General features: G+C 67.2%; 50 protein-coding genes, 1 tRNA gene, 1 other RNA gene and 1 pseudogene (1 of these 53 running past the window's edge). 22 read left to right on the forward strand and 31 right to left on the reverse strand.

Features of this window, described 5'->3' with window-relative positions; genetic code table 11:
* Positions 1–1,564, reverse strand: partial view of a glycogen debranching protein GlgX gene (gene glgX, locus GOOTI_RS06170; RefSeq protein ID WP_007237708.1) — the 5' portion only. The gene continues 557 nt to the left of window position 1, outside the view; only the first 1,564 of its 2,121 coding nucleotides appear in the window; its start codon is at positions 1,562–1,564; its stop codon lies beyond the left edge, outside the window.
* A gap of 155 nt (positions 1,565–1,719) precedes the next feature.
* Between glgX and GOOTI_RS06175 the strand changes: the two genes are divergently transcribed.
* The gene (locus GOOTI_RS06175; RefSeq protein ID WP_007237709.1) at positions 1,720–2,595 is read left to right on the forward strand and encodes an aldo/keto reductase; all 876 of its coding nucleotides are present in this window, start codon (positions 1,720–1,722) and stop codon (positions 2,593–2,595) included.
* 64 nt (positions 2,596–2,659) lie between these two features.
* On the opposite strand, the gene GOOTI_RS06180 is transcribed toward GOOTI_RS06175, so the two are convergent.
* From GOOTI_RS06180 to GOOTI_RS06205, 6 genes are all read right to left on the reverse strand, one after another.
* Positions 2,660–3,571 (reverse strand): GmrSD restriction endonuclease domain-containing protein, encoded by a 912-nt coding sequence (locus tag GOOTI_RS06180; protein ID WP_007237710.1) that lies wholly within the window; start codon positions 3,569–3,571, stop codon positions 2,660–2,662.
* A 76-nt stretch (positions 3,572–3,647) separates the two neighbouring features.
* Positions 3,648–3,719, reverse strand: a tRNA-Val gene (locus tag GOOTI_RS06185).
* A gap of 147 nt (positions 3,720–3,866) precedes the next feature.
* The gene (locus GOOTI_RS06190) at positions 3,867–4,580 is read right to left on the reverse strand and encodes a CPBP family intramembrane glutamic endopeptidase (RefSeq protein ID WP_007237711.1); all 714 of its coding nucleotides are present in this window, start codon (positions 4,578–4,580) and stop codon (positions 3,867–3,869) included.
* Positions 4,580–5,680: an SDR family NAD(P)-dependent oxidoreductase gene (locus GOOTI_RS06195; RefSeq protein ID WP_007237712.1), complete on the reverse strand. Its 1,101-nt coding sequence runs from the start codon at positions 5,678–5,680 to the stop codon at positions 4,580–4,582. The genes GOOTI_RS06190 and GOOTI_RS06195 overlap by 1 nt, the downstream gene beginning before the upstream one ends.
* A 106-nt stretch (positions 5,681–5,786) precedes the next feature.
* Positions 5,787–6,755, reverse strand: coding sequence for a helix-turn-helix transcriptional regulator (locus tag GOOTI_RS06200; protein WP_039993580.1), 969 nt, complete (start codon positions 6,753–6,755; stop codon positions 5,787–5,789).
* Between the two features lie 58 nt (positions 6,756–6,813).
* Positions 6,814–7,770: a CE1 family esterase gene (locus tag GOOTI_RS06205; RefSeq protein WP_007237714.1), complete on the reverse strand. Its 957-nt coding sequence runs from the start codon at positions 7,768–7,770 to the stop codon at positions 6,814–6,816.
* Between the two features lie 145 nt (positions 7,771–7,915).
* Here GOOTI_RS06205 and GOOTI_RS06210 point away from each other — a divergent pair, with 145 nt between their 5' ends.
* On the forward strand, positions 7,916–9,325 hold the full coding sequence (locus GOOTI_RS06210) for a family 1 glycosylhydrolase (protein ID WP_007237715.1): 1,410 nt from the start codon (positions 7,916–7,918) through the stop codon (positions 9,323–9,325).
* A 97-nt stretch (positions 9,326–9,422) separates the two neighbouring features.
* Entirely contained in the window at positions 9,423–10,250 is an 828-nt protein-coding gene (locus GOOTI_RS06215) for a maleylpyruvate isomerase family mycothiol-dependent enzyme (protein WP_007237716.1), read from the forward strand.
* A 128-nt stretch (positions 10,251–10,378) separates the two neighbouring features.
* Here GOOTI_RS06215 and GOOTI_RS06220 read toward each other — a convergent pair whose 3' ends face one another.
* Entirely contained in the window at positions 10,379–11,191 is an 813-nt protein-coding gene (locus tag GOOTI_RS06220; protein WP_007237717.1) for a spermidine synthase, read from the reverse strand.
* A 22-nt stretch (positions 11,192–11,213) separates the two neighbouring features.
* On the opposite strand from GOOTI_RS06220, the gene GOOTI_RS06225 reads away from it, so the two are divergent.
* On the forward strand, positions 11,214–12,242 hold the full coding sequence (locus GOOTI_RS06225; RefSeq protein ID WP_007237718.1) for a cobalamin biosynthesis protein: 1,029 nt from the start codon (positions 11,214–11,216) through the stop codon (positions 12,240–12,242).
* On the opposite strand, the gene GOOTI_RS06230 is transcribed toward GOOTI_RS06225, so the two are convergent.
* The 3 genes from GOOTI_RS06230 to GOOTI_RS06240 all read right to left on the reverse strand — a co-directional run bounded on the left by GOOTI_RS06230 (position 12,220) and on the right by GOOTI_RS06240 (position 14,500).
* Positions 12,220–13,242 carry an SURF1 family cytochrome oxidase biogenesis protein gene (locus GOOTI_RS06230; RefSeq protein ID WP_007237719.1) on the reverse strand — a complete coding sequence of 341 codons (1,023 nt, stop codon included), beginning with the start codon at positions 13,240–13,242 and terminating at the stop codon, positions 12,220–12,222. The genes GOOTI_RS06225 and GOOTI_RS06230 overlap by 23 nt on opposite strands.
* 96 nt (positions 13,243–13,338) lie before the next feature.
* Positions 13,339–13,821 (reverse strand): low molecular weight protein-tyrosine-phosphatase, encoded by a 483-nt coding sequence (locus GOOTI_RS06235; protein WP_039993585.1) that lies wholly within the window; start codon positions 13,819–13,821, stop codon positions 13,339–13,341.
* Positions 13,814–14,500: an HAD hydrolase-like protein gene (locus GOOTI_RS06240; protein ID WP_007237721.1), complete on the reverse strand. Its 687-nt coding sequence runs from the start codon at positions 14,498–14,500 to the stop codon at positions 13,814–13,816. The genes GOOTI_RS06235 and GOOTI_RS06240 overlap by 8 nt, the downstream gene beginning before the upstream one ends.
* Positions 14,501–14,619: 119 nt before the next feature.
* On the opposite strand from GOOTI_RS06240, the gene cobC reads away from it, so the two are divergent.
* The 4 genes from cobC (at position 14,620) to GOOTI_RS06260 (ending at position 18,346) form a co-directional block, all read left to right on the forward strand.
* Positions 14,620–15,714: an Rv2231c family histidinol phosphate aminotransferase CobC gene (gene cobC, locus GOOTI_RS06245; protein ID WP_007237722.1), complete on the forward strand. Its 1,095-nt coding sequence runs from the start codon at positions 14,620–14,622 to the stop codon at positions 15,712–15,714.
* Positions 15,701–16,852: a Nif3-like dinuclear metal center hexameric protein gene (locus GOOTI_RS06250; protein ID WP_007237723.1), complete on the forward strand. Its 1,152-nt coding sequence runs from the start codon at positions 15,701–15,703 to the stop codon at positions 16,850–16,852. The genes cobC and GOOTI_RS06250 overlap by 14 nt, the downstream gene beginning before the upstream one ends.
* Before the next feature lie 70 nt (positions 16,853–16,922).
* Positions 16,923–17,660: a zinc ribbon domain-containing protein gene (locus GOOTI_RS06255; protein WP_007237724.1), complete on the forward strand. Its 738-nt coding sequence runs from the start codon at positions 16,923–16,925 to the stop codon at positions 17,658–17,660.
* Positions 17,657–18,346, forward strand: a complete 690-nt coding sequence (locus GOOTI_RS06260) for a histidine phosphatase family protein (protein WP_007237725.1) — start codon at positions 17,657–17,659, stop codon at positions 18,344–18,346. Before GOOTI_RS06255 ends, GOOTI_RS06260 begins: the two co-directional genes overlap by 4 nt.
* Positions 18,347–18,359: 13 nt before the next feature.
* Here GOOTI_RS06260 and rnpB read toward each other — a convergent pair.
* An RNA gene (gene rnpB, locus GOOTI_RS24700) (RNase P RNA component class A) lies at positions 18,360–18,760 on the reverse strand.
* Positions 18,761–19,016: 256 nt separating this feature from the next.
* On the opposite strand from rnpB, the gene GOOTI_RS06265 reads away from it, so the two are divergent.
* Positions 19,017–20,492, forward strand: a complete 1,476-nt coding sequence (locus GOOTI_RS06265) for an RNB domain-containing ribonuclease (protein WP_007237726.1) — start codon at positions 19,017–19,019, stop codon at positions 20,490–20,492.
* Positions 20,493–20,572: 80 nt separating this feature from the next.
* Here the strand turns inward: GOOTI_RS06265 and GOOTI_RS06270 are convergent, their stop codons facing one another.
* The 6 genes and pseudogenes from GOOTI_RS06270 to panB all read right to left on the reverse strand — a co-directional run bounded on the left by GOOTI_RS06270 (position 20,573) and on the right by panB (position 27,611).
* A complete protein-coding gene (locus GOOTI_RS06270; protein ID WP_039993631.1) occupies positions 20,573–22,069 on the reverse strand; it encodes a CYTH and CHAD domain-containing protein in 1,497 nt (498 codons plus the stop codon).
* A 48-nt stretch (positions 22,070–22,117) separates the two neighbouring features.
* A pseudogene (gene pip / locus GOOTI_RS06275) lies at positions 22,118–23,084 on the reverse strand (prolyl aminopeptidase).
* 4 nt (positions 23,085–23,088) lie between these two features.
* Entirely contained in the window at positions 23,089–24,138 is a 1,050-nt protein-coding gene (locus tag GOOTI_RS06280) for a helix-turn-helix domain-containing protein (protein WP_007237729.1), read from the reverse strand.
* 99 nt (positions 24,139–24,237) lie between these two features.
* Entirely contained in the window at positions 24,238–25,434 is a 1,197-nt protein-coding gene (gene acmB / locus GOOTI_RS06285; protein ID WP_007237730.1) for a methyl acetate hydrolase AcmB, read from the reverse strand.
* Positions 25,435–25,524: 90 nt separating this feature from the next.
* Entirely contained in the window at positions 25,525–26,508 is a 984-nt protein-coding gene (locus GOOTI_RS06290; RefSeq protein ID WP_007237731.1) for an alpha/beta hydrolase, read from the reverse strand.
* A 227-nt stretch (positions 26,509–26,735) separates the two neighbouring features.
* Positions 26,736–27,611, reverse strand: a complete 876-nt coding sequence (gene panB / locus GOOTI_RS06295; RefSeq protein ID WP_007237732.1) for a 3-methyl-2-oxobutanoate hydroxymethyltransferase — start codon at positions 27,609–27,611, stop codon at positions 26,736–26,738.
* A gap of 174 nt (positions 27,612–27,785) precedes the next feature.
* On the opposite strand from panB, the gene GOOTI_RS06300 reads away from it, so the two are divergent.
* The 5 genes from GOOTI_RS06300 to GOOTI_RS06320 all read left to right on the forward strand — a co-directional run bounded on the left by GOOTI_RS06300 (position 27,786) and on the right by GOOTI_RS06320 (position 35,523).
* On the forward strand, positions 27,786–29,372 hold the full coding sequence (locus GOOTI_RS06300) for an alpha/beta hydrolase (protein ID WP_138985189.1): 1,587 nt from the start codon (positions 27,786–27,788) through the stop codon (positions 29,370–29,372).
* An 85-nt stretch (positions 29,373–29,457) separates the two neighbouring features.
* The gene (gene glnA / locus GOOTI_RS06305; RefSeq protein WP_039993636.1) at positions 29,458–30,798 is read left to right on the forward strand and encodes a type I glutamate--ammonia ligase; all 1,341 of its coding nucleotides are present in this window, start codon (positions 29,458–29,460) and stop codon (positions 30,796–30,798) included.
* 112 nt (positions 30,799–30,910) lie between these two features.
* A complete protein-coding gene (locus GOOTI_RS06310; protein WP_217997284.1) occupies positions 30,911–33,919 on the forward strand; it encodes a bifunctional [glutamine synthetase] adenylyltransferase/[glutamine synthetase]-adenylyl-L-tyrosine phosphorylase in 3,009 nt (1,002 codons plus the stop codon).
* 33 nt (positions 33,920–33,952) lie between these two features.
* Positions 33,953–34,900: an endonuclease/exonuclease/phosphatase family protein gene (locus GOOTI_RS06315; protein ID WP_007237736.1), complete on the forward strand. Its 948-nt coding sequence runs from the start codon at positions 33,953–33,955 to the stop codon at positions 34,898–34,900.
* Complete coding sequence (locus GOOTI_RS06320; protein WP_007237737.1) at positions 34,897–35,523, forward strand: biliverdin-producing heme oxygenase; 627 nt, start codon at positions 34,897–34,899, stop codon at positions 35,521–35,523. The genes GOOTI_RS06315 and GOOTI_RS06320 overlap by 4 nt, the downstream gene beginning before the upstream one ends.
* Here GOOTI_RS06320 and GOOTI_RS06325 read toward each other — a convergent pair.
* Complete coding sequence (locus GOOTI_RS06325; protein WP_007237738.1) at positions 35,516–36,049, reverse strand: ester cyclase; 534 nt, start codon at positions 36,047–36,049, stop codon at positions 35,516–35,518. The genes GOOTI_RS06320 and GOOTI_RS06325 overlap by 8 nt on opposite strands.
* Before the next feature lie 58 nt (positions 36,050–36,107).
* Here GOOTI_RS06325 and GOOTI_RS06330 point away from each other — a divergent pair, with 58 nt between their 5' ends.
* Complete coding sequence (locus tag GOOTI_RS06330) at positions 36,108–36,749, forward strand: TetR/AcrR family transcriptional regulator (protein WP_007237739.1); 642 nt, start codon at positions 36,108–36,110, stop codon at positions 36,747–36,749.
* Positions 36,750–36,759: 10 nt separating this feature from the next.
* Here the strand turns inward: GOOTI_RS06330 and GOOTI_RS06335 are convergent, their stop codons facing one another.
* A complete protein-coding gene (locus GOOTI_RS06335) occupies positions 36,760–37,554 on the reverse strand; it encodes a TetR/AcrR family transcriptional regulator (protein WP_007237740.1) in 795 nt (264 codons plus the stop codon).
* 99 nt (positions 37,555–37,653) lie between these two features.
* Here GOOTI_RS06335 and GOOTI_RS06340 point away from each other — a divergent pair, with 99 nt between their 5' ends.
* On the forward strand, positions 37,654–39,171 hold the full coding sequence (locus tag GOOTI_RS06340) for an MFS transporter (RefSeq protein WP_051997879.1): 1,518 nt from the start codon (positions 37,654–37,656) through the stop codon (positions 39,169–39,171).
* 46 nt (positions 39,172–39,217) lie between these two features.
* On the opposite strand, the gene GOOTI_RS25660 is transcribed toward GOOTI_RS06340, so the two are convergent.
* Positions 39,218–39,403, reverse strand: coding sequence for a hypothetical protein (locus tag GOOTI_RS25660; RefSeq protein ID WP_138985190.1), 186 nt, complete (start codon positions 39,401–39,403; stop codon positions 39,218–39,220).
* Positions 39,404–39,556: 153 nt separating this feature from the next.
* The gene (gene glnA, locus GOOTI_RS06350; RefSeq protein WP_007237743.1) at positions 39,557–40,990 is read right to left on the reverse strand and encodes a type I glutamate--ammonia ligase; all 1,434 of its coding nucleotides are present in this window, start codon (positions 40,988–40,990) and stop codon (positions 39,557–39,559) included.
* 375 nt (positions 40,991–41,365) lie between these two features.
* Between glnA (GOOTI_RS06350) and GOOTI_RS06355 the strand changes: the two genes are divergently transcribed.
* On the forward strand, positions 41,366–41,863 hold the full coding sequence (locus tag GOOTI_RS06355; RefSeq protein WP_007237744.1) for an RDD family protein: 498 nt from the start codon (positions 41,366–41,368) through the stop codon (positions 41,861–41,863).
* A gap of 74 nt (positions 41,864–41,937) precedes the next feature.
* Here GOOTI_RS06355 and GOOTI_RS06360 read toward each other — a convergent pair whose 3' ends face one another.
* From GOOTI_RS06360 to GOOTI_RS06385, 6 genes are all read right to left on the reverse strand, one after another.
* Complete coding sequence (locus tag GOOTI_RS06360; protein WP_007237745.1) at positions 41,938–42,681, reverse strand: DUF4191 domain-containing protein; 744 nt, start codon at positions 42,679–42,681, stop codon at positions 41,938–41,940.
* Positions 42,682–42,789: 108 nt separating this feature from the next.
* Positions 42,790–43,827, reverse strand: coding sequence for a lipoyl synthase (gene lipA / locus GOOTI_RS06365; protein ID WP_007237746.1), 1,038 nt, complete (start codon positions 43,825–43,827; stop codon positions 42,790–42,792).
* Positions 43,824–44,543 (reverse strand): lipoyl(octanoyl) transferase LipB, encoded by a 720-nt coding sequence (lipB, locus tag GOOTI_RS06370; RefSeq protein WP_039993640.1) that lies wholly within the window; start codon positions 44,541–44,543, stop codon positions 43,824–43,826. The genes lipA and lipB overlap by 4 nt, the downstream gene beginning before the upstream one ends.
* An 8-nt stretch (positions 44,544–44,551) precedes the next feature.
* Positions 44,552–45,436 (reverse strand): TIGR01777 family oxidoreductase, encoded by an 885-nt coding sequence (locus GOOTI_RS06375; RefSeq protein WP_007237748.1) that lies wholly within the window; start codon positions 45,434–45,436, stop codon positions 44,552–44,554.
* A gap of 7 nt (positions 45,437–45,443) precedes the next feature.
* Entirely contained in the window at positions 45,444–47,213 is a 1,770-nt protein-coding gene (gene sucB / locus GOOTI_RS06380; RefSeq protein WP_007237749.1) for a 2-oxoglutarate dehydrogenase, E2 component, dihydrolipoamide succinyltransferase, read from the reverse strand.
* Positions 47,214–47,427: 214 nt separating this feature from the next.
* Positions 47,428–48,966 carry a leucyl aminopeptidase gene (locus GOOTI_RS06385; protein ID WP_007237750.1) on the reverse strand — a complete coding sequence of 513 codons (1,539 nt, stop codon included), beginning with the start codon at positions 48,964–48,966 and terminating at the stop codon, positions 47,428–47,430.
* A gap of 173 nt (positions 48,967–49,139) precedes the next feature.
* Here GOOTI_RS06385 and GOOTI_RS06390 point away from each other — a divergent pair, with 173 nt between their 5' ends.
* The 3 genes from GOOTI_RS06390 (at position 49,140) to GOOTI_RS06400 (ending at position 52,113) form a co-directional block, all read left to right on the forward strand.
* Complete coding sequence (locus GOOTI_RS06390; RefSeq protein WP_007237751.1) at positions 49,140–49,718, forward strand: CHAP domain-containing protein; 579 nt, start codon at positions 49,140–49,142, stop codon at positions 49,716–49,718.
* An 87-nt stretch (positions 49,719–49,805) separates the two neighbouring features.
* The gene (gene gcvT, locus GOOTI_RS06395; protein ID WP_007237752.1) at positions 49,806–50,915 is read left to right on the forward strand and encodes a glycine cleavage system aminomethyltransferase GcvT; all 1,110 of its coding nucleotides are present in this window, start codon (positions 49,806–49,808) and stop codon (positions 50,913–50,915) included.
* 91 nt (positions 50,916–51,006) lie between these two features.
* Positions 51,007–52,113, forward strand: a complete 1,107-nt coding sequence (locus GOOTI_RS06400) for a branched-chain amino acid aminotransferase (protein ID WP_007237753.1) — start codon at positions 51,007–51,009, stop codon at positions 52,111–52,113.
* A 19-nt stretch (positions 52,114–52,132) separates the two neighbouring features.
* Here the strand turns inward: GOOTI_RS06400 and GOOTI_RS06405 are convergent, their stop codons facing one another.
* From GOOTI_RS06405 to GOOTI_RS06415, 3 genes are read right to left on the reverse strand one after another with little or no spacing between them, the layout of a single operon-like run.
* Positions 52,133–52,918, reverse strand: a complete 786-nt coding sequence (locus tag GOOTI_RS06405; protein WP_039993641.1) for an adenosylcobinamide-GDP ribazoletransferase — start codon at positions 52,916–52,918, stop codon at positions 52,133–52,135.
* A gap of 19 nt (positions 52,919–52,937) precedes the next feature.
* Positions 52,938–54,845, reverse strand: a complete 1,908-nt coding sequence (gene cobT, locus GOOTI_RS06410; RefSeq protein ID WP_007237755.1) for a nicotinate-nucleotide--dimethylbenzimidazole phosphoribosyltransferase — start codon at positions 54,843–54,845, stop codon at positions 52,938–52,940.
* A 7-nt stretch (positions 54,846–54,852) separates the two neighbouring features.
* The gene (locus tag GOOTI_RS06415) at positions 54,853–55,530 is read right to left on the reverse strand and encodes a DUF3043 domain-containing protein (RefSeq protein WP_039993588.1); all 678 of its coding nucleotides are present in this window, start codon (positions 55,528–55,530) and stop codon (positions 54,853–54,855) included.
* 132 nt (positions 55,531–55,662) lie between these two features.
* On the opposite strand from GOOTI_RS06415, the gene GOOTI_RS06420 reads away from it, so the two are divergent.
* Both GOOTI_RS06420 and GOOTI_RS06425 read left to right on the forward strand, forming a co-directional pair.
* Positions 55,663–56,733, forward strand: a complete 1,071-nt coding sequence (locus GOOTI_RS06420) for a glycerate kinase family protein (RefSeq protein WP_007237757.1) — start codon at positions 55,663–55,665, stop codon at positions 56,731–56,733.
* A 196-nt stretch (positions 56,734–56,929) separates the two neighbouring features.
* Complete coding sequence (locus GOOTI_RS06425; RefSeq protein WP_007237758.1) at positions 56,930–57,289, forward strand: HesB/IscA family protein; 360 nt, start codon at positions 56,930–56,932, stop codon at positions 57,287–57,289.
* The last annotated feature ends 132 nt before the right edge of the window (positions 57,290–57,421 follow it).

A 57,421-nucleotide genomic window follows, 5' to 3' on the forward strand; every position in this document is an offset into this window, starting at 1 on the left:
GACGGCGCAACGCGACGATCGCGGGGTCGCTGGCCGGTCCCTCGGCACCGCAGTTCCACGATCGATTGTCGTCAGTGCCGTCGGAGTTGTGGAAACCGTTGGCCTCGTTGTGTGTACGGTCGTAGGAGACGAGGTCGCGCAGCGTGAAGCCGTCGTGCGATGTCACATAGTTGACCGACGCCGCGCGGCGTCGGTCAACTATGTGTGGGTCATGGGTGCGGCCACCGAACACGTCGGCCGAGCCGGTCAGGCGACGGGCCAGAGGGGCGAGCATGCCCTCGTGGCTGCGCCAGTAGTCACGAACGCAGTCGCGGTAGCGGTCGTTCCACTCGCCCCACTCCGGACCGAACGCTCCGAGTTGGTGACTGTCGTTGCGGCCCACATCCCACGGCTCCGCGATCAACCGCACCCGGGACAGGATCTCATCCTGGCCGAGCACCCGCAGGAACGTCGCCGCCGGGTCGAAGGTGCCGCCATCGTGCTCGACCCCGCGCCGGGCAAGCGTCGGCGCGAGGTCGAACCGGAAGCCGTCGACTCCCAGCGACACCCAGTAGCGCAGCGAGTCAGTGACCATACGCAACGTGGTCGGATGGGTCACCGCAACGGAGTTGCGGCATCCGGTGGTGTCGACGTACGAACCGTCCTCGGGGTCGAGGACGTAGTACGCGCGATTGTCAAGTCCGCGGTGGCACAGGGTCGGGCCCGAGCCGTCGCCCTCGGCGGTGTGGTTGTAGACGACGTCGAGGATCACCTCGATCCCGCCCTCGTGCAGGGCGTCGACCATGTCGCGGAACTCGGCGACCGTCTCGGCACCGCGCCCTGCGCGTTCGGCGGCCGAGTAGTCGTTGTGCGGTGCGAAGAAGCCGATGGTGTTGTAACCCCAGTAGTTCGTCAGATGGTGCGAGACGAGTTCGGGTTCGGCAACGCTGCGATGTACGGGCAGGAGTTCGACCGCATTCACGCCGAGCGAGCAGAGGTAGTCGATCGCCGCGGGATGTGCGAGCCCGGCGAACGTACCTCGCAGATCGTCGGGTATGTCCGGGTGCGTCATGGTGAATCCGCGTACGTGCAGCTCGTAGATCACCAGTTCGGACGCTGGCCGTCGCGGACCCGCAGTCACTGCGGGCCGGCGACGCGGGCCGGGTGGGAGTGGATCGACGACGACGCTGCGCGGGACGAACGGGGCCGAGTCGAGCGTGCTGGGCATCTCGGGGGCGTCGACGTCGTGGTCGAGGACTGCGTCGCAGTACTCCACCCCGCCGACGATGCGCCGGGCATAGGGATCGAGGAGGAGCTTGGTCGGGGTGTAGCGCAGCCCACGGTCGGGTGCAAAGGGACCGTCGACCCGGAACCCATAGCGGGTCCCTGCGCGCACACCCTCGACGAACCCGTGCCATACATCGACCTCGCGCCCGGGAAGCGCGAGGCGTGTCTCCGCACCGGCGTCGTCGAAGAGGCAGAGCCACACCGCGTCTCCGCCTGAGCTCACCGCGAAGTTGGTGCCCCGGTCGGTGACGGTTGCTCCGAGTGTCGACGGGTCCCCGGGTCGGATGGTCCCGGTCATCGGGATCCCTTCTCGTCGAATGAGCGCGGTGGGGGGCGCGTGCGCGGAAGTCGCTGACGGTGACGATACGTCAGACCGGCCTTGGTCGTGGTGCTCGCAGGTTGCGCCGCGACGAAGGCCCGCTGTGCCGGAGTGGTCTCTGGTACACCGGACACATGAGCGCTCCTCTGATCGAACTCAATTCAGGTGTCGAGATCCCGCAGCTCGGGTTGGGCGTATGGCAGGCGACGTCGGACGAGGCGGAGCAGGCGGTCCGTTTCGCGATCGACGAGGCCCACTATCGGCATATCGACACGGCGGCGGCCTACGGGAACGAGGCGGGTGTCGGAGAAGGTATCGCGTCGTCGTCGGTGCTGCGGGCGGACGTCTTCCTCACGACCAAACTGTGGAACGCCGACCACGGCTACGAGCGCGCGCTCGCGGCCGTCGACACCAGCCTGCGGACACTGGGCACCGACTACGTGGACCTGTATCTGATCCACTGGCCGCTGCAGGACCGAGATCAGCTGATGCGAACCTGGGACGCGATGGAGAAGATCCTCGCCGACGGCAAAGCGCATTCGATCGGGGTGTGCAACTTCGAACCGCACCACCTGCAGGCGCTCATCGATCGAGGTGGGGTGCTCCCCGCTGTCGACCAGGTGGAACTGCACCCGCACCTGCAGCAGCGTGAACTCCGGGAGTTCGCGGGGGAGCACGGAATTGCGATCGAGTCCTGGAGTCCGCTCGGTGGAACGTCCGGATCGGGGTGGGGGCCGAATTCCAAACCCAACACGGTCTTGTCGGATCCGACCATCGGCGACATCGCCGCCAAGTACGGGCGCTCACCCGCCCAGATCGTCATCGCGTGGCACATCAGGTCAGGCCTGATCGTGATCCCCAAGTCGGTGCATGACGACCGGATCAAGCAGAACATCAGCGTGTTCGATTTCGAACTCGACGACGAGGACATGGAGCGGATCGCATCGCTCGACAGTGGTGAGCGGGTCGGTATGCATCCCGACGACATGAACCTCGACGCGCCGAGTTGATTCGAGCGGTCGTCGAGCGTCTATCGCTGACGGAGCGGCCTGTGCGCTCAGCTGGTGTGCGAACTCACTCGCACGCGATGCCGTCGCCGTCACGGTCGAGGCGCGTCGAGTACCCGGGCTGCCCGCGCCGAAGCGGGGCGGCGCCCGCGGCGCGTGCCTGTGAGCAGTTCGCATATGCCACGCTCGACGGCCCCGGTTGCGACTGCTGGGGAGCCGGGGCGATTGGCCGCGGCGCTGGGGTGGCGGGAGCGGCATCGGGTGCATCACAGTTCGACAGGATGCGGATCATCGCCTGTTTCTCGGCCGCAGTCACCCAGAGGTGATAGACGGCCTTGACCTGGATCTGCCGCTCGACGTAGGTGCATCGGTACGCCTTGTTCGGTGGCAGCCACGTCGCTGCGTCGCCTGCCCCCTTGGCCTGATTGGTCGGCCCGTCGGTGGCCTGCAGATTGCGCGGATCGTTCGCCAGATTCCGACGCTGCTCAGCCGAGAGTCGTTGCGCGCCCTTCTGCCACGCGTCGGACAGCGCCACGACATGGTCGATCTGCACCTTCGACGACGTGCTGGTGCCCCGCGTGAACGGAATCGACGTGCCCGTGTACGGATCGTCGAGCGTGCCGGACATCACGACGCAGCCGTGGGTGTTCGGTTTGAGTACGACGTCGGTCAGGTCTCGTCGGAGGATGTCGTTGCGGGTATCGCAGCCGTTGTGCCCATCGGCGACCGTGACGTCGTCGGACCATGCCTGTCCGAACTGCGAACGCGAGTACCCCGTCTTCGGTGCGCGTCCTTTCACCTGAAGAGTGTCGAGCGTCGTCCGTGCACTCGAGGCCGCGACCTGTGACGGGGCGGCTGGTGCCGGCGCAGCCCAGGCGGTCCCGGCCTCGGCGGCGGGCAGTACGGTCCCTGCCACGGCAACGGTCACCGCGACGGGCCATGCGAAGTCGATACGACGGGAACCGCGTCTGTTCAGCATGAGCGAAACGTATCAGGCCCCACCGACAGTCTTCGTGGTGCGCAGGAATTCCTATGCGGGGGAAGGAAGAGGTGAGTGCGCGCAAAGGGATTCGAACCCCTGACCGCTGGTGTGTAAGACCAGAGCTCTACCGCTGAGCTATACGCGCTCGACGCGTCACCATCGAGGCCGCGCGTCAACACACGAATCTAGCCGGTCGGTCGGTCGGAACCCAAACCGCGGCGGTGCCGATGGTCTGCGACCCACATGTTCTCGCTGCCCGGCGACGTCAGTCCCGTTCGGTTGCGTCGCATACTCAGTTGAAGATCGGCGGCAGTGCGAACAGCACGATCGTCGACCACACGACATGGGTGCAGACCGGCGCGACGATGCCGCCCGTGCAGCGGCGCAGCACCGCGCACAGGCTGCCGAGCAGTATGGCCGCGAACCCGAGCATCACGTTTCCGCTGGCCAGTGTCGCGATGACGTAGACGACCGTCGACACGAGGATGGGATGGTAGGGCCGTACGGCCGAGTACACGGCGCCACGGAAGAACAGTTCCTCGGCTGCACCGTTGATGAGGGTGATCGCCGTGACGACGCCGATGCTGCCGTAGTCGGCGAACGCGAGGACCTGGCTGACGAGATCGCTGAGCGGGGGGATCAGGCGGGTGAGGAAAGCGCCGACGACGAAGACCGCACCCAGCGCGGCTCCGGCGATCACCCCGAGCCAGACCGCGTTCGACACCGATCCCGCAGAGCCGTCGAGGGAGAACCGACCGGCGGGGAGCGGGCCGGTGACCACGGCGCCGACGATCCAGGTCGCGGCGAGGCCGAGTGTGAGCGGGTAGAACGCGGTATCGCCCGGAGTGACCGACAGCGACACCCCGAGCAGGGCGGCGCCGAGGAGAACGAAGGCCAGTACGCCGAGACGACGTCGAGTCGAGTACAGCGGAGCGTCGATGTTGCGGTCGACGGAGACGGCGTCGCGGAGCCGCGCCACCGACGGCGGCAGGGACGTCGTCGCCATCAGGTGAGAAGTCGTCCGAGTATGCGGCGACCGATGAGCGCGACACCCGCGGCCGTCCCGACCACTCCCACGAGAGCGCCGACGGCTGTGCGGCGCGCGCGTAACCAGTCTCCGCCTGCCCAGTCGGGATCGGTGTCGGCGAGGTGGTGCAGATCGGCCAGTTCCGAGACCGGACGAGGGTACGGGGAACCGACGGCCGAGCGGATGGCCTCACGCATGGGCGTCAGTCCGCCCGCGGGAGCGGGCACGAACTCCTGGATGCGGTGCTCTGAGGCACGCATCGGGTAGCGCAGGGAGGTGACCAGCTCTTCGGTGAGAGATGCCGGGGCGGGAGTGACGATGCCCCCGACCTTACCTGCCAGCCGCGTGGGGATCGACGGGAGCGGGATGCGCGCACGTGGCATCCGGATCGCGCGCAGGTACTCGTCGAGAATCGAGCGATAGACCCCGGTATCGGGGCCCGCGATGTCATACGAACCGGCGGGAAGCGAGGGATCGGCTGCCGCGACGAGGTAGTGGATCACGTCGCGGATGGAGATCGGGTCCATCGGATTGTCCATCCACCCCGGCTCGGGGATCACCGGGAATCGGTCGGCGAGGTAGCGCAGGATCTCGAACGACGTCGAGCCTGCACCGAGGATGACCGCCGCGCGCAACCACACGAGTTCTGCGCCGTCGTCGATGGCGAGCCCTTCACCGACGTCGGCGCGGCTGCGCAGATGTGCCGACATCTCGTCACCGTCGGGTACGAAACCGCCGAGGTAGATGATGCGCTTCACGCCGAGGTTGCGTGCCGCCTGAGCGACATTGCGCGCTGCGGCACGGTCGCCGTCGGCGAAATCGGCCTGCCCGATGCCGTGTACGAGGTAGTAGATCGCATCGACCGGCTGCCCGTCGGAGCTCGCGGCGTCGAGGGCGGCGCGCACCGAGTCGGCGTCGTTGACGTCCATGTCGACGGCGCTCACCTCGTCAGCCCATCCGTACTGCGCCAGTCGCTTCGGTGAGCGCGACGCGACGACGACGCCGTGGCCTTCGTCGAGAAGTGCTTGAACGAGTCGTGAGCCGACGTATCCCGTGGCGCCGGTTACCAATAGCCGCATTTGCGCAACGATAGCGAGCGCCGCAGGACGTGGCCCACTCGTGATTGCGTGGTCACGAGAACATCACGGTGATCTGTGCGTCGACGGGAGGGCACGCCGAGCGGCCTCAGGCGCGGCGGTAGCGCTCGGCCAGGTGCAGGTGTCGCTGGGCGACTGCGCGACACTCGTCACGCAGCGCGGGGGGCTCGAGAACGGAGAAGTCTGCGTCGAACGCATGCAGCCAGCGGGCGATGGAGGTGAGCGACGTGCTGTACAGGGTGAGATCACAACTCGATTGGTCGCCGAATTCTATTGTGCCCCAAGCATCGTCGACCATCGGCTCGACGACGTCGAGCGGTGCGTGCACCCGGACACGCGCGGTCGCTGCCCGGTAAGCCGCACCGAGACTGCGTGCCAGGTACGCGGCAGCGCCTCCTTCCGGCAGTTCGCGGGGTACGAAGCGCGCTCCGTTGGGGGTCTTCACCGTCATCCGGTCGACGCGAAATGAGCGCCAGTCGTCGCGATCGGGGTCCCAGGACACCAGATACCACCGAGAACCCCTGCGCACCAGACGGTATGGTTCCACCTCCCGGCGACTGACGGTGCCGTCGCGGCGCTGATACTCGAAGCGGAGGTGCTCGGCGCGATGGCATGCTGTCGCGATGTCGGACAGCACACCCGCGGCCACCTCCGTGTCGTTGCGTCCCAAGGGCAGGGAATCGAGGGTGAGGGCGTCGAGGCGGTGTCGCAGACGTGAGGGCATCACCTGTCGCAACTTGGCGAGCGCTCCGGCGGAGGCTTCCGTCATGTCGCTGACCGCGGCGCTGGTGATGGCATTGAGACCCAGTGCGACAGCGAGGACCTCTTGGTCGTCGAGCAGCAGCGGAGGCATCTCCGCTCCCGGTCCCAACCGGTAGCCGCCTCCCACGCCCACCGTCGAGTCGACCGGATATCCGAGGTCGCGCAGCTTGTCGACGTCGCGGCGCACCGTCCGCGTCGTGATGTTCAGGCGTTGCGCGAGGTCGTCGCCAGACCACTCCCGACGCAGCTGGAGCAGGGACAACAGTTGGAGGAGGCGAGCCGACGAATCGAGCATGTGCTCATTGTCGCGCGTATCGCGGACAATTACGGTCCGCAATCGCCACCGCGTGGGATCAGGCGGTGTGTCGGGTGAAGAACTGCCAGATCAGCGACGTAGCCGACAGCGAATTGCTCATGTATCCGCTCTCGGAGGGACTTCCCGTGGAGCCGGGCCACACGTGCGCGCCACCGTTGACGCGGTAGTGGGTGATCTCGTGACCCGACGCGGCACAGAACGGCCAGTCGACACGGGTGACGTACCTGGTCGCGGGGAATTCGAGCGGCGTCCCCACACAGCCGTCACGGGCCGCCCAGCCCGACAGCCAGTCCATCACCGGCAGGTACGCGCCGCCGTGGCGGACGCCGCCGTCGTAATGGATCGTCTGGTCAGCCGTCCCGTGAAAATCGATGATCGACGCGGGCGGCGCGCCGGCACAATCCGGTCGTCCGATGTCGTAGAACGCTCCACTCACGACCGCGTACGCGGCGAAGTCGCCGGACATGCGGCAGGCGAGCATGGCGACGAACCCGCCGCCGTTCGACCGACCGGCAGCATATGTGCGGTCCGGGTCCACGCACGCAGCAGCGCGCACCTCCCGCAGGATCGTCCTCGTGAACGCGATGTCGTCGGCGCGGGGCGACGAATACGGCGCGCCCTGCCAGGAGACGAGGTCGTCGGTGCCGCGCAGCCCGTCCGGATAGACGACGATCGCGGGAAGAGATGCCAGCCGCGTGAACCGGGCGAACGTCGCCGCAGGCTCGGCGTGACCGTGGAAGGCCAGGATCAAGGGATAGGGTGACCGTCCCGAGTACCCGGCCGGAACGTTGACGCTGTAACTCCGTTCGACGCCGTCGACGCGTGTCGTGTGTCTCGACGTTCCCTGGCCGAGCCGGTCGGTGGCCGCGCAGCCTGCGAGGTCGGCCACCTGCCGCTGCGGCGGCGCGCCGTGCGCGGCAGGAGGGGCCGCGAGAAGCGAGGCGACGAGGACGCAGAGGACCCCGGTCAGGACACCGACAACGGCGGAGGACAAGGTGCGCCTGGCACGGCGTCGGGCTGATCGCGGCACCCGGCAAGACTAGTGGGTGCGGCCGTCGACGGTGACGTGACCGCGCCGATCGCCGTGCACTCGCGGCGAATCGGCGGTACGTCGCGTCTACATTTGCGATGCTTGGCCCATGTCGGGTGATGCGTACGACGCCGGGTCCGCGCCCAACCCGACCCCGAGTCGGCACCAGACCAGGGCATCCACGCCAGTGGCGGCGGTCGTCGTCGCCGCGCTCGTCGCCCTCGCCGCCGCTTTCGTGCTCCCCGCGCGGGCCGACGCAGCGCCGTCGGGGCACGTGAGCTCCCGGGGTCTCCCGCCGGGGTTCCTGTGGGGTGTGTCGTCGTCGGGTTTCCAGTCTGAGGGGATGGACCCCGGGGGTCTGCACGCGGGAGGCCGGCTTCCCGACAGCAACTGGAGCAGGTACGTGGCCGCGGGTAAGACAGATGACGCTGTGGGCTCGTCCGTCGACTTCCGCCACCGCTATCGCTCCGACATCGCGCTCGCGAGGTCTCTCGGCGTGAGGGTCTATCGCGTCTCGGTCGAATGGGCGCGCATCGAACCGAGGCCGGGGGTGATCGACCGCCGCGAACTCGCCTACTACGACGAGATGATCGGCGCGATCGTGAGTGCAGGCATGCGCCCGATGATCACACTCGACCACTGGGTCTATCCGGGCTGGATCGCCGCGCGTGGCGGGTGGGCCGTTGCCTCGACACCGACGGCGTGGTTGCACAACGCGCGATTCGTCGTCGACCGGTATGCGCGATACGACCCGCTGTGGATCACGATCAACGAGCCTGAGGTCTACATCCTGAACGAGGTCCGCATGGGCGGACTACCCGCGACGGCGAGTGCGGCCATGCGGAACAGGCTCGTCGAGGTGCACACGTCGATCTACCGATACATCCACCAACGGCAGCCCGGTGCCCTGGTGTCGACGAACATCGCCTACGTCCCGACGGTCGAACCGATCCTCGACGCCGCGTTCGTCGACCTGGTGCGTTCGTCACTGGACTTCATCGGGCTCGACTACTACTACTCGGCCTCGGTCACCGACCTCGGCGCGATCAACGCCGCAACCGGAAAGCCGTGGAAGGCGCCACTATCCGCCGACGGCATCTACTACTCGTTGCGCGACCTCGCGCGCCGCTTCCCCGGCACACCGCTCTATGTAGTCGAAACGGGCATGCCGACCGAGAACGGTGGCCCGCGGCGTGACGGCTACCGCCGCGGCGATCACCTCCGCGACCTCGTGTACTGGGTCACGCGGGCATATGCCGACGGATACCCGGTCATGGGGTTCAACTACTGGAGCCTCACCGACAACTACGAATGGGGTTCGTACACACCGCGATTCGGCTTGTACACCGTCGACGTCAAGACGGATCCGACGCTGCGTCGGCAACCTACCGACGCAGTGGCCGCCTATCGGGAGGTCACCGCACACAACGGGGTAGGGGCGGCGTACCGTCCGACTCGGCCCGCCCAGTGGTGCTCACTGGCAGCCGCGCCTGCGAGCTGTACCCAGCCGGTGCGCTGACCGACCCGCCGGACCTGCCGAAGACCGACACGCTCGAGAACCGAGACAGACGCACAGCCGAGACAGACGCACGACCGAGACACCGGAGGGTGAACACATGGCACACACAGTCGTCGACAAGGACGCGATCACGTCCGCGCTGATCGCGGAATGGTCTGTGCTTCGCGCACTCGCGGGGCAGCTGACCGACGAACAATGGTCAGCGCCGTCGGTGCTGCCGGGCTGGACCAATGCCGACATCGTCGCCCACATCATCGGCACCGAGAGCATGCTCGACGGTCGCGATGTCGCGGCCGCCGACGACATCGCCGATCGGGAACACGTCAAGAATCCGATCGGCGAACTCAACGAACGCTGGGCCGACCACTTCCGGGCCCGCCCGCGCCCGGAGGTGCTCGCCGCGCTCGACGACATCATCGAAACACGGACCGCCGCGCTGACGGCGATGTCGCCGGAGGAGTTCGAGGCGGACGCCGTCACACCTGCCGGGCCGGACACCTACGGACGTTTCATGCGCATCCGCGTGTTCGACTGCTGGATACACGAGATCGATCTGCGCGACGCCCTCGCAGACGGCTCCACTCCGACCGATCCGGCGTCTGCGGACGCGGCGCTCGAGGAGATCTCCTCATCGCTCCCGTTCGTGGTGGGCAAGCGGGCGTCGGCGCCGGCGGGCAGCACCGTCCGATTCGAGATCACCGGGCTCGCACCTCGTGACGTACGGATCGCTGTGGATGGACGCGCAACGCTCGTCGAGTCGTTCGCTGACGGCGACGACGCGGCGGACCTGACCCTGCGCGTCGACGGTGTCGAGCTGGCCCGACTCGTGGGAGGACGCCGCGACGCCGATCCCGGCGCTGTCGAGGTCATCGGCGACGAAGCCCTTGGCAAGGCCGTGATCGACCGACTCGACTACGTGATCTGACCTGGCGAACTCATGTTCGATACGTCTTCGGGATCGCACATTCGACGATTCTCGGTGCGCAACAAACTGTCATTCAAACAGTCGATTCCGAGGGTATCGGCCACACATCTGGTGTGCCGTGGCGCACATCATTCGGGATCGTGAAGGTATCTTCCGCGTCCGAACCGCCGTGCTTCGCTACCAGCAATCGTTCTCGCAGGCAGTGGATCGCTGAGTAGCGTGCGGACCAATGCCGCAGAGGGGCCGAGATCGTCGTCGCTGCCCACCACGACGACGTTGCCTGTGCGTCGACCCTTGAGCATCGACGGGTCGGCGATCAGCATCACGTGGGCGAAGACCTCGGCGACCGCAGCGGCATCGGCCCGCACCAGCTCGAGGGTGCTGGCATCGCCACAATTGGCGAGATAGAGCCCGCCGGGTGTGAGCACCCGCTTGACCGCGCTGACGAACTCGACCGTCGTCAGATGTGACGGCGTACGCGCATCGGAGAACGCGTCCCGGACGACCACGTCGCGCGAGCCTTCTGTCAGCGACTCGGTCACCGCGCGCGCGTCCCCGACACGGATGCGCAGCAGCGGTGCGCGCGGAAGGTCGAACCATTCGCGCACCAGGCGGGCCAGTTCGGCGTCGACTTCCACGGCGACCTGCCTCGCTCGCGGATAGCGGGCGGCCAGCGTGCGGGGGAGTGCGCATGCGGCACCGCCGAGGTGCAGAACCCGCAGCTGCGTCGAGGTGTCGGGATATCGGTCGTCGATCACCGCGGCCATCTGGCGGAGGTACTCGAAGTCGAGAGCCAGCGGGTCGTCGGGATGGATGTGTGAGCTGTGTGTTCCGTTGATCAGGAGCAACCAGCCGCCGGAGATCGGGTCGGTGATCACTTCGGCGGTGCCGGTGTCGATCGGGTGGCTACCCGGGGCGGGCGTCGGGCGCGGCTTGGCCATGCACTGACGATACGATCGCGCGGTGCTCGCCGTCCGACCCAGGCCCCTCACGCGAATCGGTCAGCTCCGACGCCCCCGGTCCGCGACGCTCGACGTACCGCTGGGACTCGGGCTCGGCTACGTTCTCGACCGTGCGCTCGGCGACCCGCGCCGGTGGCATCCGGTTGCCGGCCTCGGCCGCATGATCGGCGGGCTCGAGCGGCGTGGGTACGCCGATTCGACGGCGGCGGGCGTGGTGTTCGCCCTGACGTCGATCTGTGCGGCGACGGGCGCGGGGTCAGGTGCCGATCGGTTGGCGAGGCGCTGCGACTCGTCGACGCTGCGCATTGCGCTCGTTGCCGCGACCACGTGGTCGGTGCTCGGCGGCACCACGCTCAACCGTGTCGGGCTCGAGGTGGCCCACAGTCTGTCCGCCGGCGACGTCGATGCCGCTCGCGCTCTCGTACCGAGCCTGTGCGGACGTGATCCCGAGGCACTCGACACCGCCGGAATCGTGCGCGCCGCAGTCGAATCGATCGCCGAGAACACCTCGGATGCCGCCGTGGCGCCGTTGTGCTGGGGTGCGGTAGCAGGTGTGCCGGGGCTGATCGCGTATCGAACCATCAACACACTCGACTCGATGGTCGGTTACCGCAACGACAGATATCGACGCTTCGGCTGGGCGTCGGCACGGCTCGACGATCTCGCCAACGTCGTGCCGGCTCGTCTGGCCGCCGTGCTGATCATTCTGCTGGGACCCGACCGTGTCGGCGCGAGACGCGCGTGGCAGCGCGACGCCGCGGCCCACCCGAGTCCGAACGCCGGGGTCGTCGAATCGTCGTTCGCCGGTGCACTCGGTCTGCGACTCGGCGGTCTGACCGTGTACCCGCACGGTGTCGAAGACCGCCCCACACTGGGCGACGGTCGCGTTCCCGAGGTCGCCGACCTGTATTCGACGACGCGCCTGTCCCATCGCGTGCAGGACGGTGCGCTGGTGTCCTCCGTGGTGGTGGCGTTCGTGATTGGCGTGGTGCGCGCACGCCGCGACGCTATCCGCCGTAGCGCTGCGTGAGCTTGTCACGCACGTCGGCCGGTGCGTGATCGGTGTCAGGACCCAACCCGATCCGCGACGAGTCGTGGTCGACGGCGTCGTCGGCGATGGTGTCGCCGCGCAGCTCGGCCCGCAGCCGTTTCCGGCGAGCAGCGCGGTCGGAGGTGGCCGCCGACGTGATCGACGCCGCGCGACCCGACGCCGTCTCGGCCGCCTCTGCGGAGTCGGCGCGGTCGGCGGTGGCCGACGATGCGGTCTGGGGCGTGACGGCCGTACCGGCACGTGCACGTCGACGTTGCCTCACCTCGGCGTAGATGAAGTAACCAGCTCCCAGCGGAGCCATGATGCCGAACGCGAGCCACTGCAGCCCATACGACAGGTAGGGGCCGGAGTCGAGCTGGGGCAGCGGTATCTCGCCGAGCGCCCCCGGTTGGTTCGGCGAGATCTGGATGTAGAACGGATCCATCGCCGTCGTCGTGGCACGCGACAGCTCGGTGGGATCGATCGTGTACATCGACAGGGCGCCGTCGACCGTTGCCGCACCGCGCCCCGGCGTCGTGCCCTCGCTCGCCCTGATCCGACCGTCGATCGTCACCTGCCCCGCAGGCGGTGCCGGAACGGCGGGCGTCTGACCTTGCTCGGGCCGCACGTACCCGCGGTCGATGACGAGCACCCTGTCCGACCCCGCGACCCGGAAGGGCGTGAGGACCTCGATCGCCGGACGCTCGTCGACCGAGCGCAACCGGACGAGCGCCTGTTTGTCGGTGAGGAACGTCCCGGTGATGTGCACTTCACGCCACTCCGTGTCGGACCGGAATCCGCTGCCGGCAGGTGCGACCGAGGCCAGTGGCACCGGTGCTATCGACACGGCCTGCTCGATGAGATGGTTGCGCTCACTGGTTCTGCTGTTCTTGCCCAACTGCCACGGGGCGAGGATGGAGAAGCACAGTGCCGCGAATGCCACGACCACGACCGCCAGGGCTATCCACCCAGGTCGCAGGAATGTCCGCAGAACGCGCATGCATCAACGGTACCGAGCTGACGCGGCTGGATGTCGTGCTGGTCGCCTTTTCTGATCACACCCACGACGGGTCTGTGGTCGTCGCCGGTGCGGTGCTCACGGCCGGTCGTCGGCCAGGCGTTCGGTGACCCACGCCAACATGCCGGGCACAGCGGCCTCGATCTGTTGGCGGGTGAGGGCGAAATCATCCTGGGTGCCGTAGTACGGATCGGCGACGTCGAGGTCGTCGCCCGCATCAGGGTCGAAGCTGCGCAGCAGACGGACGCGATCGCCGAGCCGTTTGCGTTCGAGATCTCTGGCATGGCCCGAATCCATGGCGACGAGCAGGTCGGCGTCGAAGTCGTCGGGTGCGAGCTGGGCCGCGGTGTGCGCGTCGGAGTAGCCGTGACCGAGCAACTCGGTGCGTGCGCGATTGTCCGCCGGCTCGCCGACATGCCAACTGCTCGTGCCGCGGCTGGTCACGCGCACCTGCTCGGAGAGCCCGGCGTCGTCGATGGCCGACCGGAAGATGTTCTGGGCCATCGGGGAGCGACAGATGTTACCGGTGCACACGAAACAAACGTGTAGTTGATCAGACACCCAAGACCTCACGCAGATCGACGACAGAATCGACGCGCCACGTGGCAGCGTCCCCTTCCCCCGCCCGAGCGTAACCCCACGAGACGAAGACTGTCGGAATTCCGAAGCTCTCCGCGCCCTCGACGTCGTGCGAGCGGTCGCCGATCATGACCACGGGGTGGTCGGGCAGACCGCTCTCGGGCGATGGACTGATTCCCGATTGCCGGAGCGCCCACGCGATCACATCGGCCTTGCTGCGGCGCGAGCCGTCGTCGCTTGCACCGCAGATCGCGGTGAAGCGATCGGCGAGTCCGAAGTGCTCGAGAATGGCGCGTGCGGTGTTCTCGTTCTTCGACGTCGCCACGGTCATCGTGCGGCCCGCTGCCGCGAGATCGTCGATCAACTCGTGCATGTGCGGGAAGACGGAGTTCTCGAGCCACCCGATGTCGGTATAGCGCGCGCGGTAGGCCCGCATCGCCTCGTCCGCGGTCTTCCGGTCGAGCCCGAGACCGAGCAGTGTGTCGATCATCGGTGGCCCCGCAACCCCCGCGACCACGTCGTCAGGTGGTTCCGGTGCGTCGACCGCGGCAAGAGCGTGCCGAAAGCTGTTGACGATGCCGGAGAAACTGTCGGTGATGGTGCCATCGAGGTCGAACAACAGGAGGGTCCGCGAATCACGCGGATCTGCCGGGTGTGTCACATCTCCATCGTTACATGTGCGGTCGGCCGGGGGCGCGCGGAGATGCCCCCAAGCACGGGTGGACGGGCGTTGCCGCGCACCACGGGGGGCCCGGCACCGGGCGGTTAGGCTCGACAGTCATGACAGCAGAGTCGATTCCGGACGACAACGTGTACCGCCCCGGCCGACACGGAGACGCCGACGTGGAACGCGGACTCGTCGACTTCGCGGTCAATGTGCGCGGCGAGACGCCGGATTTCGTGCGCACAGCGCTGGAGGAGGCCTGCTCGCGGCTCGCGTCCTATCCGAGTGCCGCTGACACGGATGCGGCGCTCGAGGCGATCTGCGCACTCCATCGGCGCGAGCGCGACGAGGTGCTCCTGCTCGCGGGCGCGGCCGATGGATTCGAGATGTTGCCGCGACTCGGTATTCGCCACGCCGCCCTCGTACAGCCGTCCTTCACCGAACCCGAGCTCGCGTTGCGCGCAGCGGGAATCCGCATCTCACAGATCGAGTTGGCGCCGCCGTGGCGTATCGATCCGGACGACATCGGCACGCGCATCCCCGACGACGCCGATCTCGTCGTCGTCGGCAACCCGACCAACCCGACGTCGGTGCTGCACAGCAGAGCCGCGCTCGACGCGATGCGCAGACCCGGCCGAATCCTCGTCGTCGACGAGGCGTTCGCCGATCTCACCCTCGATCCGGAAACCGGTGAGCGTGAACCGGAATCACTGGCATCCGACCGCGGCGACGATCTCGTCGTGATCCGCAGCATCACAAAGACTTTCGGCCTCGCAGGGCTGCGAGCCGGGTACCTGCTCGCTGCGCCGGGGATCGTCGCGCGGCTGAACAGGGGACGTCGGCCGTGGCCGTTGTCGACTCCCTCGCTGGTGGCGATCACCCAGTGCGTCGGGCCCGCGGGTCAACGCTTCTGCGACGACGCGGCGCGGGTCGTCGCCGCCGACCGTGACGCCATGGTCGACCGACTCGCCCTCGCAGGAATCGAGGTGTGCACCGGCCCCGCCGCTCCTTTCGTCCTCATCGACATCCCGGAGGCGATCGCTGTCAAGAGGGCGCTACGCGCAGCCGGATTCGGCGTCCGCAGCTGCGCCAACTTCGTCGGCCTGAGCACTGACCACCTGCGGCTCGCGGTGCGTGACGACGCCACCGTCGGACTGATGGTCGATGCATTGATCCGCGCTCGAAAGGAACTCGACGATGACCGACGATGATCACACCCCGCGCGTGTCGAGCACGACGTCGGTCGGGACGGTGACCGATCTACTCGACGCCGTCTATCCGCCATCGCTGGCCGAATCGTGGGATTCGGTCGGTCTCGTCTGCGGCGACCGCACCGAACCGGTCGGTCGCGCGCTGATCTGTGTGGACGTCACCGACGCGGTGGTCGACGCGGCGATCGCGACGGACGTCGACATCGTCGTCGCCCACCACCCGTTGCTGCTGCGCGGTGTCGACACGGTAGCCGCCAACACCGCCAAAGGGCGTGTGCTGCACCGGCTCATCCGCTCGCACACGGCCCTGTTCACCGCGCACACCAACGCCGACAGCGCGCGGCCGGGTGTATCGGACGCGCTCGCGGAGGTGCTCGGGGTGATCGACACGTCGCCGGTGGATCCCGCCCCCATGCCGCCCATGGACAAATGGGTGGTCATGGTGCCCGAGGGCAGTGCCGAGCAGGTCAGCGAGGCGATGTTCGCCGCGGGCGCCGGAGCCATCGGCGAGTACCGCGACTGCGCGTGGTCGGTGGTGGGGGTCGGGCAGTTCGAGGCGCGGGGTGCCGCCAATCCGACGATCGGCTCGCTCGGCGAACGAACGCACGTCGACGAGGCGCGGGTGGAGATGGTCGCGGAGCGACGATTGCGACGATCGGTGCTCGGCGCACTCCGCGCCGCACACCCCTACGAGGAACCGGCCTTCGACATTCTCGCCGAGGCACCCATCGACGCCGACGCAGGTCTCGGGAGGGTGGGCAGACTCGCCGCGCCGTCGACGGTGGGGCGGTTCGTGACACGGGCGGCGGGCGCGCTGCGGTCGCCGTGGGGCGTTCGCGCGACCGGCGACCCCGACCGTGTCGTCGAGACGATCGCGGTGTGCGGCGGCGCGGGTGACTCTCTGCTCGACACCGTGCGGGGTCTCGGCGTCGACCTCTATCTCACCGGCGACCTGCGGCATCACCCCGTCGACGAAGCGCTGCGCGTGGGCGGACCCGTGCTGGTCGACGCCGGACACTGGGCCACCGAGTTCCCGTGGTGCACACAGGTTGCCGAACTGCTGTCGGCTGAGCTCGCGCTGGACGTCGAGGTCTTCGCCACCCCCACCGACCCGTTCACGGTGCATGCGGATTGCTGAACCACCGTGGTCACCGCGTACCGTTGACCGAACCTGTGTACCGAGGAGGCCCCATGAAAGTCGACGCCGCGTGAAGGCCGATCCGTCAGCGCAGCGATTACTGCTCGACCTTGCCGATGCCGATGCCGTACTGGCCCGCGTCGACCACCGGGGGCGGTCGCTTCCCGAGGACGTCGAGATCGCCGAGCTCACCACCAAGATCGACTCGACTCGCGACGATCTGGTGCGTGCCGACATCTCGGCAGAAGACCTCACCCGCGAGTACCGGCGCGTCGACAGCGAGGTCACCGGGATGGCCGACCGCGAACGCAAGGATTCGGCGCTGCTCGAAGGCGGCGGGCTGGCGCCCAAGGCCTTGTCGGAGCTGCAGCACGAACTCGCCAGTCTCGGACGACGTCGCGCAATGCTCGAGGACGATCTTCTCGGCATCATGGAGCGGCAGGAGGCCGTCGAATCCGAACGGCAGCGCGCGTCGGCGACAGTCCAACACCTCGAGGATCAGCTCGCCGACGCCCGGAAACGGCGCGACGACGCGTCCGCGACCATCGACGCAGACCGCGAGGTCGCCGCGACGCGGCGCGATGCGATCGCAGGCGACGTGCCCGCAGAACTCCTCGCCATCTACGACCGTCAGCGGTCCGCAGGCAAGGTCGGGGCCGGTTTGCTCCGGGCCCGACGCTGCGGAGCGTGTCGAATGGAGCTCGATCGCGGCACCCTCGCGTCGATCGCTGCTGCTGCGGCCGACGACGTCGTCCGCTGCGAGGAGTGCGGGGCCGTGTTGGTCCGCACCAACGAATCGGGGCTGTGACGTCGGTGGGGCAGACCAGGGCCACCACCGGGGCGGCGACGCCGACCGCACCGTCGTGGCAGGGGCAGCGAACAGACCCCGCGCGCGTGGTGCTGCTGCGCCACGGCCAGACACCGCTGTCGGTGGAGCGACGCTACTCGGGTCGGGGCAATCCCCGGCTCACGGAACTGGGGGAGCGGCAGGCGTTGGGCGCGGCCTCGCGGATCGCGGCCGAGACCGGTGTCGCGGCCGTCGTCAGCTCGCCGCTCGAGCGTGCACGCCAGACCGCGCAGGCCGTCGTCGACCGGATCGGCGGTGAGGTGACGGTCGAGCCCGGATTCATCGAGACCGACTTCGGTGGCTGGGAGGGGCTGACGTTCAGCGAGGCTGCAGCTCGCGACCCCGAGATCCACGCACGCTGGCTCGGTGATCCCGACGTTCCGGCGCCGGACGGCGAGAGTTTCACCCAGGTCGCCCAACGAGTGATCGCGGCGAAAGACCAACTGCTTCAACAATATCCGGGCCAGACCATGATCGTGGTGTCGCACGTGACTCCCATCAAGACCCTGCTGCAGCACGCCCTCACAGTGGGTCCCGAACTGCTGTTCCACCTCCACCTCGATCTCGCATCGGTGTCGGTGACCGAGTTCTATCCTGACGGCGGATCGGTGGTGCGTTCGGTCAACGAGACCGCGCACCTGGGGTGACCCCGGCCGAGGGCGAACGAGTCGGCGTGTAAGCCGGATCCTGTGCCGACATGACGTCGGCGGCGACCATCCATCTGGACACACCGTCGCCGGGTGCCTCGAGCAGCCAACCCACGGACTCGGGCGAGCAGCCCTCGATCATCCGTGCACACGCACCTGTCGGTCCGTGCTTCGGCCTTGCTCCGGGTGGGGTTTACCAAGCCGACATGGTCACCCACGTCGCTGGTGCGCTCTTACCGCACCGTTTCACCCTTACCGACCTCGGTCGGCGGTCTGTTCTCTGTGGCACTGTCCCGCGGGTCACCCCGGGTTGCCGTTGACAACCACCCTGCTCTGCGGAGTCCGGACTTTCCTCGGCGAGCGGCATCTCCAGTGACTGGCCGTTCCGCTCGCCGCGGCCGCCCGGCCGACTCGTTCGCCCATGTAGTTTAGCCCGCCGGCAGGCACGACTCGAACGCACAGTGGACGCGCGGGAGTGCACGCTCGACGGCAGAGAGTGCACGGTCGGCGGCAGAGAGTGCACAGTGGACGCGCGGGAGTGCACGGCGGACGCGCGGGAGTGCACGGTCGATGGCAGAGAGTGCACGGTCGACGGCAGGGCGTGCACGGTCGACGTGCGGGGATGGACGAGCGCCACCATGAGTATCGTCGCGCCGATAGTGTCGGAAGCGTGCAGCGCAGATTCTCCGCCCCCGACATCGATTTCGAGTCGGTCCGCACCGAACTCGGGATCTGCGAGGACTACGGCGCGGCGGCGCTCGACGAGGCGGAACATGCTGTCGATGCGTACGCGGCGGACCGCGTGGATCGGCGCGACATCCCGCTGGTCACCATCGATCCGCCCGGCTCGATGGATCTCGACCAAGCCGTTGCGCTGTCGTTCGACGGCGACGGCTTCCACGTCCACTATGCGATCGCCGACGTTGCGGCCCTCGTCCTGCCAGAACGCGCGCTCGATGCCGAGAGTCGACGTCGCGGTGCGACCATCTACTTCCCGGACGGTTCGGTGCCACTGCACCCGCGAGTGCTGTCGGAGGGATCGGGCTCGCTGCTGCCCGGTGTGGCGCGCCCCGCGGTGCTGTGGAGCATCCGGGTCGCCCCCGACGGCGAGCTCACCGACGTCGAGGTGGGTCGGGCGCTCGTGGAATCGATCGCGCGACTCGACTATGCGGGAGTGTCGGCCGACGCCGCGGCCCGCACGCTGCACCCGTCGATCTCCGCGCTCCCGGCATTCGGCGAGCTACGCCGTCGAGTTGCGTTGGCGCGCGGGGCGATCGAATTGGATCTGCCCGACCAGGAGGTTGCCCGCACCGACGAAGGGTGGGTGCTGGCGCTGGCCGCCCGCACACCCGCCGAGATGTGGAATTCGCAGGTGTCGTTGCTGACCGGGATGTGTGCGGGAACGATCATGGCGGACGCGGGTGTCGGTCTGCTGCGCACACTGCCGCCCGCTCCTGTCGATGCGGTCGAGCAACTCAGGGCGACCGCCGACGCCCTCGGCGTGCAGTGGCCACAGGGTCTGACACCCGGGCAGTTCCTCGCGGAGCTGCCTGTCGACCAGCCGGAGACCCTGGCGCTGATGTCGCGCGCGAGCTCGCTGATGCGGGGCGCGGGATACCGTGCACTCGGCGTCGACACCGCGCCCACGACCACCGCGGCCTCGACCACTGCGCCCTCGACTACTGCGCCCAGCCGCGACGACATGGTGCATTCGGCCATCGGTGGCGTCTACGCACACGTGACCGCGCCACTGCGGCGGCTCGGGGACCGGTTCGCCACCGAGGTGTGTCTGGCCGTCACGTCGGGAACTCCTGTGCCCGAATGGGTGTCACGTGCACTGCCGGTGCTGCCCGGCATCCTGCGGTCGGCGGATTCGCTCGGGTCGTCGGCCGACAGGGAGAGCATCGACCTCGCCGAAGCGGTCATCCTCGCCGATCGACTCGGCGAGCACTTCGACGCGGTCGTCCTGGCGGGAGCCCAGCCGAAGAAGCGTGCCAAGATCTTCATCGCCGACCCGCCGATTCTCGCCGACTGCGACGGAGATCTCGCCGCTGCCACACGCGTCGAGGTCGTGGTCACCGAGGCCGACCCCACGTCGCGGACTGTTCGCTTCGCGCCGGTCGGCGCGGAGACACAGGCACACTGACCTAGCCTCGGCAGCGGCTGCGCCGCACCAGGTATCGCGCCGCCCAGGGGACCGCGCGGCGCAGCGGAGGTGCTGCGGGGCTACAGGTCTTTGGAAGCCTCGCGGTAGGCAGCGATCGCCCGGTGGGCGTCGGCTTGCTCACGTGCGTCGATGCGGCCGAGTACGAACAAGTCCATGCCGGACAGTTCACCGGATGCTGCGAGTTGGGCGAGTCGGGCACGATTGATGCGCGAGTCGTTGTAATCGCCGAGCGCTGACTGTATCTCCTTGGCCATCTTGGAGACCTTCGTGTACTTCTTCTTCTGCAGAGGTTCGGCAGCGTCGGTGCTGTAGCGCAGACGTTTGGCGCGCTTACGGATGACGTGCAGCTGTTCTGCCCATTCGTGTGAACCCTCCGGCAACTCGGCGAGCGTCCGTTGCGCCTTACGGATGTGCTTGCGACTCTTGCTGATCGCCTTGTCGACCGCGGTCGTCGCCGGAATGTCGGCATCGGGTCCCGCCGGCGGGTCGGCGATCAGTTCGTCGATGGCGTCGAGCAGCCGGAAGTAACGTTGTGATGCCATCGCGGCATGCGCGGCGGCCACCGCCCGATCATGGGTCTCGGATTCTCTGCCGGCCAACGCGTTCACGAGTGCGTCCGAGGCCGCCTCGTCGCGAAGCAGACCGGAGTCGATCTGCAACTGCACCTCCGAGTCGCGGGCTTCGCCGAGAATACGTGCCAGAAGCTTGAGTTCCTGTGCGATGTGTTCGGTGCGGCCCGCGTCGAGCACAGTCGGGAATCCCGAGAACACGCTGCGCAGGCGTCGCGCGGTCACCCGCATCTGGTGGATGGCGTCGTCGGCGTCCTCGCGGACCAGCGGGTCCCACGCGATGAGCGAGTTGCGGTGGCGGGTGACGTCGGCGATCACCAGCTCCAGGGCCGACGGGTGTGATCCCAGCGCCTGCGGTGGCGTGACCACCGGGGTCGAGCCGATCGCGCGTGCCAACTTCGACGCGCTCGACGGCTCCCGGCCGCCCGCGGCTCCCAACAACTTGTGTGCAGCCTTCAATAGCTTGGGGGTGCCGCCTTCGAGGAGCTCGAACTCCCACTCCGACCACTGCTGCGACGTCCCGCCCGGCAGCAGCGACTGCGCGGTCACCCGGTCATCGGCGAACTCGGCGAGCTTCACGTCATCGGTTCCGAGCAACGTGGTGATCGTCCGCACCGTCGATATCGCTGCCACCGGGATCAGTGGACGATGCCGTGTGTAGACCAGCACCGGGTTGACGAGTTCATCCGGTATGTCGCCGTCGGCCGGTGCGTCGTCGAAGCCCACCTGCAGTTCACGTCGTGAGCCCGGCATGTCGGCGGGTCGCTTGAGGTGCCATCCCTCGTCGTGCCCACCGCGCCTGCGCCGCATGGTGATTCGATTCGAGGCGAGATCGAGGTTCTCGGTGTCGAAGTAGGTTGCGTCGAGGGTGAACGTCTCCGGGGCTGCAGCCGCCACGACACCGGGGAGAACCCGGAGATCGGGCGGGGTGATTCCCGGATCGACATCGAATTTGAGCTCTACCTCGACCTGCTCGCGTGCGGCCAACACATCCTCCTGTCGGGATCCCGGTGAGTCGAGTGTAGGTGACGCCTCTCAGCGATCGGCGAAACCATCCGTCGCTTCGACGAGGTGGTGTGCGATGCCCGGCTCGAACGACGCGTGGCCGGCGTCGGCGACGACGTGCAGCGTCGCCGCCGGCCACGCGCGGTGCAGATCCCAGGCGCTGCGCATCGGGCAGACGACGTCGTAGCGGCCCTGCACGATGACCGCCGGGATGTCGGCGATTCGATCGATGTCACGGAGGAGTTGGCCGTCGTCGAGGAATCCGTGGTGCATGAAGTAGTGGTTCTCGATCGAGGCGAATGCCAGGTCGAACCGCTCGCCGGCGTCCTCCTTGGTGGCCGCGGCCTCGTCGGGTTTGGGGATCAGATAGCTCGTCGCCTGCTCCCACCCGGTCCATGCGCGAGCCGCTGCCACGGCAACATCGGTGTCGTCCGAGGTGAGCAGCCGATGGTAGGCGGCGACGAGGTCGCCGTCGCGCTCGTTCTCTGGGATGGGCGCGAGATAGGACTCCCATACATCCGGATAGATGTGGGCGGCTCCGCCGTTGTAGTACCAGTCGATTTCGCTGCGGCGTAGCAGGAAGATCCCACGGAGGACCAACTCGGTGACACGCCCGGGGTGGGTCTGCGCGTAGGCGAGACCGAGCGTCGACCCCCACGAGCCGCCGAAGACCTGCCAGCGATCGATGCCGAGGTGCTCGCGCAGCGCCTCCATGTCGGAGATCAGTTTGGGTGTGGTGTTGACAGAGGTCGGCGCCGTCGGCGATGTGCGGGCGCGACTTTCCGCAGCCGCGTTGATCGAACAGCACGATCCGGTAGCGCGCCGGGTCGAAGAAGCGGCGTTGGTCCGCCGAGGTGCCACCGCCCGGCCCGCCGTGCACGAACACAGCAGGCTTTCCGTTCGGGTTGCCGGAGGTCTCCCAGTAGATCTCCTGGCCGTCGTCGACGGCGAGGTGTCCTGACGCGTACGGCTCGATGGGCGGGTACAGGCTTCGCATGGGTTCACCCTATGCGTGGGGCTGCCGCGCCGGGTGCGGGTAGGTCGAGCACCCGCGAGCGGCGAAGTCTGCACAGCAGGTAGGCGAGGCCGAGCCGGGTCCGTCCGTATCCGTCTATCGGTTCGAACCCCAGCGCCGAGCGCATCGTCTCCAGGCGCGACTGCATCGTGGAGTGATGTATTCCGAGCGTGCGTGAGGCCTGCCGGACCGTCGCGGAGGCCAACACCGCGTCGACTGTCTCCGACGTCCAGGGGGCCTCTCTCATGAGTGAATCCAGGGCTGCGACATCGGGATTCGACGATTCGCTGCGGACGTCGGCGAGTATGTCGATCAGACCTCCGAACTCGTCGGCACAGATCGATCCCTGCGCGGGTGCGCGGGTGAGGCGGAGCGCGATGGTGGCGGTGCGCAGCGAGTAGGGCAGGTCGTCGATCTGCGCGATCCCGCCGATCCCGCTGGGGGTCGCCGGCGCGTCGGTGGTCGACGCGGGCGCGATGAGCACGTGCAGCGTGCCGTGCGGGGTCGTCATCACATCGCTGGGCCACGGTACGGAATGCGTCCATTGCGCGAAGAGGGGAGCCGCGACCACGCGATAGCGTGTCCCCGCCGACAATCCAAGGCGCGCGGCGGCTTCACGACGTCGTTGTTGGTCGATCTGGTCGTCGAGCACGGCATGCATGTCCCTGGTCGCCGAGCCGGGGCCGTGGTCGGTGAACCGGATTCGGACCGCGAGGGCGAGACGTTCGAGGATGATCGCGTCGTTCGGTTGTGCCTGCCCCTCGCGCTCGATCCACACGGTCAGCTCGTCGGACACCCGCTCGGAGGGGACGGCAGGGGGAGCATTCCGCTCGAGTGTCTCGCCCATCGATGACACCCGGGTGATCTCGCCTGCGTGGTCGAGTCCTGCCGGACAGCCTGCCAACGCGGCAGCCGCAGCGAGGAGCCCGTGCACGTTGACCTGCCCGACGATGAGCTCGTCGAAGCAGGCGATGACACGGATGCCGAGGCTGGCGCTCGGGTCGAGCGCCGAGATCCGACCGAGCAGTTCCTGCATGAATCCCCTGTTCGTCCTGCTGTGACTTAGCAGGGTATCGCGCCACCGGACCCCCGAGCGGCCGTTTGACGACTCGGTCGGGTCCGGCGGCGTGCGTCCTCAGCCGCGCAGTGCCCGGTAGACGGCGGTCTCCATGTCGAGATAGCCGCCGACGGAATCCGGGTCGGCGAACGGGAAGATCTGGGTCGCCCAGTACCCGCCTATGCGGTTGCGTCGATCGATCCAGTAGTAGAGATTGGCCAGGCCCGCCCAACCGAGCGAGCCCGCAGGCCGTCCGGTCGGTGCCTCCTCGTCGTTGACCATGAACGAGAACGACCACGACTTCGACTGTCCGGGGAAGAACTCGGCGTCGTTGGACAGCGAGGCGATCACGCCGGGCAGCATCTTCACCTTCAGATCACCGAGATGGTTCTGCGCTGCGAACTCGACCGTCTGACTCCGCAGGACCTCTTCACCCGAGTCCGCCCGGCCGTCGTTGAGCCACATCCTGATGAACTTCAGGTAGTCCTCCACGGTGGAGATGATGCCGTGGCCACCCATGTGCACCTCGGGTTCGGTGGGTGGCACGAAGTCGTGCAGCGGCCGCAGCGAGCCGTCGGCCTCGCGCTGGTGCATCGTGGCCAGACGGGAGCGGAGGTCTGCGGTGAGCCGGAACGACGAACTGTTCATCCCGAGCGGTGTGAAGATGCGTTCTTTCATCACGTCGTCGAGTCGCTTACCGGTGATCGCCTCCACCACCAGTCCACACCAGTCCATGTTGGTGCCGTACTCCCACTGCGTTCCCGGATCGAACAACAGCGGTGTGGTCAGTGACTCCATGGTTGCCGTGACAATCGAGGGCTGGCCGTGGTCGGTGGCCAGCCGATTGTAGGTCTCGTTGAAGAAGTCGTAGCCGAGTCCCGCTGTGTGCAAGAGCAATTGGCGAGTGGTGATGTCGGAGGCCGGGGCGCGCAGAATGGGCTCGCCGGCGTCGTCGAAGCCCTCGATCACCTGCAGTTCACCGAGTGCCGGCACGTAGCTCTTTGCCGGCGCGTCGATGTCGAGATCCCAGGATTCGATGAGTTGCAGCGCCGCGGTCGCCGTCAACGCCTTGGTGGTGGAGAAGATCGCGAACGTGGTGTCGGTGGTCATGGGAACGTCGGAGTCGACCGAGCGTTTGCCTGCGGCCCCGAGGTAGATGTTCTCGCGGTCGGTGGTGACACCTGCCACCACTCCGGGAACCGCGGGCACGGCTCCGTTCACCACCTCTGCTGCTGCTGCGGCGACCTTGTCGGCGTCGATCATCGGTGCACTCATCGTGTCGATCCTTTCCTTGGGTGCAATTCATCGCGCTGCGACCGGGTGTGGCCGAAGCGAATGTTCTTCTCTGGGGTTGTCGGGGCCGTCTCAGTCGGCCAGCGCGCGTTCGATCCAGGAGAATCTGGTGCGCAACATGGCCTTTGCCAACGCCGTGTGCTGGGCGAAGATGTCGCATGCGTGGAAGGCGCCGGGCCAGACGTGGAGTTCTGCGTTGACGCCAGCAGCCCACAGCCCCTGCGCGTAGGCGACGGTCTCGTCGCGGAAGATCTCCGCGGTGCCCACGTCGAGGAAGGCCGGCGGCAACCCGCGCAGATCCCTCGCGCGTGCCGGTGCGGCGTAGGGCGAGACGTCGGCACTGCCGTATGCGTCGGCAAGGCTTGCGCGCCAACCAGTTTCATTGCTGACCCGGTCCCAGACGCCGACGCCGTCGAACTGGTGGGTCGACGCGGTGATGTTGCGGTCGTCGAGCATCGGGTAGACCAGCAATTGCGCGCAGATCGGCGGCCCCTCGCGATCGCGCGCGGCCAGGGCCATACCCGCGGCGAGGCCGCCGCCGCAACTGGCACCGCCGACCATCACTCGTCCGAGGTCGACACCGATCTCGTCGGCCCGCCGTGCGGTCCACTCGAGTGCCGCGTACATGTCCTCGCGTGCGTAGGGATCGGGATGTTCGGGCGCGAGCCGGTACTCGGGGCACACGAGTGTCACACCGAGTCGCTCAACCCACTCGAGGTTGATGTCGAGGGCGTTGAAGCGGTCGCCGAACATGAGTCCGCCGGAATGCGCATACACGATGGCCGGTCGACGTCCGGTGGCCCGCGGCGAACTGAAGACCGAGACGACGATGTCGTCGCCGCGGTAGCCGGGTACGACGAACTCACGGTGATCGACAGCGCGCCCGGCGAGGATCTGCCCGATCGGCGGCGAGGCGTATGACTTACGCATGAACCCGATGAGATCGGGTGTGATCGTCGGCGGGAAGACCCCGCCGACCACGGCGAGCCCCGCCTTGAGTTCCGGGTCGAACCCGGGACGGCAGCTGCCGTCGGTCGTGGTCTCGGTCACGAACATGAGCCTACGTACGATGAATCACAGTCGGAACCGCCACAACGACGCGGGTTCGGACAGTGTGGTCCGCCATCTGGCGGATGCGCCCAGACCGCAATCCGCTGCGAGCGGCCATTCAGCCGACACGACCCCGCACGCGGTGTGCACCTCGTGCGGGGTCGTTCACGCCGGTTGCGGGCACTGGCGCCGATGGCGATGCGAGCCGGGCGCGAGACCCGGCGGCGCGAGACTCAGTAGCTGTGCTCGGGCGCAGGGAAAACGCCGCGACGCACCTCGTCGGCGTAAGTTGCTGCGGCTGTGCGTAATTCGCCGCCGACGTCGGCATAGCGCTTGACGAACCTGGCGGTCTTGCCGTGGGTGAATCCCGCCATGTCCTGCCAGACGAGAACCTGTGCGTCGGTCTCGTTACCTGCTCCGATGCCAACGGTCGGGATGGTCAACTTGCGGGTGATCTGGGCGGCGAGTTCGGCGGGCACCATCTCCATGACGACGGCGAACGCGCCTGCCTCCTGGACGGCAATGGCGTCGGCGATGAGTTGGTCGGCGGCGTCGCCACGACCCTGGACGCGGAATCCTCCGAGGCCGTTGACGCTCTGCGGGGTGAATCCGATGTGCGCCATCACGGGGATGCCGGCAGCGGTGAGCGTGGCGATCTGGTCGGCGACGCGCTCGCCACCTTCGAGCTTCACCGCGTGGGCGCCGGTCTCCTTGAAGAAGCGCACCGCCGTCTCGAGTGCCTGTTGCGGGCCCGCCTCGTAGCTGCCGAAGGGGAGGTCGGCGACGACGAGTGCGTGGGGAGCACCGCGGACGACCGCACGGGCGAGGGGGATCAATTCGTCGATCGAGACGGGGATGGTGGTGTCGTAGCCGAGGACGACGTTGGCGGCGGAATCGCCTACCAGGAGGACGGGGATCTGCGCGTCGTCGAAGATGCGGGCTGTCGAATAGTCGTACGCGGTGAGCATCGACCACTTCTCGCCCTGTTCCTTCATCTGAGCGAGGTGATGGATGCGAGTGGTGCGACGGCGCGGCGTCGCAGCCGAGTCACCGGATGTCGGGGCGCCGCCGTAGATGGGCGCGTCGGAATGAGCTGCCTCGTGGGACATCGTTGTCTCTTTTCTTCCTCGAGTCCCGCATGGCGGGTACCCGGGCTGTTGTCGGACGCCTTCAAGTTTCCCACCGATGGCGTGCTTGATGACCACTGATGGGAGTGTGCTTGCTCACACTCATGAAGGTGGCACTGTGCGGGAGACGTGCCGCGCATCCGTAACATCACGCCAATGACCTGCTCGTCTCGGGCGCGGATGCCGGCTCTTCATCGTCCGACACCGGGTGGGGCCGCGCTCGTCTCGCTACTGGCCGTGATGGCACTCGTCAGCGGCGGATGCGCCACGAACGAACGCTCAGACGGCGGTGCGACGATTCGCTGGGAAGCGTGCCCCGCGGGCGCGGCACTCGGCTCGGCAGCCGCGCGAGTCGACTGCGGGACTCTCGCGGTTCCTCGTGACCCGGCCGAGCCGGGAGGTCGAACGATCACGCTCGCCCTCGCGCGGTTGCGCGCATCCCAGCACAGCGACACGACTGTGTTGCTCAACCCCGGCGGTCCGGGGGCGTCGGGCGTCGACTATCTGCTCGGTGCGGCGGAACGCCTTGCAGCGCAACGGTTCACCGCGCACAGCGACGTCGTCGCATTCGATCCGCGGGGCGTCGGCGCCTCGACACCCGCGGTGCGTTGTCGTACCGCGGCCGAACTCGACGCCGAGCGGGACGTCGACCGGGGCGACAGGTCGGAGCGTGGCATCACGGCCGCCGAAAACCAGAACCGCACCGACGCCCGACGCTGCGCCGAGCGGGTCGGCGCCGAGTTCCTCGGGCTCGTGGGCACATCGCAGGTCGTCGACGACGTCGATCGTCTCCGCACCGCGCTCGGCCGAGCGCAGATCGACTTCATCGGCTTCTCGTACGGATCGAAGATCGGTCTCGAATACGGACAGCGCTATCCGACGAAGCTCTTCCGGCTCGTCGTCGACGGAGCGGTCGATCCCGACGCCGACCCGATCGAGTCGTCGGTGGCGCAGGCGCGTGCGTTCCAGGACACCTTCGACGCATTCGCCCGCGACTGCACCATGGTGCCCGGCTGCGTGCTGGGGACCGACCCCGCAGACGTGCTCCGGCGGTACCAGGCCCTCGTTCGCCCGCTGACGACGGCGCCGGTCCCCGCAGGTGGTGGGCGCATGCTGACCTATCAATCGGCCGTCGACGCCACGAGCATGGCGCTCTACCGCAGCGATCTGTGGCCGACGCTGCGCTCGGGACTCGCCGACCTCGCCGCCGGGAGAGGGGGCCAGACCTTGATGTCACTGGCCGACATGCAGGAGGGGCGCGGACCGGGCGGAGCCTACGACAACTCGGCGGACGCGTACCTCGCCGTCGGTTGCGCCGACGGGCCGCGCATCACCGACCGGCGCGTCGCCGGTGACCTCGATCGCCGCCGGCGCGCCGCGGCGCCGTACTCCGACGACGGCCGTGGCTCGGGGTTGGCGCCACTCGATCCGTGCGCCTTCTGGCCTCCCGCGAATACCGCGACCGCCGGGGACGGGGTGGTCGGGGACGGGGTATCAGGGTCCCCGTCGTCAGCGAGGCCTGCAGTCGGTGCCTCGCCCCCGCCTCTCGTGATCGCGACGACACACGACCCGGCGACCCCCTACGCCGCGGGTGAAACGCTCGCGCGGCGAACCGGCGGCACGTTGCTCACCGTCCACGGGTACGGCCACACGGCGGCGCTACAGGGTAATCGGTGCGTCGACGGCGTCGTCGACGATTACCTGTCCGATCTCGGATCGTTGAATCCCTCTCTCGCATGCTGAGATGACCTCGGTAAATGCGCAGGTTGCCGAGTTCGACTTATGAACGTAACACCGATTTAACAGGCTACTTCTAATGTCGGCGGTCATGGATCGCCAAAAGGAATTCGTGCTGCGGACCCTCGAAGAGCGCGACATCCGATTCGTACGCCTATGGTTCACCGACGTCCTGGGATATCTGAAATCCGTGGCGATCGCACCGGCAGAACTGGAAGGTGCGTTCTCAGAGGGTATCGGTTTCGACGGCTCGGCCATCGAAGGGTTCTCGCGAGTGTCGGAGGCCGACACCGTTGCCAAGCCCGATCCGTCGACGTTCCAGATCCTGCCGTGGACCACATCGTCGGGCAGACACCACTCGGCCCGCATGTTCTGTGACATCGTCATGCCCGACGGCACACCGAGCTGGGCCGACTCGCGACATGTCCTCCGACGCCAGCTCAACAAGGCCGCCGACCAGGGGTTCAGTTGCTACGTGCACCCCGAGATCGAGTTCTTCCTCCTGAAGGACGCTCCGCTCGACGGCAGCGTGCCGACACCCGCCGACAGCGGGGGCTACTTCGACCAGGCCGTCCACGACGCCGCGCCCAACTTCCGCAGGCACGCGATCGAAGCGCTCGAGTCGATGGGCATCTCCGTCGAGTTCTCCCATCACGAAGGCGCGCCCGGCCAGCAGGAGATCGACCTGCGCTACGCCGACGCACTGTCGATGGCCGACAACGTCATGACCTTCCGGTATCTGATCAAGGAGGTCGCCATCGGCGAGGGTGTGTGGGCGACGTTCATGCCCAAGCCCTTCAGCGAGCACCCCGGCTCGGCGATGCACACCCACATGAGCCTGTTCGAGGGTGACGCCAACGCCTTCCACAACCCCGACGACCCGATGCAGCTGTCGGACACCGGCAAGAAGTTCATCGCCGGAATTATTCATCACGCCAACGAGATCAGCGCGGTCACCAACCAGTGGGTGAACAGCTACAAGCGTCTGATCCACGGTGGCGAGGCGCCGACAGCGGCCACATGGGGCGGGGCGAATCGGTCAGCACTCGTCCGCTTGCCGCTGTACACACCCAACAAGGCGTCGTCGCGGCGTGTCGAGGTGCGTAGTCCCGATTCGGCGTGCAACCCCTACCTGACCTTTGCGGTGCTGCTCGCCGCAGGCCTCAAGGGAATCGTCGAGGACTACGAACTGCCCGACGAGGCCGAGGACGACGTGTGGGCGCTCACGCCCGCCGAGCGTCGGGCGATGGGCTACAAGGAACTGCCCGGCAGCCTTGCCGACGCGCTCCACCAGATGGAGAAGTCGGAGTTGCTCGCAGAGACGCTCGGCGAGCATGTCTTCGACTACTTCCTCCGCAACAAGTGGGCGGAGTGGGACAGCTACCGCAGTCTCGTCACACCGTTCGAGCTGCGCAATTACCTGCCTCTGTGATCTCAGGGTAGATCGACCGACGCGGCGCGCGGTCGACGGTCGCGGGGTGTCGAGAAGCGCCTTGTTGCCGACCAGTGTCCGGTATCGACGGTCGGGACGCTATTTTCTAGGGGTGACAACACTTCGAGGTCGGGGCGGCGTACCGGCAGTGGGGCGTCTGGGTCTGCTCGACCCCGACGCCGAGAAGAATCTGTCTGACCTCGGGTGGAACAACGAGGAGTCGATCGAACTCCTGTGGTCGTTGTCGCGCTCTCCGGACGCCGATCTCGCGCTGCGCGCCATCGTCCGGTTGCGCGCGCAGCTCGGGGACGAATGGTCCGAGGTCGATCGTCTGCTGCGCACGGACAAGGGTTTCCGCGGCCGACTCCTCGCCGTCCTCGGATCGTCGGATGCGCTCGGTGACCACGTCGTTGCCGAGCCGGGGGCATGGCGGCGGCTGATCCCGGCGGAACTCCCCGGCACCGACGAGATCAACCGGCTGATGCTCGCCGCGGTCGATGCGGTCGCAGAGCCGGGCGAAATCGAACGCGGCAACAAGATCTACCGAGCAGGTTTCAGCGGCCCGAAGGCGGTTGTCGCGCTACGTGCCGCCTACCGCAACCTTGTGTTGCAGGTCGCAGCCCACGACGTCGCGTCGACTGTCGAGGACGAACCGGTCATCTGGTTCCCCGAGATCGGTGCGCTGCTCGCCGACCTCGCCGACGCCGCGTTGACCGCCGCGCTGGCCGTGGCCTTCCGCGAGGTCTGCGGCGACTCGCCGATCCCGATTCGGCTGGCGGTGATCGCGATGGGTAAATGTGGCGCGCGAGAGCTGAACTACGTCAGCGACGTCGACGTCGTGTTCGTCAGCGAGCCCGCCGACGGGACGGCCGCGCGTATCGCGGGCGAGATGATGCGTGTGGGTTCGCTGGCCTTCTTCGAGGTCGACGCCGCGCTGCGGCCCGAGGGTAAATCCGGTGCACTGACCCGCACCCTCGAGTCGCACGTCGCGTACTTCAACCGATGGGCCAAGACGTGGGAGTTCCAGGCCCAGTTGAAGGCGCGGCCGATGACCGGCGACATGGAACTCGGTCAGCGCTACCACGACGCGATCAATCCGATGGTCTGGCAGGCCTCCGAGCGCGACGATTTCGTCCCCGAAGTGCAGGCGATGAGGCGACGCGTGGAATCCCTTGTGCCGCAAGAGGAGCGCGACCGGAATCTCAAACTCGGCAGCGGCAGTATCCGGGACGTGGAATTCGCGGTGCAGATGCTGCAGATGGTCCACGGCCGCGTCGATGAGACCCTGCGGGTGCGAGCCACCGTCGACGCACTCGATGCGTTGACCGCGGGAGGCTACGTCGGTCGTGACGACGGAGCCAATCTCAATGCGTCCTATCAGTTCCTGCGCCTGCTCGAACACCGACTGCAGCTGCAGCGCATGTCGCGGACCCATCTGCTCCCGGAGTTCGACGACGACGACAACATGCGCTGGCTCGCCCGCGCCGCGCACATCCGGCGTGAGGGCGACCTCGACGCGACGTCGGTGCTGCGCAGGCAGATCAAGCACCAGAGCCTCCGCGTACGACGACTGCACCAGAAACTGTTCTACCGGCCGCTGCTCGAGGCCGCCGTCAGATTCGACACCACGGAGCTGACGCTGACCGACGAGTCGGCGACACGACGGCTCTCCGCGCTCGGTTACGCACAGCCCGAGCGCGCTCTCAGCCACATCCGCGCGCTGGCCTCGGCGTCCGGCAGGCGAGGGCAGGTCCAACGACTGATCCTTCCTCAGTTGCTCGAATACATCGGCGACACACCGGATCCCGACGCCGGACTGCTGAACTACCGCAGGCTGTGCGACGTCATGGACAACGACTGGTTCCTGCGCCTGCTGCGCGACGACGGCGTCGTCGCGGCTCGGTTGATGCACGTTCTCGGTACGTCGGAGTTCATCGCCAACCTGCTGATGCGTTCTCCCGAGGTGATCAACCTCTACACCGACGGTCCCGACGGTCCGCGGCTGTGCGAGGTGCGGCCCGAGGACGTCGCGAAGGGGCTCGTCGCATCGACGGTTCGACAGCCGGATCTGCGTCGAGCGGTTGCCGCGGCGCGATCGCATCGCCGTGCCGAACTCGCGCGTATCGCGTCTGCGGACGTGCTCGGTCTGCTCGAGGTCCCGCAGGTGTGCGAGGCGCTGTCGAGTGTGTGGGCAGCGGTGCTCAACGCGGCGTTGTCGTTTGCCATCCAGGACTCCGAACGCGACGAGGGACGGCAGGCGCCGGCTCGGATCGCGGTGATCGGCATGGGTCGGCTCGGCGGCGGCGAACTCGGCTACGGGTCGGATGCCGACGTCCTCTTCGTGTGCCAGCCCAATCCGGGCGAGGACGAGACCAAGGCCGTGCGGTGGGCACAGACCATCGCCGAGGTGGTGCGTTCGATGCTCGGCTCGCCCAGCGACGACCCGCCGCTGATCGTCGACACAGGGCTTCGTCCCGAGGGCCGCAACGGTCCGGTCGTGCGCACGTTGGCCGCCTACGCCGCCTACTACGACCAGTGGGCCCAGCCGTGGGAGGTGCAGGCACTGTTGCGTGCGCATCAGGTCGCGGGAGACGAGGAACTCGGCATCGAGTTCCTCCACATGGCCGACCGCATCCGCTATCCCGCGGGCGGTGTGTCGAATGATGCGGTCAAGGAGATCCGACGCATCAAGGCGCGCGTCGACGCCGAACGGTTACCTCGGGGCGCCGATCCGGCAACGCATACCAAGCTCGGCCGTGGCGGCCTCGCCGACATCGAGTGGACAGTGCAGTTGTTGCAACTGAAGTACGCGCATCGCTACCCGTCGCTGCACAACACGTCGACCCTGCAGTCGCTCGACGCGATCGGGTCGGCAGAGCTGCTCGCCGAGGACGACGTCGCGCTACTCAAGGACGCGTGGATCACCGCGACCAAGGCGCGTAACTGCCTGGTGCTGGTACGTGGTAAGCCGGTCGATCAGCTACCCGGACCTGGAAAGCAGTTGCGGCAGATCGCATTTGCCGCCGGGTGGCCGGAGGATCAGGCGGCGGAGTTCCTCGATCATTACCTGCGGGTCACCCGCCGCGCCAAAGCCGTCGTGCTGAAGGTGTTCGGCGCGTGAGTACGCCGACCCGATGAGAGTGCTCGCAGCCTGATGCGTCGGTTCTTCACGTTCGTTCTGCTCGGAGCGGGCTGGGTGATGATGGTCGCCACGGGCGTCGCGGTCTGGCTCCACTACTTCCGCTCCCGGGGCGAACTCACGATCTTCCTCACCAGTGCGGTGCCTTTCGTCATCGTCCCCGCGGTACTCGCCGTCGTCGTGTTCGTTGCGCTCCGACGTTGGTTGACGCTGCCGCTCGCGATTGCTGCGCTCGTCGCACTGTGCGTCACGCAGCTGCCGTTGTGGGTGTCGCAGTCGTCACCGGCAGGGGAGAGATTCACCGTGCTGACGGCGAACCTGATGGTCGGGGGCGGCGACGTCGACCAACTCGCGGAGGTGGTCGCGCGTGAGCGGGTCGACCTCGTGTCGCTGCAGGAGGTGACTCCCGAGGTGCTCGACCGTCTGCAGAGCACGGTCGGCAGACAGTTGACGTACTCGTACGCGGTGCCGGGACAGTTCGCCCAGGGGACCGCGATATTCAGTCGTGAGCCGCTGACCGGGCAGGCCGAGATCGATCCGAATACCGTGTTGCACAATCTGAGGGCGCGGACGGATCTGCCCGGGGCACGCGACACACAGGTGTTCGCGGTGCATCCTGGTGCCCCGCTGCGTGGCAAGACCGACATCTGGGTTCGTGACATGGATCTGCTGCGCGCGCGACTCGAGGCGATCCCGTCCGGGCGGGCGATCGTCGCCGGTGACTTCAATGCGACGTGGGATCAGGTCCGCTATCGCGACTTCCTACAGCGCGGCTTCGTCGACACGGTCGATCAAGCCGGAGCGGGTTTCGTACCCACGTATCCGACGGACAGGTGGGGTGGCAGACCATTCCTCGCCCTCGATCACGTCGTCGTGCGGGGATTCGTCGCATCAGCGGTCGAGACGTTCGATCTGCGCGGTTCCGATCACCGCGGCGTAGTGGTATCACTGGTTGCATCATGACAACCATCTCCCAGCGCCTGCGCGCGGCCACCGCGGACGCACACGAGCGGGCCGAGAACGCGGCGTTCATCGACGACCTGCTGTCCGGTCGCCTCGACGCCGACGAGTACGGACGCCTGGCTTCGCAGTTGTACTTCGTGTACTCCGCGCTGGAACACGTCGGTGGCTCGTTGGTCGGGGACCCGATCGCCGACGCCGTACTCGATGACCGGCTACTCCGGTCGGCGCGACTGCGCAGTGACCTTCACGCGCTCGGCGTCGACCCCGAGACCGTCACGCCGCTGCCGGCCGTGGACCGCTATGTCGACGCCATCGAGGCGACGAGGACCGATCCGGCCCGCTACGTCGCGCATCACTACACGCGCTACCTCGGAGACCTCTCGGGCGGCCAGGTCGTCGCGCACCGAATGCGTGAACACTACGGACTCGACGCATCGACGTTGAGCTTCTACGTCTTCGACGGCATCGACAAACTCAAGCGGTACAAGGATGGTTATCGCGATCGGATCGATGCGCTCCCCATCGACGAGTCCGGCGTCGAACGTCTTGTCGCAGAAGCGATCTGCGCGTTCAAGCTGAATCAGGCACTGTTCACCGACCTCGACGCAGCACGCGTCAGTTGATCGAGCTCGCGCGGTGTGCCGTCTGTGCCGCCCGCCGTGCTCGGCGGCACCGCCAGAGGTAGGCAGGGGTCGGTGGAATCCAGCCGAGTTGCTCGGCCATTCCGAGGTCGTCACGGTTGGCCCAGTGTTCGATGCACAGACCGCCACTCATGCGGTACCAGTGAGTGTGGGATACCGCAAAGGATCTGCGCGTGGGCGCGAACGCCTGTTTGACACGGGCGTTCTCGTCGTAGGTGACGAACGGCCCACTGTGTGTCCCGGACATCGTCGCGTGGATCACGACGATGTCGCCTGCCGCCACGACCGCATGGGCCTCGTGGCGAAGATCGTCGAACGCGGTGCGCAACCAGACCGCTGACTGCCAGAAGGCCTCGGGCCCGCGGCCGCGACAGGCCGGAGGTTCGTCGACTGCCTCTCGGTTGTTCGCGTCGGGGTGGATTGTCGCGTCGAATGCCGCGCGGTCGGCACTGCCCATATCGGTGAGAGATCGCAGGGCGACGGTCGTCGTCACTTCGGGGTTCGTCATGTGAGCCCAACCTTTCATTACAGAAAGACTGTAATGAAAATAGAGTATTGATTGCAGAATGGCCGGAGTCAATAGTGCACGCGGATACGATGCGTCCGGACGCCGCGACGCTGCGCGTGAGCGCAGGCGTGGAATCGTGCTCGCTGCCACAGACCTCTTCGAACGCAAGGGTTTTCACGTGACGGTGGCCGAGATTGCCGGTGCCGCGGGAGTGTCGCCGGAGACTGTCTACAAGTCGTTCGACGGCAAGGCCGGACTCATCAAGATCGCGTTCGACCACGCGCTGGCCGGAGACGATCAGGAGATCGCAGTCGCCGATCGTCCGGAGAGCAGGGCTGTCGACGCCGAGCCGGACCCGCGTCGCAAGATCGAGAAGTACGTGACGTCGGCGGCGCCGCGGATGCAACGGGCCGGCCGATTGATGATCGCCATTCGCGACGGTGCCCGCACCGACGCCACGCTCCACGCGCTGTGGATGCAGGTCACGGCGCAGCATCTGGCCGGCATGGAGAAACTCGCCCACCACCTCGAAGACACGGGCAGCCTGCGCGCAGAGGTCCCGGTGGACCATGCGCGCGACACGCTGTGGACGCTGACCTCGCCGGAGATCTACGAACTCCTCGTCCTCAACAGGGGCTGGAGTATCGATCGTTACCGCGACTGGATCATCCGCGCGATCATCGCCGAACTCTCACCTTGACCGCGGCTGGTCATCGGCGCGTGCGCTCGATCATCGCCTCGAGGCCGTCGAGGAGCACGGCGAGGCCGAACTCGAACTGCTCGGTGAAGAAGTCGTCGTCCGCCGACATCTCCGAGATCGCGGCGGTGAGCGCGGGAAAACGGGCCGCGTCGATGAGTTGCAGCATCGTCGCCTCGTAGGCGCCGCTGTCATGTGACGACGAGTCGCCCGACTGACCGGGGTCGTCGGCTGTGACACGGTCGACTCCTCGGCCGATGAGCCCCATCTGCGTCGACTGACGGACGTGCTGGCGCACGAATCCGTCGACGAGCAGGAGTGCGTTGAGCTTCTGTTGCCCCGACAGTTCGACGTCGTCGAACGCCTGCACGCCTGCTTCGGTCCATGACACGGTGTTCGGCCCAATCGGGGGGCGGGACATGGGGATCTCGGTGATCCACGGACGGGTTCGCAGTGTGGTCGCCGCCGCGCGCGCCCAGGCCGAGATCCGTTCGCGCCATGTCCCCGACGCGGTCAGGTCCGGGTCGGGGAGGCCGTACGCTTCGTCGACCAAGAGGTCGACCACGTCATCCTTGCCGTCGACATAGCGGTACAGCGACATCGTCGACAGCCCCAACGAGTCCGCGATCGCCTTCATCGACACCGCCTCCCGCCCTCGCTCATCGGCGATGGTCACCGCAGCCCGCGCGATGTCGCGGATGGTCAGCGAGGGTTTGGGGCCGCGGCGGACCGTGGCCGACTCCCGTCCCCACAACTGCGCCACCGAGCGGGGAAGCTGCGGGTGCGTCGGATTCTCGGTGGTGCTCATCCTCTCATCGTACAAACTGCTTGTGCCGTACACAGTTGTCTGCCTATCATCTGCGTACTACATAAACAGTCTATGTCATACGCAGAAATGGAGTGTCCGATGACTGCTCGTCCCCGGTGGCCGGCGCTGGCAGCGCTGTGCTTGCCCATGCTCATCGTCTCGATGGAAGTCTCAGAACTGTTCTTCGCCGTTCCGTTCATCGCATCGGATCTGAATCCCTCTGCGACACAGCAATTGTGGATCTTCGACGTCTACGGATTCGTGCTCGCTGGGCTGCTACTGACAATGGGGTCGCTCGCCGACCGGGTGGGCCATCGGCGTCTGCTCATGGTCGGGGCCGTGGGCTTCAGCGGTGCGTCGATTCTCGCCGCGTTCGCTCCGACGGCGTCGTTACTGATCCTGGCCAGGGCGGTACTGGCGGTCTCGGGGGCGACCCTCATGCCGTCGACGCTGGCGCTGATACGCCACATCTTCGACGACGACGCCGATCGTGCCAAGGCCATCGCTGCGTGGAACGCCGTGCTCGCAGGTGGCGTGGCGGTCGGGCCGATCATCTCGGGCCTGTTGCTCGAGCACTTCTGGTGGGGCTCGGTGTTCCTGATCAATGTTCCCGTGATGGTGCTACTGCTCGTCGCGGCACCTCTGTTACTACCGTCGGACACCGCGGTCGTCGGCCGGCGGGTCGATGTGCTCAGTGCGATGCTCGCGCTCGGTGCGATCCTTCCGGTCATCTACGCCGTCAAGGAACTGGCCGCGCACGGCTGGTCCGTGGAGCGAGCAGCCGTACTCGTGATCGGGATCGGGGCGGGTGCGGTGTTCGTCCTGCGTCAGCAGCGGTTGACCGACCCGATGATCGACCTGCGCCTCTTCGGCGATCGTCGGTTCTCGGTGTCGATCTGGACCAATATCGTGTGCATGTTCGCGTTGCTCGGCAATTCGATCATGGTGACGCAGTATCTGCAGTCGGTCCTCGGCTACTCGCCGATGAGGGCGGCGTTGTGGAGCATTGTCCCGAGTCTCGTGGTCGCCATCGCCGCACCGCTCGCCGCAACCGCGGCGGTGCGGTGGGGCAGGCCACCCGTGATGATCGTCGGATTGTTGATGGGCGCAGGGGGTTTCGCTGTGCTCGCCGGACTGCCGGGGGTGCACACGCTTCTGGTCGTACTGATCGGGTCGGCGTTGCTCGCGAGTGGAATAGTCGCGGCGTCGTCGGTGATTGCCGACTACGTGATGGGTGTTGCGCCCGCTGAGCGGGCGGGTGCCACATCAGGACTGCTGGATACATCGAGCGAACTCGGCGGCGCGCTGGGCATTGCCGTGCTCGGCAGTGTGCTGAATCTGGTGTACCGCACAACGTTTCCCAGCCATCTGGCAGTGGGTGAGGCAGGTACGAGTCTCGCGGGCGCGACGGCGACGGTGCGGCATGTCGATCCCGGTCAGTCCAAGGCCGTCATGGGTGCCGCGCGCGAGGCGTTCATCGAGGGAGCGTCGGCAGCGGCGTGGGTCGGTGGTGGTGTGCTCGTGGTGACCGCACTACTTGTCGCATGGCTGACGAGGAGGACCTCTGAGCGGTTCGGGAGCGACGAGCGCATCGGCGAACCGGCAGTGCCGGAATGAACGACGCCTGAACGGATCTCGCGAGATGGACGGTCAGGGTCTCAGGTCAGAAGACTTCGACCTTGACGCCGACGTCGACGATCATGTCGGTGCGGCTGTCGGAGCTGTGGGCGAGTTCGATGAGTCGCTGGGTCTCGCCGTGCGGTATCTGCTTGCGCACCACGGCTTTGACGCCGTCGATGTTGATGCGGTCACCGGGCACGAGATCTTCAACGAAAAGCATGCGGGTCATGACCAAGAGATTACGTGTAGTTGGCACGTTGTGTGAGGGTAGGAAGGCCCCATCGCACGGTGTGAAATCTGTCACCGGTTCGTCGCCGACACGCGACTGCCCGCCCGAGGTCACCTCGGGCGGGCAGTCGCGTGACAGTGGTGTCGTCGAGACTCAGCAGTCGTAGTAGAGCGCGAACTCGTACGGGTGCGGACGGATCTGGACGGGCTCGATCTCGTTCTCACGCTTCAGCGCGATCCAGGTCTCGATCAGATCCTCGGTGAACACTCCGCCTGCGGTGAGGTACTCGTGATCCTCTTCGAGCTTGTCGATGACGGCGCTCAACGAGGTCGGTGCCTGCGGGATGTTCTTGGCCTCCTCGGGGGGAAGCTCGTAGAGATCCTTGTCGACGGGCTCGTGCGGCTCGATCTTGTTCTTGATGCCGTCGAGGCCTGCCATCATCATCGCGGCGAATGCCAGGTACGGGTTGCCCGAGCTGTCCGGGCAACGGAACTCGAGGCGCTTGGCCTTCGGGTTGTTGCCGGTGATCGGGATACGCACACAGGCCGACCGGTTGCGCTGGCTGTAGACCAGGTTGATCGGGGCCTCGTAGCCGGGCACCAGACGCTTGTAGGAGTTGACGGTCGGGTTGGTGAACGCCAGCAGCGACGGTGCGTGGTGCAGGATACCGCCGATGTAGTAGCGCGCCAGATCCGACAGACCCGCATAGCCGGCCTCGTCGTGGAACAGCGGCTTGCCGTCCTTCCACAGCGACTGGTGGGCGTGCATGCCCGAACCGTTGTCGCCGAAGAGCGGCTTCGGCATGAAGGTGACTGACTTGCCGTTGGCCCACGCCGTGTTCTTGATGATGTACTTGAACAGCAGCACGTCGTCGGCTGCGTGGAGCAGCGTGTTGAACTTGTAGTTGATCTCGGCCTGACCGCCGGTGCCCACCTCGTGGTGACCGCGTTCGAGCTCGAAGCCCGCATTGGTGAGGTTGGTCGACATCTCGTCGCGCAGGTCGACGTAGTGGTCATACGGTGCGACGGGGAAGTAGCCGCCCTTGGGTCGCACCTTGTAGCCGAGGTTCGGGGAACCGTCGGGATCGACCGGCGAGCCGGCGTTCCACCAGCCCGACTCGGACTCGACCTCGTAGTAGGTTCCATTCATCTCGGAGCCGTAGGACACTCCGTCGAAGATGTAGAACTCGGCCTCGGCGCCGAAGAAGCACGTGTCGGCGATGCCGGTCGATGCGAGGTAGTCCTCGGCCTTGCGGGCGACGTTGCGCGGGTCGCGGCTGTAGGCCTCACGGGTGAACGGGTCATGGACGAAGAAGCTGACGTTCATCGTCTTGGCCTTGCGGAAGGGATCGATCTGAGCGGTTGCCGGGTCCGGCAGCAGCATCATGTCCGACTCGTTGATGGACTGGAATCCGCGGACCGAGGAACCGTCGAAGGCGAGGCCGTCTTCGAAGACGCTCTCATCGAACGCGTCCGCAGGGATGGAGAAGTGCTGCATCACACCGGGCAGATCGCAGAATCGGATGTCGACGTACTCGACACCTTCCTTCTTGATGCCCTCGAGTAGTTCTTCTTTGCTGCTGTACACCGTGCGGTGACTCCTTCACTATTTCGCCGGCGGGTGGCCGAGACACGGTCACCCGACACGCTCATCCGCCACCGAGAGACAGCAGCGGATCTCAGCTCAGACCGTATGGACAGGACGTTGCCCGCGCGTCAAGGACGTGTTTCTCCTGTGTTACACACCGCGGACGTGGGACACCTTCACTATTCCTGATCCCCGCCTTTCGCGCGCGGTGAATCAGACCACGACCGATGGTGCGCCGTGGATGCCCGAATGGCCGAACCCACGTGGGGCATACACTGACGTGCAGGGACGAGGGCATCGCGTAGGTGTCTCGTCCACGGAGAAGCACTGCCGGTGACGTTGGCGCCGGCGACATCACGACAGGGAGGCGTTCGGATGGGCCGCGCTACCGGATCATGGCTGTCAGGGCCGCAGGCGGGCCAGGACGTCGACGTCGAATACCGGGGCGCCGACCTCGGGCTCCCCGAGGCGGGGCCGGGATCACTCGCGGGCGGTTGGCACCGGGTTGCCGGACTGATGGTCGACTGGATCATCGCGGGCGGTCTGTCGTTGTTGTTCGTGCGCTTCTGCTCTCCCGACATGGGCACGGTGATCCTGGCCGTGTGGTTCGTCGTCGGTGTGCTCACCGTGACGTTGTTCGGTTTCACGCCAGGGCAATTCGCCGCCGGCACCCGGGTGGCACGCGTCGACCTCGGCCCTGAGCGCACTGCTGCCGAGCTCGAGGACACCACAGGGTTCGCTGCCGTCGGGCCGATTCGCGCACTCGCGCGTCAGCTCCTGATCGTCTTCATCGTCCCTGCGCTCATGAACGACTACAACGGCCGCGCACTACATGATCGCGCGACCGGAACGGCAATGATCCGCACCCGTTGACCGGTCGTGATCGTCCCGGTCTCGCGCCGCCAGGTCTGCACGTCACCGGCGGTCACTGCGCGAGTGCGGTCCGATCAGCTGCGACGCCGCGCGGTGCGCTGCATGCTGCGCATCTTCGCATTCGCGGGTAGCGGTCCCTTCGGCATCGCCGGCCCGGCGCCGCGCGTGCTCAACGCGCTGAGACGGCCCTCGAGAGCATCGATGCGTTTGCCGTCGATGTTGCGCGGCAGTTTGTTGAGGTGCTTCTCGAGCTTGGAGAGCGCCACCTGGTCGTCGTCGTTGCCGACGTACACCTCGTAGATGGGGGTGTCGCCGACGACTCGCGCGGCCTTCTTCTTCTCCTGTGCGACCAACGAGCGCACGCGGGTGGGTGAACCCTCGGCGACCAGGATCACCCCTGGCTTGCCGATCACGCGGTGCACCGCGTCGAGGTGACTGGTACCCGCGACCGCCTGGCTCACTCGCCACTGGCCACGCATGTTCCCGAGCGCCCAACCCGCGGCGCCCGGTTGTCCCTCGGCGCGCGTGTAGACGGTCTTCTGGACACGACGACCGAACAGCACAAAGGCGGCGAGAAGGCCGAGGATCACCCCGACAGGGATGAACAGCCACGGGCTCCCGATCGTGAGTCCGAGGACCACGAACACGGCCACGACCAGGACGAAGACGCCGACCATGTACGGAATGAGCCGCTTGTCTTCTTTCCGCTGCATCTGGAATGCCTGCCAGAGCTGCGTGTAGCGCTCGCGCGACGCCTTACGCCGAGCCTTCTTCGCCGCGGCCTTTTCCTCTTTGCTTGCTGCAGACGCCTTTGCCATGTCCTCTAGGATACGTCCGGTCGTCGGACGGGAGGTGGGGGGTTGGTCGAGCCCTGCCGTGCGGGCGGTACAGCCATTCGGTGGTCGGGAGAAGGGAGGCGGAACGGTTCAGCGTGCGAGACGTGCGAGCAGGCTCGAAGCCTCCTGGCTCGCCGATCCCTCCTCGGCGAGATGCCCCATCGCGGCGGGCAGCTCCCGGCCGTGATGTGCCATCGCCTGCGCGTACAGTCGGCCCGCGCGATACGAGGAGCGCACCAGCGGTCCGGCCATCACACCGGCGAACCCGACCTCGCGAGCGAAATCGGAGTGCTCGACGAACTCCTCGGGCTTCACCCACCGCTCGACGGGATGGTGGCGCGGTGACGGCCGCAAATACTGCGTGATGGTGAGGATGTCGCATCCCGCATCGTGCAGATCGACGATGGACTCGCGGACCTCCTCGGGGGTCTCGCCCATACCGAGAATGAGATTCGACTTCGTGACGAGCCCGAAGTCGCGCGCCTGGGTGAGGACGTCGAGCGACCGCTCGTAACGGAATGCCGGGCGGATGCGCTTGAATATCCGCGGCACGGTCTCGAGATTGTGTGCGAGCACCTCGGGACGGGCGTCGAAGACCTCGGCGAGCAGATCAGGCTTGGCGTGGAAGTCAGGGATGAGGTTCTCGACCCCTGTTCCGGGATTCAGGCCGTGAATGGCGCGCACGGTCTCGGCGTACAACCATGCACCCTCGTCGGGCAGGTCGTCGCGCGCGACCCCGGTGATCGTCGAGTAGCGCAGACCCATCGCCTGGACGCTCTCCGCGACCCGGCGTGGCTCGTCGCGGTCGAGTTCGGCCGGCTTCCCGGTGTCGATCTGGCAGAAGTCGCAGCGACGCGTGCACTGCTCACCGCCGATCAGGAATGTCGCCTCACGGTCTTCCCAGCACTCGTAGATGTTGGGGCACCCGGCCTCTTCGCAGACCGTGTGCAGCCCTTCACGTTTCACGAGACCTTTGAGTTCGGAGTACTCCGGGCCCATCGTCGCGCGCGTCTTGATCCACTTGGGTTTGCGCTCGATCGGAGTCTGCGCGTTGCGGACCTCGAGGCGCAGCAACTTGCGGCCGTCGGGTGCGGTGGGGGTTGGGGCTTGTGAATCAGACACGGTCACCGCACCGATGCTACGCCCGGTTCGGCGGGCTCCCGCGGCCCCGTTATCCGGGTCACGTCGCTGTGGTCGAATGCCGCGCGTACGGCGTCGACGATGTCGACGAGTACGTCGTCGACGGTGATCTCCTGACCGGACTCGAGTGAGAGAGAGGTGACCCCGGCGTCGGCGATGCCGCACGGGACGATGGCGTCGAAGGCGCTCATGTCGGGATTCACGTTGAGTGCGAAGCCGTGCAGGGTGACACCGCGGGCCACGCGGATGCCGATCTGTCCCAGTTTGCGTTCGCCTGCGTCGTCGCACACCCACACCCCGGAGCGACCCTCGACACGTCCGGCGGTGACACCGAACCGCGCGCAGACGGCGATCATCGCCGACTCGACACGTCGGACGTAGTCGACGACGTCGAGGGGCTCGGCGAGTGCCACGATCGGATATCCGACGAGTTGGCCGGGGCCGTGCCAGGTGATCCGCCCGCCGCGGTCGACGTCGATCACCTCCGCGCCGTTGGTGGGGAGGTCGGAGTCCTCGGTGCGTTTACCCGCTGTGTACGTCGACGGATGCTCGAGGAGCAGCAGCAGATCGTGATCGAGGGTGCCGGCCGCGCGCTCGGTTGCCAGAGCGTGTTGCCTGTCGTAGGTGTCCCGATAGTCGACGATGCCGAGGTGGCGCACCTCGATAGGGGCGGCAGGGTCTCGGCGGATGGATTCGCGTGGCATGTGGATGATCACCGATTCGCGTAGGCCAACCCGGAGTCGATGTCCGGATGGGTGAAGGTGAAGTCGTTGTCGCTCAGGACCCGGGGCGTGACGCGCTGACTGAACAGAATCATTTCCTCTGCCATCTCGCCGCCCACCAGCTTGGCGGCGAATCCGGGCGCCCGGGCGAGTGTCGGACGGTGCACGGCCCGGCCGAACGACGACACGAAGTCGGCGAACGGGACCGAACCCGGCGCCGCGAGATTGATCGGACCGCTGATCGTCGAGGAGAGCAAGAACTCGATGGCACGGACCTCGTCGACGAGCGTTATCCACGAGAAGTACTGTCGCCCACTGCCGATCGTGCCGCCGAGACCGAGCTTGAAGATCGGGCGCAGCTTTGCGAGCAGGCCGCCGGAAGGGGACAGGACCGGAGCGGTGCGCAACAGCACCACGCGTGTCCGATCACCCGCGTTCTGCGTGGCGGCGTTCTCCCAGTCGACGACGAGGTCGGCGAGAAACCCGGCGCCGGGGCCGTCGGATTCAGTCGCGGCGTGCTCGCCGGTGTCGCCGTAATAGCCCGAGGCACTGGCGCTGACGAAAGTCGGTACGCCGGCCGTCGCGACGGCCTCGGCAATCACCTCGGTCGGGGTGATGCGCGAGTCACGGAGTTCTTGTTTGAACCGGCCGGTCCACCGTTGGTTGCCGACTCCGACACCACCGAGACTGACCACCGCGTCGACGCCGTCGAGCGCCTCGGTTGGGACGCCGAGAGATTCGGGGTCCCAACCGAACTCGTCGTCGGAGCGGGGCTCGTGCCGAACCAGCTTGCGGACCGTGTGCCCGGCGTCGGTCAGCGAGCTGATCAGTGCGGAACCGATCAGACCACTCGAGCCGGCGACAGCGATCAGCATGCGGTGTCTACAGCCCCAATTCGGCCGCGAACGCGCCTTCTTCGAGCCGCTTCTTGATGGTGGTCAGGAAGCGTCCCGCGTCGGCACCGTCGATCAGCCGGTGATCGTAGGTCAGCGGATAGAACGACATCGAGCGCACCGCGATCGATTCCGATCCGTCGTCGCCGGTGATCACCACAGGGCGCTTGACGATGGCGCCGGTGCCGAGCATGGCCGCTTGCGGCGGCACGAGGATCGGGGTGTCGAACAACGCGCCCTGGCTGCCGATGTTGGTGATGGTGAACGTTCCACCGGCGAGCTCGTCCGGCTTGAGGCCGTTGGAGCGGGCACGGGACGCGATGTCGGCGATGGCACGCGCGAGACCGGCAAGAGACAGGTCGTCGGCGTTGTGGATGACCGGCGACAACAGACCCTGCTCGGTGTCGACGGCGATGCCGAGATGCACCTTGTCGTAGTAGGTGATCTCCTTCTTGTCCTCGTCGATCGACGCGTTGACGTTCGGGTGTGCCTTGAGCGCTTCGACAACGGCCTTCGCGATGAACGGCAGATAGGTGAGGTTCACTCCCTCGGAGGCCTTGAACGATTCCTTGGCAGCCTTGCGCAGGGCGGCGACCTTCGTCATGTCGATCTCGAAGACCTGCGTCAACTGGGCGCTCTGCTGCAGCGACTCGCGCGTCTTCTTCGCGGTGATCTGCCGGATACGGCTGATCTTCTGCGTGGTGCCGCGCAACTCGGCGAGCTCGGGCCTGACCTCCGGGCCGTGGGCCGCAGGGGCCGACGCCGCGGCGGCCGGAGCCGACGATGCAGCGGGTGCCGACTGGGCTGCGGGAGCCTTCTTGGCCTCCGCGGCCGCCAGCACGTCCTGCTTGCGGATACGCCCGCCGACTCCGGTTCCCTTCACGGAGTTCAGATCGATGTCGTTGTCGGCGGCCAATTTACGGACCAGCGGGGTCACATACGGCGTCGACTCGACGGTCGGCGGATCGTTCGACTCCTTGGTCGCCGCCGGAGCACTGGCCTTGGCGGGTTCGGGCTCGTCCTTGGCCGGCTCGGGTTCGGGTTCGGGCTTCGCCTCTTCCTTGGCAGGCGCAGGTTCTTCCTTGGCGGGTTCGGGCTCCGGCTCCGGCTCGGAGGCCGCGGCGGCCGACTTGTCGCCGATCACCGCGAGCTTGCCGCCGATCTCGACGACGTCGTCTTCCTCGGCGACGATCTCGAGGAGCGTGCCCGCGACGGGCGAGGGGATCTCGGTGTCGACCTTGTCGGTCGAGACCTCGAGAAGCGGCTCATCCTCGGCGACCTCGTCGCCGACCTTCTTGAGCCAGTTGGTGACGGTGCCCTCGGTGACGGATTCGCCGAGTTCCGGCATGAGCACGTCGGTGCCCGATGCCGATCCGCTGGGAGCGGTTGCCGCTGCGGGCTTCTCGGCGGGAGCATCGGCGTCGGTGGAGGGTGCCTCGGGCGTGGGCTCGGGCTCGCCCGCCTCCTCGGGCTCGCTACCGCTCGCGGAGTCGTCCGAGTCGTCCGAGGAGGCGGTTTCACCTTCTTCGCCGATCAGGGCCAGCTCGCCGCCGATCTCGACGACATCGTCCTCATGGGCGACGATCTTCGTCAGCACACCCGATGTCGGCGCGGGGATCTCGGTGTCGACCTTGTCGGTGGAGACTTCCAACAATGGCTCGTCGGCCTCGACGGTGTCTCCCTCCTCCTTCAGCCACCTGGTGACTGTCCCCTCGGTGACGCTTTCACCAAGGGCTGGCATCTGGACGGAGAAGGCCATCGCTGTTGACTCCTCGACTCGACATGTGTGTCTGGACTGTGTGTGGTCTGCCGTGGTGGTGTGTGCGCCACCGCGGCAGGGGCGTCGGCGGGTGGCCGCTGCCCACGCGCTAAACCCTACCCGCCACCGGCCCGCGTCATGTGACGTGTCGACGCAACCGCGTTGGCGAGTTGGCCGCGTGCACAGCCGGCGGCGGTGGCGGGTGGGTGCGGTGTCATCCGTTCGCTGCGATGTCCTCGATCACGCGCGCGATGGTTCGGACGGGGACGCCGGTGCCTCCCTTGGGCGTGTAGCCCCACGGCGCGCCACTGTTGAAAGCCGGTCCGGCGACGTCGATGTGGGCCCACTGGACGCCGTCGGCGACGAACTCCTTGAGGAACAATCCGGCGGCGAGCATGCCGCCGTTGCGGTGGTTGGTGACGTTCGCGAGATCGGCAACACGCGATTTCAGGTCTGCCCGCAACTCTGCCGCCAGCGGCATCGGCCACGCGTTCTCGCCGACTTCCTGCGAGAGGTCGGCCACGCGGTCACGGAACTCCTCGGTACCCATGACGCCCGGTGTCCGCGCGCCGAGTGCGACCATCTGGGCGCCGGTCAGCGTTGCGGTGTCGATGAGGTAGTCGGGATCATCCTCGCAGGCGCGGACGATGGCGTCGGCGAGGACGAGGCGTCCCTCGGCGTCGGTGTTGAGGACCTCAACGGTGGTTCCGCCGTACTGGGTGAGCACGTCACCGGGCCGCTGAGCGGTGCCCGACGGCATGTTCTCGGCCATGGGCACAGTGGCCGTCACCGACACGTCGACGTCGAGGCGCGCGGCCAGAATGGTGGCGGCGATGACGGCCGCGGCACCTCCCATGTCGGAGGTCATGTGGTCCATGTTGGCCGCAGGCTTGATGGAGATGCCGCCGGTGTCGAAGGTGATGCCCTTGCCGACCAGCGCGACCTTCTTGGCGTCCTTCTTGCCGGCGTGGGTCAGTCGGACCAGTCGAGGCAGGCGCGAGCTGCCCTTGCCGACGCCGACTATCCCGCCGTACCCGTCCTTCTCGAGCTGGGTGTGGTCGAGGATCTCCACCTTCAGGCCCGCCTTGCTGCCGAGCAGTCGGGCGCGTTCGGCGAACTCCTCGGGGTAGAGGTGACTGGGCGGGGTGTTGACGAAATCGCGGGCGATCGCGGTTGCATCGGCGATCGCGACGGCATGGTCGAGTTGTGCGGTCGCGGACTTCCCGGTGTTCTCCACAAGCAGCCGAACCGTCGTCGGCGGCGTCTTCGTGGGAAGGGTCTTGGCAGAACGGAATTCGTCGAAGCGATATGCGCCGAGGAAGAAGCCCTCGGCCACGGGTTCGATGCCGCCGGCGGCGAGCGTCGTCGTGACCTGTCGGCGACCGGCCAGCGCGCGAGCGGCGATGCCCGCTGCCTGACGGAGCTTCTCCGGATTCTCGACGTCGTCGGCCGAGCCGAGGCCGACAGCGACCACGACGTCGACACCGAGCGACTCGGGCGCCGGGATCGACGAGACGTCCCCGTGCGTACCTGCTGCGCCCACTGCCACGAGTGCATCGCTGATGGCCGACGCCTGGGCGTCGTCGAGCAGGCCGTCGCCGATGAACAGGGTGGGAGCGGCGTCGGTGTCGTCCGCGTCGGGGCCCTCGGGCGCGACCAGCCCGATCACGAGTGCCTCGTCTTTCTTGTCGAGGGAGGTTGCCAGTTGGATCTTGGGACCGCGTGTCCGGTCGACGCTCTCGTTCTTACTCACCCGCTCAACTCTGCCACGTCATTCCGCGGACCGACATGGTGGAGACGGGGTGGGTGTGCCCGTCCGGGGCTACCTACAGTGGGCCGGTGAGTGTGCGCCAGAGCCCGAGTTCGAACACCGGACACAGTCCTCGGGGAGCGCCGGCCGGGCGACGTCGTCGTCGGCGGGCATGGGTGATCACCGCGCTCGTCGTCGGGGTGGTCGCGGGCGCGGGTGCGATCGGTGTCCGTGCCGTGTCCGGGCACGATGACCCGGTCTCCCGGCTTGTCGCCGAGGCCGGTGTCGGCCCGGCGAGGCAGACGTTTCCGACGACCGATACCAGCGGGCTGAGCCCGGTGCGTGCACGGATCGTCGACGTCGTGCACGCGGAGTACGACCGCAACGCGCCCGGCACGATCTACTCGGACGGCGTCGAGGAATCCTGGTGCGCAGATTTCGTCAGTACCGTCATGCGCAAAGCCGGTGTGCCGTTTGACAACCCGAACTCGGGATCGTGGCGGATACCCGGTGTGGCCACCCTGACCGACTATCTGCACTCGAGTGGTCGATGGCGTGCGGCCTCGCATGTGCCCGAGCCCGGCGACATCGTCATTTACGACGCGCCCAGTCACTTCCGGCAGCACACGAACATTGTCGTCGCGATGGATGGCACCACGGTGACAACCGTGGGTGGCGCTGAGGCGCAGGGCATCACGGTCGATCACTTCGATCCGCGCACCGTCGAGGGGGTGCAGGGCTACGGCGTGCCGTGAGGGGGTCCCCCGCGGTCGGGTGGCCTGCGCCGACCGTCGACTCAGGTGGGGTGCGCGCATCCGTCGCGGGTCGGTAACCTGCACCCCATGACCGAATTGCTCGCGGGACCGATCGCCGACCGTCACTACGCACTCGGTGCCACCTTCGCCGAGTTCGGCGGATGGCACATGCCCGTCTCGTACGCGGGCACCGTTGCAGAACACAACGCGGTGCGCGGAGCGGTCGGCATCTTCGACGTCAGCCACCTCGGTAAGGCTCTCGTGACGGGTTCGGGCGCGGCCGATCTCGTCAACTCGACGCTGACGAACGATCTCGGGAAGATCCACGCCGGTAAGGCGCAGTACACGTTGTGCTGCAATGAGTCCGGGGGAGTGATCGACGATCTGATCGCCTATCTCGTCTCCGACGACGAGGTGTTTCTCGTTCCCAATGCGGCGAACACGTCGAAGGTCGTGGCAGCGCTTCGTGGTGCCGCGCCCGGCGGTGTCGAGATCACCGACCAACACCGCGACTACGCCGTGTTCGCCGTCCAGGGGCCGAGGAGTCCCGATGTTCTTGCCGCAGTTGGGCTTCCGACCGACATGGAGTACATGGCCTTCGCTGATGCCGAGTTGAAGACGGAGAGCGCCGCGTATCCGGTGCGTGTGTGCCGGACCGGCTACACCGGCGAGCGGGGATACGAGATCCTGCCGCGCTGGAGCGACGCGGGCCCTGTCTTCGACGCGTTGCTCGCCGAGGTGACGAATGCCGGCGGACAGCCTGCCGGGTTGGGCGCCCGCGACACGTTGCGCACGGAGATGGGATACGCATTGCACGGGCACGAGTTGACCGAGCAGATCACTCCCAATCAGGCGCGTAGCGGTTGGGCGGTCGGCTGGGACAAGTCGACGTTCTTCGGTCGTGACGCGCTGGTGGCCGAGAAAGAGGCGGGACCGGCCCGACGGCTGTACGGGCTGAAGGCGACGGGGCGCGGAGTTCCGCGAGCGGGTTTGACCGTGCTCTCGGGGCCGGGCGGCGACGTCGTTGGCGAGACGACATCGGGAACGTTCTCGCCGACCCTCAAGCAGGGCATCGCGCTGGCATTGATCGACACGTCGACCGGGATCAAGAAGAGTGCGGAGGTCGTCGTCGACGTGCGCGGGCGCGATCTGACGTGCGAGGTCGTCATCCCGCCGTTCGTCGAGTCGCACGTGTGATCCGCGCGCGGGTCCATGCGCACCGATCGGGCCCGGCCCGATCGGCGGTGGCGGTGACGATCGGTTTGCCTCGCGGCGTTACCATAGGCCAATGACCTTGCAGTTCACCCGTACCGAGCATCCCCATCCGGTGTCGGAATCCCGTCGTGCGGAGATCCTGTCCGCACCCGGATTCGGCAAGTACTTCACCGACAACATGGTGCTGGTGGACTACGACGTCGACCGTGGTTGGCACAGCGCGAAGGTCACGCCCTACGGTCCCATCGCACTCGATCCCTCGGCGATGGTGCTGCACTACGGTCAGGAGGTCTTCGAGGGCCTCAAGGCCTACCGGCAGCCCGACGGTTCGATCGCAGCATTCCGGCCGGAGGCCAATGCGCTGCGGCTGCAGCGTTCCGCCGAGCGCCTTGCCATGCCGCCCCTACCCGTCGACGATTTCATCGAGTCGTTGCGTGCGCTCCTGGCCGCCGACAACGAATGGGTTCCGCCCGCAGGCGGCGAGGAGTCGCTGTACCTGCGTCCGTTCATGTTCGCGTCTCAGGCGGGGCTCGGTGTGAACGCGCCGTCGTCGCAGTACGTCTACTCGGTGATCGCCTCTCCGGCGGGCGCCTACTTCTCCGGTGGGATCAAGCCGGTGAGCGTGTGGCTCTCGACCGAATACGTGCGGGCTGCTCCCGGCGGTACCGGAGCCGCCAAGTGCGGCGGCAATTACGCCGCGGCATTCCTCGCGCAGGCGCAGGCCACCGCGCAGGGATGCGATCAGGTGGTCTGGCTCGACGCCGTCGAACGTCGCTTCATCGAGGAGATGGGCGGCATGAACCTGTTCTTCGTGTTCGGCTCCGGCGCCGACGCGCGACTGGTGACCCCGGAGTTGTCCGGCTCGCTGCTGCCGGGCATCACCCGCGAATCGCTGCTGACGCTCGCCACCGATGCGGGTTTCGCCGTCGAGGAACGACGCATCTCGACCGAGGAACTCCGAAAAGGTGTGACGTCGGGCGATATCACCGAGGTCTTCGCATGCGGCACCGCCGCCGTCATCACCCCGGTGGGTCACGTCAAGAGCGACACCGACGACTACACCATCGGTGACGGCACGACAGGTGAGGTCACGCAGGCACTGCGCGACACACTCACCGGTATCCAGCGCGGTACGTTCGCCGACACCCACGGCTGGATGACCACGCTCTACCCGGCCTGATCCGCCGCGCCGGTCGGGCTCAGATCAGCAGACCGACCAGTGCGATGGCCGTCGACAACTCGATGACCGCGCCGAGGACGTCGCCGTTGACGCCGCCCATGCGTCGTGAGCAGTGTCGGGTGAACAACCAGGCGAAAGCCAGCACGACGAGTGCGGTGGCGCCCGCCCGGACAGCCGAAGCGACGTCGAAGTCGTTGTGGGACAAGGGCTGCCAACCGCCGACCAGGATCATGGCGACGAACGTGAGTACCGACCACACGACGACCGAAGTGCGCTGGGTACCCGCAACCAGCGCGCCGAACCCGGTCGTGCGTGCCGGTGGAAGCGACGATCGACACGCGACGACGACCGCCACACGTCCCAGCACGATTGCCGCGGCGATCGCCGACCAGCGCGACTGATCGGACAGCGCTGCGAACCCGGCGGTGTCGACGATCATCACGACCGCGATCGTCGCGGCGCCGAACGGTCCGGTCGAACCGCTGTGCATCACCTCAGCGACCTTGTCGGGGGAGCCATAGCAGCCGAGTCCGTCCGCGGTGTCGGCCAGACCATCGAGATGCATACCACGCGTACCGATGCCGAGTACGACGACGAGCAGGATGCCGATCAGGGTTGCGGTCAGGTGCGTGAGGCTCAGACCCCACGCGATGACGGCGACGAGAAGACCGAGTAGCAGTCCCACCACCGGTACAGCGGAGATCGCAGCTCCGCCGAACCGCCGGTCGAACGTGTCGTCGCGCCGACTGACCGGAATGATGGTGAGCCATGAGAGCGCGCCTCCGACGGCGTCGACCGGCGACATCCTCTCGCGCACGCTCGGGTCAGACCCCCGCGCTGCTGGTCGTCGAGGAATCCTCTGATCGGGGATCGTCGGCGAGGTGATCACCGGCTTGCGTGGCCTCGTGTTCGGCCTCCGCGGACTCGGCATCACTGACGCCCGCCTCGTCGAACGTCGACATGCTGCGCAGGATCTCCACCGACGACGAGATGATGGGCAATGCCATCAACGCACCGCTGCCCTCGCCGAGCCGCATCTGGAGGTCGAGGATGGGTTCGAGATCGAGGTGCTCGAGCGCGAAAGCGTGCGCCGGCTCGACCGAGCGATGCCCTGCGACCCACCAGGCGGGCGCGCCCGGCGCGAGTTCTGCAGCCACGAGCGCCGCCGCGGTGACGACGACACCGTCGAGGATCACCGGCGTTTTCCGCACCGCGGCCTGCGCCAGGAAACCGGCCATCGCAGCGAGGTCGGCACCCCCGACCGCGGCCACGAGCGCGAGGGGATCGTGCAGGTGGCGTCGCCCGCGCCGCATGCCGTCGCGGATCGCCGCGGTCTTGCGCATCCACCCGATGTCGTCGATGCCGGTGCCGCGTCCGACGACCTCGACCGGTTCATGACGTGTGAGTGTGCCGACGAGAACCGCGGCAGGCGTGGTGTTTCCGATGCCCATCTCGCCCGCGATCAGCAGGTCGGCCCCGGAGTCGACGAGGTCGTCGACGATCGCACGACCGGCGGCGACTGCCGAGCGCGCCTCGGCGATCGACAGTGCGTCGGTGACACGGAGATCGCCGCTGCCGCGTCGGACCTTGTACCCGGAGACCTCCGGCGGGGTGTCGGCGTCGACCGACATGTCGACGACCCGAACCGTCGCGCCGCTCTGTCGGGCCAGCACGTTGACCGCGGCGCCGCCCGAGGTGATGTTCGCGACCATCTGGGCGGTCACCTCGGGCGGGTAGGCCGAGACACCGGCCTGCGCCACACCGTGATCGCCGGCGAACACCACGACCGTGGCCTGCTCGATCGACCGTGGCGGGCACACACCCTGGCATGCGGACACCCACACGCTGAGTTCCTCGAGTCTTCCCAGCGATCGAGCAGGCTTGGTCAACGTGAGCTGGCGCGCCCGTGCGGCGTCGGCGACGGCATCGTCGGGACGGTCGATGTGGTCGAAGACCTCGGCGTCGATCGGATCGATCTCACGCGCCGCGAGCGCCGCGACCACGGGAGCCGATGGTGCCGTCGGCGCGGATGTCGGTGCTGTGGGCGCTTCGGCCGGTGCTGTGGGCGAGACCTCCGGTGCTGCGGGCGCTTTCGCCGGTGCTGTGGGCGAGACCTTCGGTGCTGTGGGCGCTTCGGCCGGTGCTGCGGGCGCGGTTTCCGGTGCCGTCGGCGAAACGGACGGTGCCGTCGGCGTTGAGGGGGCGGGGAGTTCGACGACCCGACCGGCGACCACGAGCAGCACACGGTCGCAGACGGCTGCGACGGCCGCATTGAGGGCGCCGAGCTCGTCCTGGAATAGGCGACCCGCCGGTGTCGAAGGGACCGGTGCCAAGCCGACCTCGGGACTGATGATCACCAGGTCCGCGGTGACGCCGGCGATGGCTGCGCACAGTTGCTCGGTGCGCTCGGAACGATCGGTCGGCGACGTCCACCCGTCGGTGGCGTCGATGTCGGCTGCCAGCCAGTTGCCCAGGTCGTCGACGAGTGTCGCGGTGTCGGGTGCGACCGACAGTTCCGCGGTGAGGTCAGTGGTCTCGACAGTCGTGTACCGCGCGTCACGTCGGCGCCGGTGTTGCTCGACGCGCGCCACCCACTCGGCGTCTGAGGTCAGAGTCGGCCCGGTGGCGATATAACGGACAGCGCGCTGGTGGGCGAGCATCGACTCACCCACACCCGACTTGCCCGAGCGCACGCCCCCGAGCACCAGTGTGCGGGGGCCCCTCGTGGTCATCGTCAGCTCAGACCTCGTCGCCCGGGGAGACCTGTGGCTTGGGCGCGCGCATCCGGCGGAGCTGCATGGCGCGGGTGAAGGCGTACCAACCGAGTCGGAAGCCTGTGTCGTCGGTGTCGGGGAAACGCTCCTGAACACGCTTGTTGACGAGACGACCGAGGATGACGGCGTCGATGGCCATCAATACGACGAAGGCCAGCAGCACGAAATTGGCGTACGCGGCGATCGACGGCAGGAACATCACCACGATCAACACGATGGCGAACGGCATGAACAGCCCCGCGAAGTTGCGCCGGGAATCGACGATGTCGCGGGTGTAGCGGCGTACCGGGCCCTTGTCGCGGGGCATCAGGTAACGCTCGTCGCCCTCCATCATCTTCTCGCGCTGCTCAGCACGCTGGGACCGACGTTCGTCGTTGAGTCTGCGGCGATCCTCGCGACTCATGGTGCTCTTCAGTTGCTTCTTGCGGGCGCGAGCCTCTGCGCGGGTGGTCGGCGGTGGCGCCACCGGGCCGCGACGTCGACCCTCGGCTTCGCGACGAGACGGCGTCGGGCGACCCTTGCCCGGTGTGTACGCACTGCCCCTGGTCTCGGTCGTGGGCTCGTCGATCGTCATCGGCGTATCCGCAGTCGACACGGAGCCCTCATCGGCGGTGTCGTCGTCCTTGTTCCATGGCAGTCTCACGCCTTCGAGGGTAGGTGATCTGCGCTGCCGGGGTTCGCGGACCTCCCTATACTTCCGGTGCATGGCCTCTCCGGGCGTGAGCGCGCGCACCTGCACCGACATCAGTTCCAGCGGTCGGCATGGAGGTCGCTGATGCGAGTACTGATCGCACCCGATTCCTTCGGTGACACACTCACCGCGGTCGAGGCGGCGAGTGCCATCGGACAGGGGTGGTCGGCGGGGCGTCCGGACGACGAGATCACGCTCGCTCCGCAATCGGACGGGGGACCTGGATTCGTCGACGTACTCGCGACACGGTTCGGGCGTCGCGTCACCGAGAAGATCGTCGGGCCCCTCGGCGCCTCGGTGACCGCGCAGTGGCTGCTCGACGACAGAAACCCCGACAAACCGGTCGCCTATATCGAGTGCGCCCAGGCATGCGGACTACACCAACTAGGCGGCGGACCCACGCCACGCACCGCACAGTCGGCCGACACCTTCGGGGTCGGCCTACTCGTCGACGCCGCGCTGCGCGCGGGGGCGCGTGAGATCGTCGTCGGGCTCGGGGGAAGTGCCACCACCGACGGCGGTCGCGGCATGATCGACGCGCTCGGTGGGACCGCGGCGGCGAGCGCCCGACTTGCCGACCTCGCCCTGGTGGCGGCCTCCGACGTCGAGAACCCCCTGCTCGGGCCTCTCGGTGCCGCCGCGGTGTTCGGGCCGCAGAAGGGCGCGGACCCCGACACCGTGGGGCGTCTCGAGGAGAGACTGACCCAGTGGGCGCGCGTGCTCGGGTCGATGGCGGGCAGAGATATCAGCGCAGAACCCGGCGCCGGGGCGGCAGGAGGGCTCGGTGCCGCGTTGCTCGCCCTGGGCGCGCACCGTGTGTCGGGAGCCACCGTGGTCGCCGAGGCCACCGACCAGGCGTCGGAGATCGCTCGCGCGGATCTCGTGCTGACCGGCGAGGGAAAGTTCGATTCCCAGACGCTGCGCGGGAAGGTCGTGTCGGCGCTGAACGCCGCGGCGGCTGCGACAGGAGCGCCGACCATCGTCTTTGCAGGTCAGGTGGCGCTGACGCCCGAGGAGATCACCGCAGCCGGTATTGCGCACGCGTACTCCATCGTCGAGCAGGCGGGTTCTGTCGAACTCGCGATGAGCGACGCGCGTGCTCAGCTCACCGCCCTCGCCACGCGAGCCGCCACCACGTCGGGCGAGGACGGTTGAGGGTCGACGACAGTCTGCGGGCACCGGGAATAGGTACACAGGGGGTACGGTTGACAAGAGACGAACAACAGGCCTGCATCGTCAGCCGACGCGTTCGAGTCCGCTGTCGCAGCGAGGTGTACACCGAGCCTGCGTGACCAGGGCAGCACGACCGGGGCCGAGCACCAACGGCACCATCACAGTACGAGGAGCATCGATGACCGTTCAGAACGAATCCGGAACAGCGACCACCACCGGCGTCATCCTGACCGACGCGGCAGCAGCCAAGGCCAAGGCGCTGCTCGATCAAGAGGGCCGCGACGACCTGTCGCTGCGCATCGCCGTCCAGCCCGGCGGATGCGCGGGACTGCGCTACCAGCTCTTCTTCGACGACCGCTCACTCGACGGAGACCTGACCGCCGACTTCGGTGGTGTCACGCTCGCCGTCGATCGGATGAGTTCGCCCTACGTGCAGGGCGCGACCATCGACTTCGTCGACACGATCGAGAAGCAGGGTTTCACCATCGACAACCCCAATGCGACGGGTAGCTGCGCCTGCGGCGATTCGTTCAACTGAGCGTCGTCTTTCACGCCTGTCACCGACCGCATCCCGGCAGTAGCCGGGGTGCGGTCAGTCATTTCCGGCACCTTGGGTAGCGTGTATTGCGGTTCGTGTCGGGCATCCATGACGAGTCCGACGACCACCACA

This window comes from Gordonia otitidis NBRC 100426, from assembly GCF_000248075.1.
Taxonomy (GTDB): domain Bacteria; phylum Actinomycetota; class Actinomycetes; order Mycobacteriales; family Mycobacteriaceae; genus Gordonia; species Gordonia otitidis.

Bases quoted from the DNA above. Each gene is read 5' to 3' on its own strand.
- GOOTI_RS06360 (WP_007237745.1), bottom strand. From the start codon at position 42,681: ATGGCAAAGGCGTCTGCAGCAAGCAAAGAGGAAAAGGCCGCGGCGAAG.
- GOOTI_RS06420 (WP_007237757.1), top strand. From the start codon at position 55,663: ATGCGAGTACTGATCGCACCCGATTCCTTCGGTGACACACTCACCGCG.
- lipB (WP_039993640.1), bottom strand. From the start codon at position 44,543: ATGCCACGCGAATCCATCCGCCGAGACCCTGCCGCCCCTATCGAGGTG.
- glnA (WP_039993636.1), top strand. From the start codon at position 29,458: ATGGATCGCCAAAAGGAATTCGTGCTGCGGACCCTCGAAGAGCGCGAC.
- GOOTI_RS06355 (WP_007237744.1), top strand. From the start codon at position 41,366: ATGGGCCGCGCTACCGGATCATGGCTGTCAGGGCCGCAGGCGGGCCAG.
- sucB (WP_007237749.1), bottom strand. From the start codon at position 47,213: ATGGCCTTCTCCGTCCAGATGCCAGCCCTTGGTGAAAGCGTCACCGAG.
- GOOTI_RS06220 (WP_007237717.1), bottom strand. From the start codon at position 11,191: ATGGCCAAGCCGCGCCCGACGCCCGCCCCGGGTAGCCACCCGATCGAC.
- GOOTI_RS06215 (WP_007237716.1), top strand. From the start codon at position 9,423: ATGGCACACACAGTCGTCGACAAGGACGCGATCACGTCCGCGCTGATC.
- GOOTI_RS06340 (WP_051997879.1), top strand. From the start codon at position 37,654: ATGACTGCTCGTCCCCGGTGGCCGGCGCTGGCAGCGCTGTGCTTGCCC.
- GOOTI_RS06195 (WP_007237712.1), bottom strand. From the start codon at position 5,680: ATGCGGCTATTGGTAACCGGCGCCACGGGATACGTCGGCTCACGACTC.
- GOOTI_RS06405 (WP_039993641.1), bottom strand. From the start codon at position 52,918: ATGTCGCCGGTCGACGCCGTCGGAGGCGCGCTCTCATGGCTCACCATC.
- GOOTI_RS06315 (WP_007237736.1), top strand. From the start codon at position 33,953: ATGCGTCGGTTCTTCACGTTCGTTCTGCTCGGAGCGGGCTGGGTGATG.
- GOOTI_RS06180 (WP_007237710.1), bottom strand. From the start codon at position 3,571: ATGCTGAACAGACGCGGTTCCCGTCGTATCGACTTCGCATGGCCCGTC.
- GOOTI_RS25660 (WP_138985190.1), bottom strand. From the start codon at position 39,403: ATGACCCGCATGCTTTTCGTTGAAGATCTCGTGCCCGGTGACCGCATC.
- GOOTI_RS06280 (WP_007237729.1), bottom strand. From the start codon at position 24,138: ATGCAGGAACTGCTCGGTCGGATCTCGGCGCTCGACCCGAGCGCCAGC.
- GOOTI_RS06200 (WP_039993580.1), bottom strand. From the start codon at position 6,755: ATGCTCGATTCGTCGGCTCGCCTCCTCCAACTGTTGTCCCTGCTCCAG.
- GOOTI_RS06175 (WP_007237709.1), top strand. From the start codon at position 1,720: ATGAGCGCTCCTCTGATCGAACTCAATTCAGGTGTCGAGATCCCGCAG.
- GOOTI_RS06210 (WP_007237715.1), top strand. From the start codon at position 7,916: ATGTCGGGTGATGCGTACGACGCCGGGTCCGCGCCCAACCCGACCCCG.
- GOOTI_RS06250 (WP_007237723.1), top strand. From the start codon at position 15,701: ATGACCGACGATGATCACACCCCGCGCGTGTCGAGCACGACGTCGGTC.
- GOOTI_RS06300 (WP_138985189.1), top strand. From the start codon at position 27,786: ATGACCTGCTCGTCTCGGGCGCGGATGCCGGCTCTTCATCGTCCGACA.
- GOOTI_RS06375 (WP_007237748.1), bottom strand. From the start codon at position 45,436: ATGCTGATCGCTGTCGCCGGCTCGAGTGGTCTGATCGGTTCCGCACTG.
- cobC (WP_007237722.1), top strand. From the start codon at position 14,620: ATGACAGCAGAGTCGATTCCGGACGACAACGTGTACCGCCCCGGCCGA.
- GOOTI_RS06325 (WP_007237738.1), bottom strand. From the start codon at position 36,049: ATGACGAACCCCGAAGTGACGACGACCGTCGCCCTGCGATCTCTCACC.
- GOOTI_RS06190 (WP_007237711.1), bottom strand. From the start codon at position 4,580: ATGGCGACGACGTCCCTGCCGCCGTCGGTGGCGCGGCTCCGCGACGCC.
- GOOTI_RS06320 (WP_007237737.1), top strand. From the start codon at position 34,897: ATGACAACCATCTCCCAGCGCCTGCGCGCGGCCACCGCGGACGCACAC.
- GOOTI_RS06425 (WP_007237758.1), top strand. From the start codon at position 56,930: ATGACCGTTCAGAACGAATCCGGAACAGCGACCACCACCGGCGTCATC.
- panB (WP_007237732.1), bottom strand. From the start codon at position 27,611: ATGTCCCACGAGGCAGCTCATTCCGACGCGCCCATCTACGGCGGCGCC.
- GOOTI_RS06290 (WP_007237731.1), bottom strand. From the start codon at position 26,508: ATGTTCGTGACCGAGACCACGACCGACGGCAGCTGCCGTCCCGGGTTC.
- gcvT (WP_007237752.1), top strand. From the start codon at position 49,806: ATGACCGAATTGCTCGCGGGACCGATCGCCGACCGTCACTACGCACTC.
- GOOTI_RS06400 (WP_007237753.1), top strand. From the start codon at position 51,007: ATGACCTTGCAGTTCACCCGTACCGAGCATCCCCATCCGGTGTCGGAA.
- cobT (WP_007237755.1), bottom strand. From the start codon at position 54,845: ATGACCACGAGGGGCCCCCGCACACTGGTGCTCGGGGGCGTGCGCTCG.
- acmB (WP_007237730.1), bottom strand. From the start codon at position 25,434: ATGAGTGCACCGATGATCGACGCCGACAAGGTCGCCGCAGCAGCAGCA.
- GOOTI_RS06230 (WP_007237719.1), bottom strand. From the start codon at position 13,242: ATGCGCGTTCTGCGGACATTCCTGCGACCTGGGTGGATAGCCCTGGCG.
- GOOTI_RS06330 (WP_007237739.1), top strand. From the start codon at position 36,108: ATGGCCGGAGTCAATAGTGCACGCGGATACGATGCGTCCGGACGCCGC.
- GOOTI_RS06335 (WP_007237740.1), bottom strand. From the start codon at position 37,554: ATGAGCACCACCGAGAATCCGACGCACCCGCAGCTTCCCCGCTCGGTG.